Annotated in this window: 54 protein-coding genes (2 of these 54 cut by a window edge); 3 read left to right on the top strand and 51 right to left on the bottom strand. The window is 33.2% G+C overall.

Annotated features, from left to right (window positions below):
• From NTX22_01675 to NTX22_01610, 14 genes are all read right to left on the bottom strand, one after another.
• A protein-coding gene (locus tag NTX22_01675) for a hypothetical protein (protein ID MCX6149214.1) crosses the window boundary here: on the bottom strand, positions 1 to 146 show its beginning. The gene continues 547 nt to the left of window position 1, outside the view; the window shows 146 of its 693 coding nt (coding positions 1–146); its start codon is at positions 144 to 146; its stop codon lies beyond the left edge, outside the window.
• A gap of 44 nt (positions 147 to 190) precedes the next feature.
• Complete coding sequence (gene lpxA, locus NTX22_01670) at positions 191 to 967, bottom strand: acyl-ACP--UDP-N-acetylglucosamine O-acyltransferase (GenBank protein ID MCX6149213.1); 777 nt, start codon at positions 965 to 967, stop codon at positions 191 to 193.
• 18 nt (positions 968 to 985) lie between these two features.
• Complete coding sequence (lpxA, locus tag NTX22_01665) at positions 986 to 1762, bottom strand: acyl-ACP--UDP-N-acetylglucosamine O-acyltransferase (protein ID MCX6149212.1); 777 nt, start codon at positions 1760 to 1762, stop codon at positions 986 to 988.
• Positions 1763 to 1771: 9 nt separating this feature from the next.
• Entirely contained in the window at positions 1772 to 3178 is a 1407-nt protein-coding gene (locus NTX22_01660; protein ID MCX6149211.1) for a bifunctional UDP-3-O-[3-hydroxymyristoyl] N-acetylglucosamine deacetylase/3-hydroxyacyl-ACP dehydratase, read from the bottom strand.
• Between the two features lie 21 nt (positions 3179 to 3199).
• Positions 3200 to 4237, bottom strand: coding sequence for a UDP-3-O-(3-hydroxymyristoyl)glucosamine N-acyltransferase (lpxD, locus tag NTX22_01655; protein MCX6149210.1), 1038 nt, complete (start codon positions 4235 to 4237; stop codon positions 3200 to 3202).
• A 6-nt stretch (positions 4238 to 4243) separates the two neighbouring features.
• Positions 4244 to 4756 (bottom strand): OmpH family outer membrane protein, encoded by a 513-nt coding sequence (locus NTX22_01650; protein ID MCX6149209.1) that lies wholly within the window; start codon positions 4754 to 4756, stop codon positions 4244 to 4246.
• A gap of 205 nt (positions 4757 to 4961) precedes the next feature.
• Positions 4962 to 5492 carry an OmpH family outer membrane protein gene (locus tag NTX22_01645; GenBank protein MCX6149208.1) on the bottom strand — a complete coding sequence of 177 codons (531 nt, stop codon included), beginning with the start codon at positions 5490 to 5492 and terminating at the stop codon, positions 4962 to 4964.
• Between the two features lie 96 nt (positions 5493 to 5588).
• Entirely contained in the window at positions 5589 to 8087 is a 2499-nt protein-coding gene (gene bamA / locus NTX22_01640) for an outer membrane protein assembly factor BamA (GenBank protein MCX6149207.1), read from the bottom strand.
• Positions 8088 to 8098: 11 nt separating this feature from the next.
• The gene (locus NTX22_01635) at positions 8099 to 8875 is read right to left on the bottom strand and encodes an isoprenyl transferase (GenBank protein MCX6149206.1); all 777 of its coding nucleotides are present in this window, start codon (positions 8873 to 8875) and stop codon (positions 8099 to 8101) included.
• A gap of 247 nt (positions 8876 to 9122) precedes the next feature.
• Entirely contained in the window at positions 9123 to 9557 is a 435-nt protein-coding gene (locus tag NTX22_01630) for a hypothetical protein (GenBank protein MCX6149205.1), read from the bottom strand.
• Between the two features lie 11 nt (positions 9558 to 9568).
• Complete coding sequence (locus tag NTX22_01625; protein MCX6149204.1) at positions 9569 to 9817, bottom strand: hypothetical protein; 249 nt, start codon at positions 9815 to 9817, stop codon at positions 9569 to 9571.
• Positions 9818 to 9829: 12 nt separating this feature from the next.
• Entirely contained in the window at positions 9830 to 10474 is a 645-nt protein-coding gene (lexA, locus tag NTX22_01620) for a transcriptional repressor LexA (protein ID MCX6149203.1), read from the bottom strand.
• Between the two features lie 114 nt (positions 10475 to 10588).
• Positions 10589 to 11725 carry an alkaline phosphatase gene (locus NTX22_01615; protein ID MCX6149202.1) on the bottom strand — a complete coding sequence of 379 codons (1137 nt, stop codon included), beginning with the start codon at positions 11723 to 11725 and terminating at the stop codon, positions 10589 to 10591.
• 21 nt (positions 11726 to 11746) lie between these two features.
• The gene (locus NTX22_01610) at positions 11747 to 12811 is read right to left on the bottom strand and encodes a branched-chain amino acid aminotransferase (GenBank protein MCX6149201.1); all 1065 of its coding nucleotides are present in this window, start codon (positions 12809 to 12811) and stop codon (positions 11747 to 11749) included.
• 217 nt (positions 12812 to 13028) lie between these two features.
• Here NTX22_01610 and NTX22_01605 point away from each other — a divergent pair, with 217 nt between their 5' ends.
• Complete coding sequence (locus NTX22_01605) at positions 13029 to 13802, top strand: ABC transporter permease (GenBank protein ID MCX6149200.1); 774 nt, start codon at positions 13029 to 13031, stop codon at positions 13800 to 13802.
• A gap of 77 nt (positions 13803 to 13879) precedes the next feature.
• Here the strand turns inward: NTX22_01605 and NTX22_01600 are convergent, their stop codons facing one another.
• The 33 genes from NTX22_01600 to NTX22_01440 form a co-directional block, all read right to left on the bottom strand.
• Entirely contained in the window at positions 13880 to 14563 is a 684-nt protein-coding gene (locus tag NTX22_01600) for a hypothetical protein (protein ID MCX6149199.1), read from the bottom strand.
• A 432-nt stretch (positions 14564 to 14995) separates the two neighbouring features.
• Complete coding sequence (gene uvrA / locus NTX22_01595) at positions 14996 to 17773, bottom strand: excinuclease ABC subunit UvrA (protein ID MCX6149198.1); 2778 nt, start codon at positions 17771 to 17773, stop codon at positions 14996 to 14998.
• A gap of 103 nt (positions 17774 to 17876) precedes the next feature.
• Positions 17877 to 18917: an MlaD family protein gene (locus NTX22_01590; protein ID MCX6149197.1), complete on the bottom strand. Its 1041-nt coding sequence runs from the start codon at positions 18915 to 18917 to the stop codon at positions 17877 to 17879.
• Positions 18918 to 18929: 12 nt separating this feature from the next.
• Positions 18930 to 19676: an ATP-binding cassette domain-containing protein gene (locus tag NTX22_01585; GenBank protein ID MCX6149196.1), complete on the bottom strand. Its 747-nt coding sequence runs from the start codon at positions 19674 to 19676 to the stop codon at positions 18930 to 18932.
• Positions 19664 to 20464, bottom strand: coding sequence for an ABC transporter permease (locus NTX22_01580; protein ID MCX6149195.1), 801 nt, complete (start codon positions 20462 to 20464; stop codon positions 19664 to 19666). The genes NTX22_01585 and NTX22_01580 overlap by 13 nt, the downstream gene beginning before the upstream one ends.
• Before the next feature lie 80 nt (positions 20465 to 20544).
• Positions 20545 to 20907 carry a YraN family protein gene (locus NTX22_01575; GenBank protein MCX6149194.1) on the bottom strand — a complete coding sequence of 121 codons (363 nt, stop codon included), beginning with the start codon at positions 20905 to 20907 and terminating at the stop codon, positions 20545 to 20547.
• The gene (locus NTX22_01570) at positions 20888 to 21508 is read right to left on the bottom strand and encodes a ribonuclease HII (GenBank protein MCX6149193.1); all 621 of its coding nucleotides are present in this window, start codon (positions 21506 to 21508) and stop codon (positions 20888 to 20890) included. Before NTX22_01570 ends, NTX22_01575 begins: the two co-directional genes overlap by 20 nt.
• A 6-nt stretch (positions 21509 to 21514) precedes the next feature.
• Positions 21515 to 22369, bottom strand: a complete 855-nt coding sequence (locus tag NTX22_01565) for a geranylgeranylglycerol-phosphate geranylgeranyltransferase (GenBank protein MCX6149192.1) — start codon at positions 22367 to 22369, stop codon at positions 21515 to 21517.
• Entirely contained in the window at positions 22359 to 24116 is a 1758-nt protein-coding gene (locus NTX22_01560; protein ID MCX6149191.1) for a BamA/TamA family outer membrane protein, read from the bottom strand. Before NTX22_01560 ends, NTX22_01565 begins: the two co-directional genes overlap by 11 nt.
• A 97-nt stretch (positions 24117 to 24213) precedes the next feature.
• A complete protein-coding gene (locus NTX22_01555) occupies positions 24214 to 25167 on the bottom strand; it encodes a PfkB family carbohydrate kinase (protein ID MCX6149190.1) in 954 nt (317 codons plus the stop codon).
• A gap of 106 nt (positions 25168 to 25273) precedes the next feature.
• The gene (locus tag NTX22_01550) at positions 25274 to 26542 is read right to left on the bottom strand and encodes a GWxTD domain-containing protein (protein MCX6149189.1); all 1269 of its coding nucleotides are present in this window, start codon (positions 26540 to 26542) and stop codon (positions 25274 to 25276) included.
• A gap of 208 nt (positions 26543 to 26750) precedes the next feature.
• Positions 26751 to 28052 carry a 30S ribosomal protein S12 methylthiotransferase RimO gene (gene rimO, locus NTX22_01545; GenBank protein MCX6149188.1) on the bottom strand — a complete coding sequence of 434 codons (1302 nt, stop codon included), beginning with the start codon at positions 28050 to 28052 and terminating at the stop codon, positions 26751 to 26753.
• Between the two features lie 29 nt (positions 28053 to 28081).
• Positions 28082 to 28894: a phosphatidate cytidylyltransferase gene (locus NTX22_01540; protein MCX6149187.1), complete on the bottom strand. Its 813-nt coding sequence runs from the start codon at positions 28892 to 28894 to the stop codon at positions 28082 to 28084.
• A gap of 4 nt (positions 28895 to 28898) precedes the next feature.
• Positions 28899 to 29249 (bottom strand): DUF2007 domain-containing protein, encoded by a 351-nt coding sequence (locus NTX22_01535; GenBank protein MCX6149186.1) that lies wholly within the window; start codon positions 29247 to 29249, stop codon positions 28899 to 28901.
• Positions 29250 to 29286: 37 nt separating this feature from the next.
• Complete coding sequence (locus tag NTX22_01530) at positions 29287 to 30261, bottom strand: CPBP family glutamic-type intramembrane protease (GenBank protein ID MCX6149185.1); 975 nt, start codon at positions 30259 to 30261, stop codon at positions 29287 to 29289.
• A gap of 95 nt (positions 30262 to 30356) precedes the next feature.
• Positions 30357 to 31166, bottom strand: coding sequence for a DUF3108 domain-containing protein (locus NTX22_01525; GenBank protein ID MCX6149184.1), 810 nt, complete (start codon positions 31164 to 31166; stop codon positions 30357 to 30359).
• A gap of 16 nt (positions 31167 to 31182) precedes the next feature.
• Complete coding sequence (locus tag NTX22_01520) at positions 31183 to 32211, bottom strand: glycosyltransferase family 9 protein (GenBank protein MCX6149183.1); 1029 nt, start codon at positions 32209 to 32211, stop codon at positions 31183 to 31185.
• Positions 32208 to 32822 (bottom strand): DNA-3-methyladenine glycosylase, encoded by a 615-nt coding sequence (locus tag NTX22_01515; protein ID MCX6149182.1) that lies wholly within the window; start codon positions 32820 to 32822, stop codon positions 32208 to 32210. The genes NTX22_01520 and NTX22_01515 overlap by 4 nt, the downstream gene beginning before the upstream one ends.
• A gap of 32 nt (positions 32823 to 32854) precedes the next feature.
• Positions 32855 to 33580 (bottom strand): tetratricopeptide repeat protein, encoded by a 726-nt coding sequence (locus NTX22_01510; protein MCX6149181.1) that lies wholly within the window; start codon positions 33578 to 33580, stop codon positions 32855 to 32857.
• Between the two features lie 99 nt (positions 33581 to 33679).
• Positions 33680 to 35131: a glycosyltransferase gene (locus NTX22_01505; GenBank protein MCX6149180.1), complete on the bottom strand. Its 1452-nt coding sequence runs from the start codon at positions 35129 to 35131 to the stop codon at positions 33680 to 33682.
• Between the two features lie 23 nt (positions 35132 to 35154).
• Positions 35155 to 35682 carry an LPS assembly lipoprotein LptE gene (gene lptE, locus NTX22_01500; GenBank protein MCX6149179.1) on the bottom strand — a complete coding sequence of 176 codons (528 nt, stop codon included), beginning with the start codon at positions 35680 to 35682 and terminating at the stop codon, positions 35155 to 35157.
• Positions 35672 to 36769 (bottom strand): sigma-54 dependent transcriptional regulator, encoded by a 1098-nt coding sequence (locus tag NTX22_01495; GenBank protein ID MCX6149178.1) that lies wholly within the window; start codon positions 36767 to 36769, stop codon positions 35672 to 35674. Before NTX22_01495 ends, lptE begins: the two co-directional genes overlap by 11 nt.
• Positions 36770 to 36856: 87 nt before the next feature.
• Complete coding sequence (locus tag NTX22_01490; protein ID MCX6149177.1) at positions 36857 to 37651, bottom strand: MBL fold metallo-hydrolase; 795 nt, start codon at positions 37649 to 37651, stop codon at positions 36857 to 36859.
• Between the two features lie 180 nt (positions 37652 to 37831).
• The gene (locus NTX22_01485; GenBank protein MCX6149176.1) at positions 37832 to 38098 is read right to left on the bottom strand and encodes a type II toxin-antitoxin system RelE/ParE family toxin; all 267 of its coding nucleotides are present in this window, start codon (positions 38096 to 38098) and stop codon (positions 37832 to 37834) included.
• Positions 38095 to 38298, bottom strand: a complete 204-nt coding sequence (locus NTX22_01480; protein MCX6149175.1) for a hypothetical protein — start codon at positions 38296 to 38298, stop codon at positions 38095 to 38097. Before NTX22_01480 ends, NTX22_01485 begins: the two co-directional genes overlap by 4 nt.
• Positions 38299 to 38678: 380 nt before the next feature.
• A complete protein-coding gene (locus NTX22_01475) occupies positions 38679 to 38957 on the bottom strand; it encodes a Txe/YoeB family addiction module toxin (GenBank protein MCX6149174.1) in 279 nt (92 codons plus the stop codon).
• The gene (locus NTX22_01470) at positions 38947 to 39228 is read right to left on the bottom strand and encodes a type II toxin-antitoxin system prevent-host-death family antitoxin (protein MCX6149173.1); all 282 of its coding nucleotides are present in this window, start codon (positions 39226 to 39228) and stop codon (positions 38947 to 38949) included. The genes NTX22_01475 and NTX22_01470 overlap by 11 nt, the downstream gene beginning before the upstream one ends.
• Positions 39229 to 39539: 311 nt before the next feature.
• Positions 39540 to 40262, bottom strand: a complete 723-nt coding sequence (locus NTX22_01465; protein ID MCX6149172.1) for an SPOR domain-containing protein — start codon at positions 40260 to 40262, stop codon at positions 39540 to 39542.
• 10 nt (positions 40263 to 40272) lie between these two features.
• On the bottom strand, positions 40273 to 41622 hold the full coding sequence (gene miaB / locus NTX22_01460; protein MCX6149171.1) for a tRNA (N6-isopentenyl adenosine(37)-C2)-methylthiotransferase MiaB: 1350 nt from the start codon (positions 41620 to 41622) through the stop codon (positions 40273 to 40275).
• 91 nt (positions 41623 to 41713) lie between these two features.
• Positions 41714 to 41866, bottom strand: coding sequence for a hypothetical protein (locus NTX22_01455; protein MCX6149170.1), 153 nt, complete (start codon positions 41864 to 41866; stop codon positions 41714 to 41716).
• A gap of 131 nt (positions 41867 to 41997) precedes the next feature.
• The gene (locus tag NTX22_01450; protein ID MCX6149169.1) at positions 41998 to 45084 is read right to left on the bottom strand and encodes an endonuclease; all 3087 of its coding nucleotides are present in this window, start codon (positions 45082 to 45084) and stop codon (positions 41998 to 42000) included.
• Between the two features lie 306 nt (positions 45085 to 45390).
• The gene (locus NTX22_01445; GenBank protein MCX6149168.1) at positions 45391 to 47880 is read right to left on the bottom strand and encodes an Ig-like domain-containing protein; all 2490 of its coding nucleotides are present in this window, start codon (positions 47878 to 47880) and stop codon (positions 45391 to 45393) included.
• Between the two features lie 20 nt (positions 47881 to 47900).
• Complete coding sequence (locus NTX22_01440; protein ID MCX6149167.1) at positions 47901 to 48848, bottom strand: hypothetical protein; 948 nt, start codon at positions 48846 to 48848, stop codon at positions 47901 to 47903.
• A gap of 336 nt (positions 48849 to 49184) precedes the next feature.
• Here NTX22_01440 and NTX22_01435 point away from each other — a divergent pair, with 336 nt between their 5' ends.
• Positions 49185 to 50576, top strand: coding sequence for an NAD(P)/FAD-dependent oxidoreductase (locus NTX22_01435; GenBank protein ID MCX6149166.1), 1392 nt, complete (start codon positions 49185 to 49187; stop codon positions 50574 to 50576).
• Between the two features lie 36 nt (positions 50577 to 50612).
• Here NTX22_01435 and NTX22_01430 read toward each other — a convergent pair whose 3' ends face one another.
• From NTX22_01430 to recN, 4 genes are all read right to left on the bottom strand, one after another.
• A complete protein-coding gene (locus NTX22_01430; GenBank protein MCX6149165.1) occupies positions 50613 to 51041 on the bottom strand; it encodes an OsmC family peroxiredoxin in 429 nt (142 codons plus the stop codon).
• A gap of 108 nt (positions 51042 to 51149) precedes the next feature.
• Positions 51150 to 52280 (bottom strand): radical SAM family heme chaperone HemW, encoded by a 1131-nt coding sequence (hemW, locus tag NTX22_01425; GenBank protein ID MCX6149164.1) that lies wholly within the window; start codon positions 52278 to 52280, stop codon positions 51150 to 51152.
• A gap of 167 nt (positions 52281 to 52447) precedes the next feature.
• A complete protein-coding gene (locus tag NTX22_01420) occupies positions 52448 to 52930 on the bottom strand; it encodes an NUDIX domain-containing protein (protein ID MCX6149163.1) in 483 nt (160 codons plus the stop codon).
• Positions 52931 to 53168: 238 nt separating this feature from the next.
• Entirely contained in the window at positions 53169 to 54869 is a 1701-nt protein-coding gene (gene recN, locus NTX22_01415) for a DNA repair protein RecN (protein MCX6149162.1), read from the bottom strand.
• 278 nt (positions 54870 to 55147) lie between these two features.
• On the opposite strand from recN, the gene NTX22_01410 reads away from it, so the two are divergent.
• Positions 55148 to 57671 carry the 5' portion of a lamin tail domain-containing protein gene (locus tag NTX22_01410; GenBank protein MCX6149161.1) on the top strand. It continues 1952 nt past the right edge of the window, so 2524 of the gene's 4476 nt are visible here — the first part of the coding sequence; its start codon is at positions 55148 to 55150; its stop codon lies off the right edge, out of view.

Below are 57671 nucleotides of genomic sequence, written 5' to 3'. Positions count from 1 at the left end.
ATTCCATCGGATGAAACTTTCTCTAAATTAATATCTTCAAACTTTTGATTAGCACCAAGAGAAATGCAGAATGGTTTCCACTGATACAAGCGAAAATATGCTTGATCTTGTGAACAAGTTTTGGCAAGGTTTATATCGAATGCCATATTGTAATCTCCGGTATTTTCTCCAGAGTTTATAAATTGCCAATTCAATTTCCTATTATTCCCCTTTCACTTGAATTTAAGAATTCGAGAATATCTTTTGTAAAAGTTTCGTCCCCAAATTCAGCTTGAATTTTTTCCTTTGCTTGTGTAACATTTAAATGAGAATTAAACAAGTAGTTGTAAATCTCTTTTATCTTAAAAACATTTTCAATTGTAAAACCATTTCTGCGCAAACCAATTTTATTTAGTCCACCATAACTTAATTCAGCACCGCCAGCTAAGATAAACGGTGGAACATCTTTAGAAACTTTTCTTAAACCCTGCACCATACAAAATTTCCCGATCCTGCAGAACTGATGAATCTTAACCAACCCGCCTATCACCGCGTTATGGTGAATTTGTACGTGTCCTCCTAAATGTGTGCAATTGGCAATGGTTACATTATCTTCGAGAATGCAATCGTGAGCGATATGCGTATAAGACATTAGATAAACTTTTTTTCCAATAACCGTTTTATTAGTGGCTGCAGTACCACGATGAATTGTATTATATTCATGTAGCGTTGAATCATCACCAATAAAACAATATGTAACTTCACCTTTGAATTTCAAATCCTGTGGTATATGTGCGATAGAGGCAGAATGATAAATTTTTACACGGCTACCAATCCGAGCATAATCATAGATGACACTTCTTGGACCAATGAATGTATCATCACCAATTTCAACATCATCATGGATAATTGCGAAAGGAGAAACAGTTACATTTTCCCCCAGCCTTGCTTTTTTACTTACGATTGCGGTCGGATGTATATTTACCATAAATTTATATTCGCAGTTTTACTTACCTAACAATCCTCTATGACTTCTGTTGATGAAATCCAGAACTTCTTTTGCAAGAGGATCATTGGGAAAATCATTTGTAATTTTTTCTTTTGCCTGAGTAACATTTAACTGCGAATCATAAAGAATATGATAAACTTTTTTAAGAGAATCTAATTGTTCGGTCGTAAATCCACGTCTACGTAATCCAACTACATTCAATCCAGCGTACTTCAAAGGTTCATCAGCAGCAAGAATGAATGGTGGAACATCTTTGCCTACGCCAGTACCGGTACCAATCATAACGTGTTTTCCAATTTTACAAAATTGGTGTACTGGAACTGAACCTCCAATTATTACCCACTCATCAAGTTCAGTAAAACCGCCAAGCTGTGCAGCGTTGGCAATTATACAGTTATCGCCAATTCTGCAATCATGTGCAACATGAGAGTAAGCCATCATTAAAACATTTTTACCAACTACAGTTTTTCCCGTATCCACTGTTCCTCGGTGGATAGTAGCAAACTCGTGAATGTTTGTATTATCACCAACATAACATAGTGTAGGCTCATTATTATACTTCATATGCTGAGGAACATGGGAAATGGAAGCACCCTGGTAAATATTAACTTGTTTGCCAATTCTTGCCCCTTCATAAATTACAACGTGTGGACCAATATGGCAGCCATCATCAATAGTAACGTTATCATTTATCAAAGTATAGGGACCTACAACAATATTATCACCAAGTTTTGCATTTTCATTTATGATCGCGGTAGGATGAATTTCGTTCATAATATTTTTTTACTTAGAATTTTGGTTTATATCTCTATCAACAACTGCTGCCATAAAATCGGCTTCGGCAACTAAAACATCTCCAACATAAACTTTACCGGCAAACGATGCAACTTTACTTTTCTTACCAGTCAATTCTGCTTTAATTATCATTTGATCACCCGGAAGAACCGGTTTTCTAAACTTGGCATTATTTATTTGCATAAAGTAAGCGATCTTATTAGGGAAAGCATTAACTAACAAAATGCCACCTGTTTGTGCCATTGCTTCAATTATTAATACACCAGGAAATACTGGATGCCCGGGGAAATGCCCTTGAAAAAATGGTTCATTAATGGATACTGATTTTACACCAATTATTTTTTTATCAAGTTCAAGGTGAATTATTTTATCAACCATAAGGAAGGGATAGCGATGAGGTAAAATTCTCATAACTGCTTCGGTATCGAAAACCACGCCTTCAGTTTTTATGAACTGATATTTCTTTACAAATTTTTTCTGCTGGTAAAGTTTACGGATTTGTTTTGCGAATTCAACATTAGAACGATGACCGGGGCGTGCAGCTAATATTTGGGCTTTAATTGGTGCTCCAATTAATGCAAGATCGCCGAGCATATCAAGCAATTTGTGGCGAACGGGCTCATTCCTGAATCGTAAAGTTTTATTATTTAAATATCCGGTTGTTCCAATATAAATTTCAAAATCAAGTCCAAGCTTTTGTTTTAACATATTAGCTTCGTCTTCATCAACGGTTTTATCAATGATGACAACAGCGTTATCAAGGTTACCACCTTTTATCAAGCCACGGTCAGCGAGCATTTCAATTTCGCTTAAAAAGCTAAAAGTTCTTGCAGGTGCAAACTCGGTAACAAACTCCTTTTCCAAATCGAATAAACCTGAATGCTGGCTACCTAAAGAAGGATTTTGATAATCGACCATAGCCGTTACTCTAAATCCATCAAGCGGCAATGCAACTATATCAACCTGTCCTTCGTCGCTGTGGTATTGCACTGTTTCATCAATAACCAAATAATCTTTAGGAGCTTCCTGCTGCCGGAATCCGGCTTCAAGCAAAATATTAACATAAGGCAACGCACTTCCATCACCAACCGGTGGTTCTATTCCGTCCAATTCAATTATGATGTTATCAATTTGCAAACCTGCTACGGCAGCAAGCACATGTTCAACTGTGTAAACTTTTGCTTCTCCAATTGCCAGAGTAGTCCCGCGCGAAATATCAACAACATTATCTGCAATAGCTGGAATTTCCGGATTACCACCCAAATCAGTTCTAACAAATCTTATCCCATAATTTTCCGCTGCTGGTTTGAAGGTCATAGTACAAGATGTACCAGTATGTAAACCCACTCCAGAGATTGAAACGGGATTAACAATTGTTCTTTGTAGTTCAAGCATTATTAAAATTTCCTTTCATCATTATTTTGCTTTTTCTTTCAATGCTTGAACTTCTTTTTCAAGCTCTTTTATTCTATCAATAAATGCTGGTAAGTTTCTAACAAGGGCTTCCGATTTTAATGCAGTTCTATAATCCTGAACAGGTGAACCACGATATTGTCCGGATTTACTAATTGATTTGGAAACCCCGGACTGAGCACCGATTATTACTCTGTCTGCCAATTCGATATGGCCCACTATTCCGGTTTGTCCGGCAAGAATACAATTTTTCCCAATCTTCGTGCTGCCGGAAATTCCACTTTGAGCAACAACCACAGTGTTTTCACCTATCACCACGTTGTGCGCTACCTGTACCAGATTATCTATTTTTACACCCTTCTTAATTACCGTTGAACCAAAAGAAGCACGGTCCACCGAAACATTAGATCCAATTTCTACATCATCTTCAATTATAACATTTCCTATCTGGGGAATTTTATGATAGACTCCGTTTGCATCCGGATTGTATCCAAAACCATCAGAACCGATAACGGTACCAGAATGAATAATTACTCGTTTTCCAATTTTACATTTTTCTCTTATGGTTACATTCGGAAATATTAATACGTCATCATCAATTTCAACATCGTTTAGCAAAACTGTATTGTGATAAATTTTAACATTATTACCAATTGAGCATCCCGCTGAAACGACAACATTTTTTCCGAGTGAAACATTTTGTCCAATTGTTGCAGTGCTATCTATAAACGATGTTGAATCCAATCCAATAAGATTAAACTCCGGTTTAAAATATTTTTCAATTATCTTAAAAAAAGCGGTATTGGGATTTTGAACTTCGATGTATGTAATATCAGTTCTGGATTTAATAAAATCCGGTTTGATAAGAATGGCAGTAGCTTTAGTATCCAGAAAATATTTTTCGTAAGCCGGAAGATATAAGAATGTTAAATCACCTTGCTTGGCTTCCTCAATCTTAGAAATATTTTCAATTAAAATATTTTCATCGCCAAAAATTTTGCCGTCAATTAGTTCCGCAATTTCTTTTAGACTTAGCTTCATTTAGCATTATTTTAATTTTTCAAGAACAATATTTGTAATGTCATATTTCTCCTTGGCATACAAAAATAGAACATCCCCGCTTCTATCGAAAACAAAATCCAGGTCCTCATCAATTGCAACTTTTTTAATCGCATCGAAAACCCGGTTCTGAATCGGTTTCATAACCTCATCCTGTTTCTGAAATAATTCACCGTTTGCACCAAATTTTTTTTGACGGTAATCATTCATTTTTTCTTCTAACTTAACCAATTCGCCTTCAACTTCGGCGCGGGTTTGGTCGCTCATTATCAATTTACGTTTTTCATAATCATCATATTTATCTTTCCAGTTCTTTTCAAGTTTATTAAGCTCGGTTTGCCAATCCTTGATAATTACATCAAGTTTCTGCTGAGCGTCTTGAGCATCTGGTAGTTTATCCATTATAGTGTCGGAATCAACATAACCAATTTTTAATTGCGCGTTAAGCGAGCCGGAAATACCGTAAATTATTAGAGCGATGATAAAAAAATATTTTTTCATTCTTGCACCTTAGGATGTTTTATAAAAAAAAGTAGATATTAAATCATCCATTACCAAATTAGTTTATACAATATCAAAAAATAAACAGCCCCAACAATTTTGTTGGGGGAAAAATCTGTTAAGCAGGATTAAATTTCAAATGAAAGTTTAATTTTTATTAGATTCAAAATCAATAAATTAAACAGTTCTCACATTTTAAATAAAACTATTTTCCACGTTTCAATTTATCTAAAACTTTATAAGTAATATCGAACTGAACATCTGCGTAAAGTAAAAGAATATCGCCGCTTTTATCGAAAATAAAATTCATCGCTTCTTCTTTAGCAACTTCCTGAATCCCTTTCATAATTTTTTCTTTAACGGGAGCAAAAAGTTCTTCCTGCTTTTTATATAATTCTCCACCTTGCGCAAACTTTGCTTGTTTGTACTGATTTAATTCCTGCTCTTTATTTACAATAACTTGCTGAGCATCCTTTAATTTTTCAGGACTCATTGTTCCCTGTTGTTTCTGATAGGTTGCATAATCAGTTTGTAAATTAGCTGTCATACTATCTGCTTTGGCGTACCATCCTTTTGCTATTTTATCTAAATCACCCTGAGCTTTTATTGCTTCTGGTAAAGTATTCAACATAACTTGTGAATCCACAAAACCTATTTTTTGTTGTAATTGAGTTTGAGCATTAGTCATTGATATTGCAAGAATAACAAGAGCTGCAATTAAAAGAAATTTTTTCACGTTTACCTCGAAATTATTTTATTAAAAAAACTGCTATTCATATAAGGATAATTTGAATAATGTCAAACAACATTATTCGATAAAACTATTATTTAACTAAAATCCCTTCCCAAATTGAAAATGGAAAAGCCACGCAGGGTCTTTCCCATCAACACTTTTCCTGTCGAATCCGTAACCAAAATCGAATCCTATTAATCCAATTGGGTTAATAAGCAATCTTGCACCAATACCAGCAGAACGTTTAAGATCAAAGAAGTTAGCATCAGTGTTAATTTCCCTAAAAACATTACCAGCTTCAGCAAAAGCCAAAATGTAAATTGGAATTGGCTCCAAAGCAAGCGCCGCCCGAACTTCAACGGTGTAACGTGTCATTACATTACCGCCAAGGTTTTTATTTTCAGTTGTTACAGGACCGATTGTTCTATCCTCATAACCTCTTAGCGGTACAGTAGCAATTACCAAACCATTTCCACCCATCCAAAATCTTTCGAATGGATTTATAAGCGATTGTGATTTAAAATCAAGTTCGTGCAAATAACCTAATTCTGCTACAGAATACAAAGCAATTCTGTTTGTATTAAAAAGTCTTTTATACCACTCAGCTTTGAACTGAAGTTTATAATAATTAACATCACCTGGTAAGAACGGACCGCCGGAAATTTCGGCATCTAAAGATACAGAAGAACCTTGAGAAGGAAAAATCGGATTATCGATATTTCTTCTGCTTAAAGTTGTTCCAAGTGTATATTGTTGCCGTTTACCTTCGGGATAGTAAATGCCACCTTCTTTAACATCGTAGTTTTGATATTTGAAGAATCCTTGAATGTTTGAATACATATCTGGCCAGGTTAATCTTCTTCCAACACGGACTGTACCACCATACTGACTAAGATCATAAATGTATTGCTGACGGGTATCAAATACTTCGAAACCGAGCAATGTTGGGGTATCCATAAACCATGGCTCAGTAAAGCCGACGGTAAAAGTTCTATAATAATTCCCAACACCAAACTGCCAGTTGAAGTTTAAAATTTGTCCTCCACCTAACTGGAACGGTTCACCGATTGAAAAATTATTTAATGTTACACCTACAGCACCACTAAATCCAAAACTACCGCTGTAGCCAACTGATGCATTTAAATAGTCGCTCGATTTTTCTTCTACTTTGTAAGTTACATTAACAGTACTATCATTTACAGGAAAATAATCAACTCCTTCCTGATATAGTTTCTCCACATTAAAATATTGAGTATTAGCCAGCTGCTGCAAACTTGTGAAAATAGCACTTCGGCTAAAATAATCATTTGGCACTGTATAAAGTTCGCGGCGTATAACCTTATCCTTAGTTTTGTCGTTTCCTTGAATTTCGACTCTGCCAACTTTGAATTGATTGTTTTCAACTACCTGGATAATAATATCGAGAGAATCATCTGCAACTTTCTTTTCTGAAGAATTGAATCGCGAACCCAAATAACCATTATCTACATATAGAGCAGCAACATCGTTTTGTTTTTCGTTTGGTCCACGCAGATTCTTTTGAAATTTGTCGTAATCGTAAATGTCGCCTTTCCTAAAATCGAGTCTGGAATTTAAAACGTCTTCTTTATAAACAGTATTTCCTTCCCAGATAATATTTCTGATTTTGTACTGTGCTCCTTCATAAATGTTAAGAACAATTTTAACGTCTTTTTTATCGTTAAAATAAATTAAAGAATCGGAAAGGATTTCAAAATCGCGAAAACCTTTTTTACGAAAGAACGTTGTAAGAAGTTTTTTATCGTCTTCAAATTTTTTCTTATTTAATTTTGCACTGCTCCAAAATTTCCACCATTTTGCTTCTTTGGTCTCTTCAAACTCGCTTTTCAAATCATCATCATCAAATGCCTTGTTTCCATTAAACTCAATTATTCTAACAACAACTTTATCACCTTCATTTATTTTGAATTTTACCAAAATTCTATCTTTAATTTTAGAAATAAAATTATTAGAATTTTCCTTAATGTTATACGTGGTTTTATATTCATCGGAAAGGTCCAATGTATTTTGCCAGGTAACTTCAATTTCTTCATCAATAGTATCTGCCGAAAAAAAAGAATACTTAATTGGTTCAATTACAGCATTAAGTAAACCATCTTCCTCGTACAATCCTTTAATTTTTGTTTTGATATTATAAAGTTCTTGTGTTTTAAGAATTTGTCCACGAACCAGATTGATTTTCGCTTCAATATCCTTTGTGCTTTTATCATCGTTTCCTTCAATAACATATTTTTCTATTCTCTGGTATTCTGTAACTTTTATTAAAAGAAAAACACCGCGATCAATTTTTTTGTCTATTAAAATTTGAACATCAGAAAAAATATTTAATGCCCATAACTGGCGTATTGCGTTCATTGTTTGATCACCAGGAATTTCAATCTCATCCCCTACTTTAAGACCTGTATTTGCTATAATAGTTGTTGCATCAGCAGACTTGCTGCCCTGAACTGATATACCAAGAATTTGATACTGTGTTCTTGCAGTTTGTGAATAGGATGATGAACTTATAATAATTAATAAAATAAGTCCTAGAGATATTGCGCGGAGAGTTTTAAGCATCAGTTTTTACCTTAATTCTTCATGGATATTTGTTCGCTGACTAAACCAAACCTACGTTCTCTTTTCTTAAAATCTTTAATCGCATCAAATAAATGATTACGATTAAATTCAGGCCAAAGAACATCTGTAATATAAACTTCTGAGTAAGCAATCTGCCAAAGTAGAAAATTACTTATTCTAAACTCACCGCCACTCCGTATAACTAAATCCGGGTCAGGCATTTCTGCGGTGGTTAAGTTTTGTGAAATTATTTTTTCATTTATATCATCAATTTTTAATTCATCAACGTAAGTAAGATGTGCAACACGCTTAAATGCTTCAACTAATTCCCACCTGCCACTGTAACTTAAAGCAAGATTCAGAACCATCTTAGTATTTTTTGAAGTCATTTTAATTGCATCGTTTAGTTCTTTCTGCACAATTGTTGGCAAAGATTCAAAATCGCCTATAGTCGTAAGTCTAATATTGTTCGAATGAAGTTCCTTAGTTTCCTTATGCAAACTCTTAACTATTAATCTCATTAGTGTAGAAACTTCATCTTTAGGTCTTTTCCAGTTTTCCGTGGAAAATGTGTATAGAGTTAAATACTTTACACCAACTTCCACGCAAGCTTCCACAATTTGTCTAACAGTTTCTACACCTTTTTGATGACCGGCTACTCGTGGTAATCCTCTTCTTTTAGCCCATCTACCGTTACCATCCATAATAATAGCAATGTGGTTGGGGATATTTCCAGAGCTTTTTAATGAATCTGTTTTAATTTTAGAGTCCTTGTATGGCTTACCCAATTGTCTCTCTTTAGAATCAATTTGAGTTCAAAAAATACTTGAACCACCCTAAAATGTCAAGGTAATAGAATTCATTATAAATTATCTTCAATTTTACCAAGACTATTTAATTTGAACAGCTCAATTTAGATGAATAAACGCAGATTGTTTGACAATTCAAAACCTATTTTGTTTCTGCATTTAAAGATAAGTTGATATTATGAAATAAAGTAAGTAGGAAAAATATTTTTGAAAACTAATTTTGGGTTTATGAAAAATTATTGGGAATATGGTCCTCTTTAGCTGTATTAGTGGTGGAAGGTAATTTTTCATTTAGGATAACAAGTTTAATATTTCTAGAAGCATCAAGGCTTAAACTTTCTACTGCTATCCTTGCTCTGGAAAAATTTTCAGGATGAATTCCAACAAACAAAATAACACGCTTGTTGGAATATTTGGTTTGTCTTGTTGCAAGGAACTCAAGTTTTGCATTTATTTTACTGTCATTTAGCTCTTCATCAGTTAATACCACTCCCAGGGCAAATCTTTTTTTAAATCTGCCCACAGCATCAACATCATATTTGCCAATGGGTGTTGGTTCTGGTAAATATGTACCAAACTTTCTCCTAACAGTCATATATCCATTCATCCAAAAATGTTTAATCAATTCATCAATATTTTCACGAACCGATGTAGTTGTCATTTCATCACTCCTTAGTTAACAAGAGAAATAATAGGAATTATTGGAGAAAATCTTAAATTGCTAAGCACTTTAATATTAGCAATTCTTTTGTATTCAAATTTTTTAACATAACTTGAAAAATCCGGTCGTCCATAAATTACCTTTTGACCTGTTTTATCATGCGAAATGAAGTAAGGTTCCAGCGTAATTTCTTCCATCCCGTAAAGGAATCTTATTTTCCTTCTATTATTTATAGCGCTATAAAATATTTCAGATTTCATATTAACTCCTTTTTAATTATACCACCTGATAACACCAACAACCTTCCCAATTATAGAAAAGTCTTCTCTATCATTTACTTGTATAGCTGTATACTTAACGTTTTCCGGTACCAGAAAAGTTTCATAACCTCTTACTTCAAACCTTTTTACTGTTGCATCATCTCCAAGTAATGCGATGATGATTTCTCCATTAGAAGCATATTTTTGAGGTGACACAACAACAATATCATCTTCAAAAAGTCCGGCGTTGATCATACTATCACCTTTAACTTTTAAGGCAAAACAATTTTTAGAATTTTTAACTATCCTTTGATCAATTGTTAAGTAACCATCAATATTTTCAACTGCTAAAATAGGCAAGCCAGCAGCAACCCTACCAACTATCGGAATTTCATTTGGACTTCTTTGTAATTCCTTTTCTTCTTTTGCCTTTAGTTGATTCAAATTTACAATTGTAATTGATCTACTAATATTAGAGTCGACATTAATTTTACCTTTTTTACCTAAGGCATCTAAATGCCTTTTAACTCCAAATGTTGAAACAATATTAAATCGCTTTCCAATTTCTCTTAAAGTAGGTGGATAACCTTTTTCATTAAGATGCTCTTTAATAAAGTTCAAAACTTCTTCTTGTCTTTCTGTTAATTCATTTTTCATTATAGTGCTCAATTGTTCACTACAATAATAGTAAACAAATGTGCACTTGTCAATACCCTGAGCATTTTTTTTTAATTTTTTTTATTTTAGGGAAAGGAGAGATTTAATAGAAGTTTATTTTGTTGTAGTACGAGAGACAATTGGTTTAGAATTTCTAGTAGGATTAATTAGTTTAAAGAAATTTTTTCCAATCTGATTAATGTTCATAATACCTCGAAAGTTTTCTTCTCCAGGTCCATAAGCAAAAATTCCAACACAATTTGCTGTATGACCAAATGTAAGAAAGCCAAATTTTATATCTGAACCATCATTTTTACCAGAGACAATTGAAGCACCACCAGTTTCATGATCCGAAGTTATTACAACAAGAGTATTGCCATCTTTTTTTGCAAAAGTTAAAACTGATTCAATTGTTCTTTCAAACTCAGTAAGTTCAAGCATAATCTGCTTTTGATTATTAGCATGAGCCGCCCAATCAATTTGAGAACCTTCAATCATCAATACAAATCCATTTTTATTTTGTTCAAGATGTTTAAGTGATGATGTAGTTAATTCGCTTAATGAAATATTTCTTTGACCAACTGGTTTTAATCCATCGTCATCCAATAAAGCAAATAACTTTTTTGTGCCATTGTAGGTTTTCAATTCATCCGAGTCTTTGTAAAATAAATATCCTTTTGTCTTTAGTGAATCAACCAAATCCAATCCATCACTTCTTCCCCCTCCTTTGGACTGAGTAAGAAAAAATTTTAATCCTCCACCGATGGCAATATCAATTCCACTTTCAACATATTGCTTTGCAATCTCAAATTCCCGTGCACGGTTATCAATATGTGCAACAAAGCAGGCAGGTGTTGCGTTAGTAATAGAACTTGTAACCACAACTCCCGTAGATAATTTATGTTTCTTTGCAAATTCAAAAATATTTAGGAGTGGAATTTTTGCAGAATCTACACCGATATATTTATTGTTAGTTTTATATCCCGAAGCTAAGGCTGTAGCACCGGCAGCAGAATCTGTAATTAAATTATCGGCAGAACAGGTTATGGAAAGTCCAATTGAATTAAATTCCTTGAAAGGATTTTTATCATCGTTTAGAATGGAAGCAGTGATATAATTTAGCCCCATTCCATCACCAATCATTATGATTATATTTTTTGGCTTTTTGCCATTCTCAGAAAAAATTCTGTTTGATGGAAATAGGATTAAAAATAAAAAAACTAATCGAAAAAATTTATTTGAACACAACATTAACATCTATTTCGCTTTTCACTAAATATAACTTAACCAGTTATAGGTGTCAGGTTTCATTCCGTATTGAATTGACGATATTTTCTCAAACAATTTTAGTTCAAGTTCGTTCGGTTCTCCATTATTAAATTTCAAAACCCTTTCTTTGAACGTCAGAGATTCTACAGAAGAAATAACTGCTGCAGTTCCGGTTCCAAAAACGCACTTCACATTACCTTTATCATATTCAGAAATCAATTCTTCAAGACTTATCAGTCTTTCTGTAATGTTTTCTCCCCATTCCTTTAATAGTTGGATTACGGTTAACCTTGTAATTCCTGGTAGAATACTTCCGGTTAAAGCAGGAGTTACAATTTCATTTTTTAATGCAATAAAAATATTCATTGCTCCAACTTCATCGATATATTTTAATTCCACTCCATCAAGCCAAAGCACCTGTGCGAATCCTTTTTTTGCTGCTTCCTGTCCAGCTAAAAGACTTGCAGCATAATTTGCAGATGTCTTACAATCACCCAAACCTTTTCTTACAGCACGCACATAATCATCCTGCGCAAGTATTTTTACCGGCTTAAATCCTTCTGAATAATAAGCTCCAACTGGTGATAGAATTATTAATAATTTATAACTTTTAGATGATTTGACACCAAGCTGTGGATCTGATCCAAAAATAAAAGGACGGATATAAAGTGAATTTCCATTGCCATCGGGAACCCAATCTTTATCAATTCGGATTAATTCTTTCAGGGCTTCCAATACAAAAGTTTTATCTACTTCCGGAATACATAAACGTCTTGCAGAATTGTTCAATCGTTCTAAATGTTTATCAGGGCGGAACAATGCAATTTTTCCGGATAAGGTTTTAAATGCTTTCAATCCTTCAAAAATAGCTTGTCCGTAATGAAAAACCATTGTGGCAGGATCAAGAGATAGATTTTCATATTTCTTAATTGTCGGCTCAGTCCAACCTTTTCCATCAACATAATTCATCTCAAAAAGATGGTCCGTAAATATTTTACCAAATTCCAATTTTTCTGGAAGTTGGAGAGTATCAGTATGGTTACTTATCTGATAGTTTATTTTTTGCATACAAACACCACAAGTTGTTAAAAGATCTTATTAAATTGCTCAAAATTTTCAATATCATGTTAAGGAAAAAAAATCAAATTTAAAAATGAAATTGTGGAAGATAACATTACTACCATAATCAAAAACTAAGTTTTAAAAACTTTTTATTTAACTCATATCATTTTTCTTTAAGATTGATTTTAGGTAAATTAACAAACAAAAATTAGTAGAAACTGATTTGTTAAAAAGATTTTTAACTGCAACTGGTAAAAAAACATTAGACTTCCTGGAAGAACTTGGGCAGGTTGCAAATCTGTTAATATCAATTGTTCGATACTTTCCATCAATCATTCGAAGCAGGAATCTTGTTCTTTTCCAGATGGAACACATCGGAGTTAATTCCCTTCCTTTAGTTTTAATTATTGCAACTTTTACTGGGGCAGTTTCTGCATGGCAAGCCGCTTATCAATTAAAAGGTCTTGCTCCATTATCTTTTATGGGTACTGCAACAAGCCGAGCTATTATTACTGAACTTGGTCCTGTCCTAACTGCTATAGTAATTGCGGGTAGGGTCGGAGCCTCAATTGCAGCAGAGCTTGGATCTATGAAAGTTACAGAACAAATTGATGCTCTTGAAACAATGGCAATAAGCCCAGTACGTTACCTGGCTATGCCCCGATTTTTTGCCTCTATTGTAATGATGCCTATACTTGTTATTTTTGCAAATATTATTTCTATCATTGGTGCATTTGTAATTTCAAACCTGTTTTTGGGAATTTCTTTCACAGTATATTTCCTTTCTGTAAAAAGATTCTTTCTATTTGGGGATTTTGTTTTCGGTTTGGTTAAAGCTGTTTTTTTTGGCGGAGTTACTTCACTACTGGGGTGTCATATTGGATTTAAAACTGAAGGTGGGGCAGAAGGAGTAGGAAATTCTACAATCCGATCCTTTGTTCTTTCTTCTGCATTAATTTTAATTCTTGATTATATCTTATGGACACTGATGTTTTAAAAGTTTATAGGATTTAAAAATAAAAAGGTGTAGTCATCCTGCACCTTTTTAAATTTGGAATATTACTAAAATATTTCTTAGTCTTGCCCTTCCAAAATCAGGTCATCTTCTTCAGTTTCTTCAAAAGATTCCATCGCTCTGATTGAAAGATAATCATCATAAAACTCTTCATATTCCAGGTTAAGTGGCTCTACTAATTTATCTAACTGATTATTTAGAATATTTTCTGCCTCTTGAAAAGAAGCGTTTAAAGACAAAGCCGCAGTGCTGGAAACAAATGTGATAATTTTACTATCAAGAGCATCCCTAAAACTTTCAATCTTCAAATTAAGTTCTTGCAATGTACTTTTTAGAACTCCATATTTATTTAACTTGGAAAGATTACTCATTGCATATTGAAGAATTGCAAAAGCTTTATTTGCAAGTTCACTATCTCTAAGTCTTATCAAATGACTGTGAGATATGCGCGTTTTTTCTTTCAATTCAATATTCCCTGATTCTCTGGCAAAGGTAAATAATGCAGTTGTAATAGGAACAAGAGAAAAAAGCAACTCATCCTTTGCATTATATGTTGTGATGGTTTTTTCCAATGCATCAGAAGATAATTCTTTATCTCTTACTTTTATTTCATCCATCGCTTTACGCAGCTTGGAAATTGCATAGTAAAACGAACGATTTGTGGAAATTATATCTCTGTTTTCATTTAGATAGGAGATGACTGTCTGGTACATTGATAGTTTGTTTTTTTCATTGTCGCTCATAGCTGCCCTCTTATATTTATTATTAAAAAATTAAAAACTTGATGAGGAGTAATTTCTGATTCTAAATTACTCCCCTTAGTTACTGTTGAGGCAAGTTAATGTGCCCATTAATTATTCTTGCCTTTCAGATTTTGTTTCTTCCCTCTAATGTTAAATTCTTTTATTGAATGTGATACTTTTAATTTTTTCACTGAAAATTTTTATTATGGGATCAATCAGTATTTATAAGAACTTCAAATAACTGAATGAAACATAGTATTAAGTAAATTTGTGAGGTATAGGCGTTTGACTGAAAGTAATGTAAGGTTTTGTCCTACAAATCGGAGTCGTGGTCTTTTAATAAGATAAAACTTTTTTATATGATCTCAAATTCATTTTTATAGAAATAATTTTCTTTTGAATATGAATAATCAAGAGAAACTAAATTAATTATTAATTCAGCATTTTCTTTAGAAATTGTCCGGTAAATGATTGTTGCACTTTTGCAATTTCTTCCGGTGTTCCTGTTGCAACAATATTTCCGCCCCTTTCACCAGCATCGGGACCAAGATCAATTATAAAATCAGCACATTTAATAATTTCCATATTATGCTCAATGATTACAACTGAATTATTATTTTTTAAAAGCATAAAAAAACAATTCAACAATTTTCTGATATCATCAAAGTGAAGTCCGGTTGTTGGTTCATCAAAAATAAAAAGTGTATTATCTGATTGCCGTTGAGTAACAAGATGAGCCGCCAATTTAACACGCTGTGCCTCACCACCGGAAAGTGTATTGGATGGCTGACCAAGTTTAATGTAGCCCAATCCTACATCAGAAAGAACCTGAAGATAACTTTCAATTTTTTTTGTGCCACTAAAAAACTCAAGAGCAACATCAACTGACATTTCCAGTACATCAACAAGGTTCTTTCCTTTAAATGTAATTTCTCTAATTTCTTTTTTAAATCGTGTTCCTTTGCAATCCTCACATTCCAAATATATATCAGCCAAAAACTGCATTTCAACTTTCACGTAACCTTCACCTTGGCAAGTTTCGCATCTGCCACCGGGGACATTAAAAGAAAAATAGCCGGGTTTATATCCTTTAGCCTTTGCCTGGTGAGTCGAGGCAAACAACTCCCGGATGTGCTCAAACGCCTTAACATAACTGATAGGATTTGACCGCGGAGATTTACCTATCGGAGATTGATCGACAATTTCAATTGCATTTATATATTTAACTCCGCTGATATCATCAAACCTGCCAATCTTTGCCGGGTTGCCTCCTTTGGTTTTTACAACTCCGCCATATAAGCAATCGTGTATTAATGTACTTTTACCAGATCCACTTACACCGGTAATAACAACAAATTTATTCAACGGAATTTCAACATCAATATTTTTTAGATTATTTTCCCGAGCGCCTTTAATAGTAATAACTTTTGTTTCTTCAACTTTTCTATGCTCTGGAATTGGAATAGATAATTTTCCTGAAAGATATTTTGCAGTTAGTGAATTTTCATTTCTTAATACTTCGTCATAACTTCCAATTGCAACTATTTCTCCACCATTGATTCCAGCGCGCGGTCCCATATCAACAAGTACATCAGCTTCTTTCATCATCTCAGGATCGTGCTCTACAACTAAAACTGTGTTGCCAATATCTCTTAATGATTTTAGTATGTTGATCAATCTTGAATTATCTCTCGGATGTAATCCAATGCTCGGTTCATCCAAGACATATAGAGTTCCAATTAGCGAAGAACCTAATGCAGTAGCAAGATTTATTCTTTGCGTTTCTCCGCCGGAAAGAGTGCTGCTCATTCTATCAATTGTAAGGTATCCTAATCCTACATCATTTAAAAAAGTTAATCGCTTGATTATTTCTTTTAATAACCTATCACCAACTGCCAAATCGTATTCTGATAATTTAATGGATTTGAAAAAGTTCAAAACATTTTCAATTGAAAGTGAAATCAAATCCTGTATAGCTTTACCTTCAATCTTTACCTGGTAAGTTTCTCTTCGTAAGCGGGAACCCTTGCAGGCACTACACAAAGTACAACCACGGTACCGGCTAAGTAAAACCCGAATGTGCATTTTATATGTATGTCGTTCTAATTCTTCAAAAAATCCTTCAATCCCATGAAATCCCTTATAACCTTTTTTAATTAAATTAATTTGTTCTTCAGTTAAATTTTTGAAAGGGATGTTGATTGGGATATTATTTTCTTTTGCTGTTCTTACCAAATCTCTTAAGTGCTTACTGAATTTTACAGAGCGCCAGGGTGCAATTGCACCATCCAATATTGTTAAGTTTGGTTCCGGTACAACAAGGTCCATATCAATTCCAACTGTTCTGCCAAAGCCCTGGCAAACCGGACAAGCTCCAAATGGATTGTTAAATGAAAAGAACCTTGGTTCAGGTTCTTCATAGCGAATACCACAACACTCATAAAATTTATTAAAATGTTTTACTTCATTTGTTCCGGCATTTATAACACAATTTCTACCTTCGCCTTCTTTAAAACTGGTTTCAATTGATTCGGAAAGTGTTTCCCTTACTTGTCCTTTTTTTATTTTAAAGCGATCAACTACAACAAAAATATTTTCTTTCTTCTTGGGAAGTTTATAATCTTCATTCAAGTCTATTATCGCGTTTTTAATAAAGACTCTGAAAAATCCCCGTTTTTTTAACAGTTCGAATTCTTCCTTTACAGTTCTTCCGGCGTGTGGGTGAATTGGGAACCCAAGATAAAATCTTTCCTCCTCTGATTGTGTTTCAAGCCAATCGGATACAGTACCAACTGTATCCTTCTTTACAACATTTCCGCAGTTGATACAATATGTTTTTCCTATTCTTGCAAAAAGAAGCCTGAGGTAATCATAAACCTCGGTTGTTGTTCCAACAGTTGAACGGGTATTTCTGGTACCAGTTTTTTGTTCGATGGCAACTGCAGGACAAATGCCATAAATGAAATCAACATCAGGTTTGTTTATTCTTTCCAGAAACTGGCGTGCATAAGATGAAAGGCTTTCAACATATCGGCGTTGTCCTTCAGCATAAATTGTATCAAACACCAAAGATGATTTTCCACTTCCGCTTACACCTGTAAAAACAACTAATTTATTTCTTGGAATTTCTATATCGATGTTTTTAAGATTATGCTGGCGTGCACCTTTAACAATTATTTTATCTCTGGAATAAATTTCTTTTTTTGCCATACAAAACTATCAACTCTTTTAAACGTAGTTTTTGATATTAAAAATTGGAATGCCTGATTAAAGTAAAAGTGAAATGCAATTACTGAGCACTATTGATTTAAATCTACTTACTTCCACCTGTTCGTCTTTCAATCTCCTGCAACTGTTTTATCCTTTCATCTAAAGTTCTTGTTCTATCTTTCAACTCTTGAATTTTACTATCCACACTTTTTTCATATTCGCCAATATCCCAATAACCGCGCTCTTCAAAATAGCTTTTGAACAACCAGTTGTGTTTTAAAGCTTCCATATTTTCTGCAAACTTAGTTGCGCCAGTTTTTATTCCATCAGTCATTGATAATAAATTACGCACAATTACAGTAACAGAATCATTGTAACTACTTTTTTCTGAAACTAAAGAACCTAAAACACCTTTCCCCTCCTTAACTGTGGCAACAATACCATCAATTTTTTTAACAATGCTATCAATTCCAGTAACAATATTTTGAAAATCAGCAGTTACTCCAACAATAGCATCACCAATTTGGTTCATTCGTGAGGTTATAGAACTTAAACTTTTATCGGCAGAAACAGTAAGCTGGTTGGTTGAATTATACAATTGATCATCATTAATAAGTTTTCCGATTGTTCCATCACCACGATTAATCTTATTAACTATTTCAGAAAAATCTTTGCTTATCTCCTTTATATAATTCAAGGTTCCCTGGCTTTCTTCAATAATTTGAGCAATGCTTAATGGTGATTTTGAAGTAATAAAACCGCCTTCGGCTACAACTTTGGCGCTTGTGCTTCCGACAGTTAAAACGACAATTTTATTCCCAACTAAACCTTCTGTTTCAATTGATGCTTTGGAATCGATACGAATAAAATTTCTAACTTCAGATTGAATCCGCATAGAAACTATTACTTTTCCTGTGGTATCCTTTGCAATTTCAATATCGCTTACACTTCCAACATCAATACCGCTCATTCTAACAGCCGCGCCAACACGCAAGCCTTCAATGTTATTGAACATCGCTTTTGCAGTAAAAGTTGGTGTAAAAAGTGATTCCTTATTTCCAACTAAAAAAATGGCAATCACTAAAAGTATGGTGCCCAGAAAAACAAATAATCCTAATCTGGCACCTGTTAAATGTTTAAACATTAAAATCTCCTGTCAAGATATAATTGTTTCTTTACTGAAAAAATTTCTAAGGAAAATATCCTCAGAGCTTGTTAGTTCCTGTATTGTGCCCTGGTATTTTATTTTACCTTCTATTAAAAAGATTGCTCTATCTGCAATAATGTTTGCACAAATCAAATCGTGAGTAACAGCAATTGAAGTCATATTTAATTTTTTTTGAAGTTCTAAAATCAACTCACTAATTTCTTTTGTAGTTAAAGGATCAAGTCCAGTTGTCGGTTCATCGTAAAGCATCAACTTTGGTTCAGTAATAATTGATCTGGCAAGCGCAACTCTTTTTCGCATTCCACCAGATAGCTCTGAAGGCATCTTGCCAATCGCATCTTCAAGCGAAACCATATGCAAAGCATTAATTACTTTTTCCTCAATTTCTTTTGCGGAAAAATTAAAATTACGAATAAGTGGAAACGCTAAGTTTTCCCTGACTGACATCGAATCGTAAAGAGCCCCACTTTGAAAGAGAAATCCAATTTGTTTCCGAACTTCATTAAGCTCATTAATTTTTAATTTAAGAACATTTCTACCATCAATAAAAATTTCTCCATCTTCCGGAATCATCAATCCAATCATACACTTTAATAAAACACTTTTACCTGTTCCGCTTCTACCAAAAACAACTAAGTTTTCTCCTACATCAACATTTAGTGAAATGTCATCAAGAACTTTATTACTATCAAATCCTTTGGATAGATTATTTATTTTTACAATTAAGTCGGCCATAACCACAAAGAAATTTTTACTAAAATAGTATCGAATAAAAGAATTAAAAGAGATGAAACTACAACAGAAGTTGTTGAAGCACGTCCAACACCTTCCGTTCCACTGCTGGCGGTAAAGCCTTTGTAAGCTCCAACAATTCCAACAATGTACCCAAAGACAAAAGTCTTGGCAATTCCGGGAATAACATCTCCGAACTGAATTGCTTTTAAAACCGAATCAATATAATAATTGAAGTTTACACTTTGAGTAATTATGAGTGCAAGATAGCCTCCAATAACTGCAATGAAAATAACATAAACTGTTAATATTGGAAGAATCATTGTGCAAGCAATTACACGCGTAACAACCAAAAACTTAAATGGATTGATAGCAGAAACTTCCATAGCATCAATTTGTTCAGTTACGCGCATAGAACCAAGTTCGGCACCAATACCAGAGCTGACTCTGCCAGCAAAAATAAGTGCGGTAAGAACAGGTCCCAATTCTCTAACAACAGATAGAGCTACCATTCCAGGTAAAAAAGCTTCAGCTCCAAAACGAATCATAACTGGCTGGCTTTGCATTGTAAGAACGAGACCAATTATAAAACCAGTTATACTAACTATCGGAAGTGTTTTAACTCCAAGTTCATCCATATGCTTTTTAATTTCTGCAACATCAAACGGAGGAATAAAAAGATTTTTAAAAAACAGGATAGAGAAAGCCGTTAATCCACCAATTGTATCAAAGAATTCATTTAATTTATTCTTTGTCAAAGTATTTTTATTAGAGATTTTTTCTGCAGGCATTATTACTTAAAAACAATTTGATTTTGATGTAAAGATAGCAAATAAAAAAATAAGTTAAAATTTTGATAATTGAATTAGTACTAAAAAGCATCTGCGTAATAATTGATAACTGGTTTTCCTTTGGTTAATTCCAGAATAGCCACAACATCAAATCGGCAAGTAACTTCATTTATATTTTTATCAAATAGATATGTGTTTGCCAGTTTTCTAAGCTGATTCATTTTATTCTTAGTAATTCCATATTCGGGCTCGCCAAATTCCAGATTCTTTCTGTACTTTACTTCAGCAAAAACCAGCGTTTCGCCATCTTTTGCAATAATATCAATTTCACCTGTCTTTCCATAACGATAATTTCGTTCTATAATTTTGAAGCCTTTCTTCAAAAGAAAATCACAGGCTAAATCTTCTCCTTCATTTCCAACTTTACTTGAACTCAAATTCATTTTGCACACCAATAATATTTTTTAAAAAAGTTTTTCGATGGAGAATGCAAGGTCCAAACTTCTTCAAAGCCCCGATATGAGCTTTTGTACCATAACCTTTATTTTGTTCCCAAAAATATTGCGGATATTTTTTTGAGAGTGCGGTCATAATTTTGTCTCGTGTTACTTTAGCTATAATTGAAGCTGCAGCAATGCAGAATGATTTTTCATCACCATCAACAATTGCCAGCGTTGGTATTTTTGAATAAAAGGATTTGTTACCATCTATTAAAATCAAATCTGGTTTTACTTTTAATTTTTCAAAAGATTTTTTCATCGCTTTAAGAGTTGCCTGCAAAATATTAATCCTATCAATTTGTTGCTGGTTTATAATACAAAATGACCAAGCCAGAGCTTTGCTTTTAATTTCATAAAAAAGTTCTTCTCTTACTTTAGAAGATAATTTTTTCGAATCGTTCACACGTGGGATAAAAATGTCATTCTTAAAAATGACAGATGCAGCAACCACTGGCCCGGCAAGCGGTCCCCTGCCAGCTTCGTCTATACCAGCAATTAAATTTATCTTATCACTAAGAAATGAATTATCAAAATTTTTCATCATTTTAATTTATTTGCCTAGATAAATTGCAATTAACCCTAGTGCCATATCTAATTTTAAGATCGAACTAAGTCTGCCTAAATTTTTCTTACTTGTACTGTTAATTAGCATTTTGATAAAGTAAACCAAAATTGTATTTACTGTTATCATAACCATTATAAAATATTCAATCCTGTATAACTTTAAAATGAACGGAACTAAAGTAAACAGAATTAAGAAAATTGCAAAAACAATAACAAGATTTTTTGAGGTATTGAATCCATACTTGATTGGAAAAGTTTGGACATTATTTATCTTGTCACCTTCAATATCTTCCATATCTTTTATAATTTCGCGGATAAGATTAATGAGGAACGCAAATACAGCAGGAATAAAACTGCCATTGATATTACCAACAGAAACACTTCCAAAAATAAAAGCTAATCCTGTCATAAAACTGACTGTTATATTTCCGACTAAAGGAATTTTTTTTAGACGATAAGAATACAGAAACACTAAAATGATTGAGCAGATCACTATCATAATTGCAAAATAATTTATCAGAATTGTAAACAGTATTGCCAACACATTCAAAATGTAAAACAAAATCCAGGCTTGTTGTTTTGAAATCAATCCCTTAGGCAAAACTCTATCCGGTCTGTTTATTCTATCAATTTCAATATCAAAAAGATCATTCACAACATTACCTGCTGACCCGACTAGAGACCCTGCCAGCGCAGCCAAAATAATGTTGGGGAAAAGCATTACATCTTCTGAGCAAATTACCCCGGCAACCATTATTGAAAGGAAAGTAATTAAAAAGTTTAAAGGACGAACTATTTTAAAAACGCTTACAATTTTTTGAAATATTAAATTAGAATTCATTTATCAAACCAAAATGTATTTTCCCTTGTCCGAATGAATCTCCATTTGCAAGAGCATAACTAACTGAAAGAACTCCTAATCCGGTTTCTATATTTAATCCCAAACCATATCCCAATTTTATAGATGAAATTTTCGGAACAGTTGTTTTAGAATCGGCATTACGAAGATAATACCCAGAATCGAAAAATAAAAAGGCATATGTTCTTTTGGAAAGAAGAAAACGATTCTCAAGATTCGACCAAAGTAAACGATTCCCAAGAAATTGATTTTCTCTATAACCGCGTAATGTATTTGTACCACCAAGTTTAAATAAATCGCTGACTTCAAAAAAAGTCCCTTGCATTTCTCTACCATGGATTCCAATTGCAACAACCTGTCTTTTAATAATCTCCTGGTATAATTGAAAATCAATAGCAAAGCGTTGAAGATTTATGTTGCGTATTAAAGTTGAAGTAAAATATTTCTCCGGTCCGTTTATTTTTTTTTGGCTAAAGGAATAGCTATTAAGAAAGTATATTCCTTTTGTTGGTGAATAATAATCATCGCGGGAGTCGATCTTAACACTCAATCCAGTAGTTAATGAAGATGAATTGTAAACTGTAAAAACAGAGTAGTCGGATTCAGTTGGAATTACAGATTCTGCTGCAATAGTAACGGAAGCAGATAAATCTTCCGATGCAAGAAATTCTACTGCTCCTTCAAATTTTCTCTGGACGTATGAAGTATCCTGCTTTTGTTGAAGGAAGCCAGCATTGAGATTAAAAGGAAAACCTAACACCCAGGGCTCAAGAAATTTCACCTCCAGCTCTTGTGAATATCTATCGATTCTCTGCCACTTAAAAGCTGCTGCCCTACCAGTTCCAAATAAGTTACGCAGACTAACATTTACAAGTCCGGTTATGTATCCTTTTTGTTCTTTCTGATTTCCCGGAACGTAACCGATAAGTCCATCAAAATTATTTGTTTCCTTTTCCTTTAATTGAATAAGGAGCACTCCTTCATTTTTGGAATTAAAAAAGAATGATGGTGTTTCAACTGGATCAAAGAAACGAAGTCGATTCAGTTTATTCGGAATTTCTTCAATTTGTTTTTGCGAGTAAAGTGTGCCTTTGGAAATTCTGGTATCCCGAATAATAACATAGTCCTTTGTTTTTGTATTTCCCTTTATTTCAACTTTGTCAATCCTGCTAACTTTGCCAGTATCAATCTTTAGGTAAACATCAGCATAATGCTTGTTTTCAAGTGAATCGATAAAAAAGTTTGCTGATGTAATTTTAACTTTGGAAAACGGAAAACCATTCTCTTCGTAATAATTTAGAATATTGGAAATGCTGTTCTCTAACTCTGATTTGATAAAAATTTTATCTTTCAAAAAATCAAAATCTTGCAAGAAAATATTTGAATCAGCAGCAATACCAGAAAGAAAAATATTCTTTAGAAATGTTGGCTCACCTTCTTCTATTTTGATAAAGAGATTTGCTTTCTGTGAATCTGGTTGAATAATAAGTTTTGATTCTGCGAGATCTGAATTATAATAACCGTTTAGAATTAAATTCTCAGTAATTCTTTTTTTAATTGAATCAACAACAGAAGGAAACACTTTATTGCCAGAACTAATTTTCGCCCAACTAATGTAATCGCTGCGCGTAAAATTCTTATTGCCAACCACATCAATTTTATCAATTATTTGTGCTGATAAATTCAGTGCAAAAATAATGATGAATATGATTTTAAGATAAGTTGGCATTTAAATAATTCTTTTTGAAAAGTAGGATAAAACATAATGGATTTTGAATTGAAAGGAAACAGAAAAAGCTGGTAAAATTTTTACTATCAATAGTTACTTAATCCTCAATTCTCATTTTCTTCCCAATAGTTTCAATTTTTATTTCATCTTTTAACAAAGCAACATCCTCTAATTTGATGTTACATACATCCCATCTTGCTGCATTTATAGTTCCCAATGAAATTGCGGTTTTCAAAGTTTCTTCAAAAGTAAGCGATTGATGAGTTCCGTAAATAATTCCTGCTACAAATGCATCGCCACTGCCTGTTGAATCAACTTCATTTATGATTGGAGTTTCTGCTTTGAAATTAAAATCGAAATTGCTGGCATAAACCGGGCTGCTTCCATTCGTTAAGTAAACTTGTTTTATATTCTTATTGTAAAGATTCTGGAGATACTCCAGGATTTCTTTTTCTTCAGATAATCTGATATTAAGTGAGCTTTTAATTTCCTGTAAATTGTTGTGAATGATTGTCGGGCTTTTCTCAATACAATTTTGCAAATGCTTTCCGTATGTATCGCATATTGAAATTTTGTCGAACTCGTTTGCTGCTTCAATACCGAAAGGAAAAATACTATCTGTTTTTTCACAAGGTGAGCTTCCGGAAAAGACAACAATCTCACAATTCTCAATCATCTTTTTTAATTTAATTTTGAATTCATCGACTTCTTCATTTGTAATTTGTGCATTCGGACCAAAGAAAGTTGTAATGCGGATTTCATTTTCTTCAATAACCAAAGTTGCTTCACGGGTTTCATTTTTAGTTTGAATTGAGGTAAAGTTGATATGCTCTTGTGCCAAAAGATTTTTCATTATTCTACCATTGTTGCCGCCAAGAAAAGTAAATGCAAGATTTTTTATGCTTAGAAGGTCTAACTCCCTGCTAACATTAATTCCTTTGCCTCCGGCAGTGTAAAATTCTTTTTCAGCTTTCTGTGAAGCCCCCAACTGAATTGCAGGAAAAACGAGTCGGCGCTCCAATAGCGGGTTGAGAGTTATTGTAAGAATCATTTATTTTGTTACAATATTACTAAAAGCATTATTTGATTGTTGATTAAGAATCTCGGATTGCAGACCGAAATTTAATATTCAGAATCCTGAAAATAACGTAGTAAACTTATGGTCTATATTTCCACCAACTGCCATAAACCGGAGTTATTAATCTATAATCTCCAAAACCAGTTTCATCAACAAAAATAAACTGTCGGCTAATATCGTAATAGTCCCATACTTCATAAGGTTTGGAATCATACTCAAACGGATGTCGTTCCACATTATTTGGTGGACCAAGAGTAGTATAAATCATTCCCATATCAGTTTTCCATCCTTCAATGTAATGCTTAAAATGCTCAGTGGAATATTCTATCCTTCTGTAGTACTCTTCAAAAATTTCATTTTCATCGGTCTGCGGTGTTGGATCTTTTGCACGCCAATAATCTAAATATCGTTTCAGTTTTTCATCCTTATTTGGAGCATCTTTAATAAAATCCAGTTCCGATTCTCTGGAAATATACATCATCTGGTCAACAGCTTTATCTAGGTCTCTAACTGAACCTGGAATTCCAATCCATTTTGAAAAGAAAGATTTTACTGCGGTTGTAATTAACTTATCATTGCTATCAAATATATTCACATTAAGTTTATACTCACCCATACTTAACTCTGGATTTTTTAATGTGTAGTCAATATTATTAACGCCGGAATGTAAATTCTGCGTCACTTTTGCAGAAAAAATTTTTTCACCCTGTTTATCAGAAATTAAATATTCAACCTGAAGATTACGTACAGTATCGGAATAAATTTCAAAGTATAAGCTCAATCCTTCTTTTTGAGCGGCAACGTTTCTGGCAATGTTAGGCACTATTTGTTTTTTACCATTAACTTCAACTTTGTTTAAGATTAGAATTAAATCGCTTATGGCAATTGTTCCAGCCAAATCTCTTAAAGTAAATTTATCTGTCCTTACATAATTTTTTTTAGAATCCTGGTCCTCAACTTCGGTGCGGATAGTATAATTGTTTGGTGATAGATCAAATGATTTTGTACTTATGAAATAATTATTCTGGGATTCTGTAGTTGAAAAATTTTTAGAGCTAACCGATTCATTCCAGGTTTTTTCAGTAATTAGTTTTTCATTAGCTTCATCCAGGATGGAAATTGTAACCGAATAACCAGCTTTAAAACCATCTATTGATTTAACAAATTGAATTACTTTGTAGGGTACTTCCACGTAAACATCCATTCTGGTTTTTCCGGTTTGAGCGCTGCGGAAGTTCAATGCATCATAATAAAAAATTGGCAGCAGCCCCACACCTTTTTTAGAATTTTCTACTTGCGCAATTACTGGAAGACTTAGAACCAAAAGCAAAATTAATAATGATTTCATTTTAATTTCCTGGTTATGAACAATTTTTAACTAATCATTTTCATGAATCTGAGCACAAAAAAATTTCGTATTAGAACTTCTTTTACTTTTAAAACGATGTTTTGGAGAAATAGGTTTCCATTTTCATCTTTCTAATTTTACCAAAGTTTCTTTCATCGCTTTTAAACTATTTTTCCGTTCAACTTAATTAAATAAAATAAATTAAAATCTACCTCAGTTTACCAAATAAATCATATTCATTAAAATCATAAATCGCTACATTGTAAAAATTTCCAACTTCCAAATTATAAATAGAAGGAATTAGAATTTCACCATCAACTTCCGGTGCATCGCGGTAAGAGCGAGCAACATAAAATCCACCTTTAGCTTTTCCTTCAAAATCATCAACGATTACTCGTAAAGTTTTTCCAACAAAATTTTTATTTTTCTTAAGTGAAATTTCTTTTTGGATTTCCATCAAAATAGCTTTTCTTTCTTCTTTTTTTGCCTCCGGAATAGGATCTCCAAGAATGTAACTGGGAGTATTTTCTTCGATTGAATATGTGAAAACCCCAAGTTTATCAAACTCAACTTCTTTCACAAACTCGCACAGCTCATTAAAACATTTTTCACTTTCGTTTGGGTACCCAACAATAAATGTTGTTCTTAATGTTAAACCGGGGATTCTTTCTTTCAGATTGAAAAGTAATTCTCTTGTTCTTCTGGATGTAATTCCGCGACGCATTGATTTTAACACTTCATCCGAAATATGTTGAAGCGGAATATCTATGTACTTAATAATTTTCGGATTTTCAGCAATCACATTTATAACATCTTTTGGAAAATGAGATGGATAAGCATAAAGCAATCTTATCCATTCGATTCCATTAATTTCACTTAGCTTTGTTAAAAGTTCAGCAAGATTTCTTTTCTCATATAAATCTACCCCATAATCAGTAGTATCTTGCCCAATAATAATTAATTCTTTCACATTATTTTTAGCAAGGAAAGTTGCTTCTTCTAATAAGCTTTTCATAGGTCTGGAATTATGTTTTCCCCGCATTAAAGGAATAGCGCAGAATGAACAAGGATTACTGCATCCTTCAGAAATTTTCAGGTATGCATAATGGCTTGGAGTTGTAATAAGTCTTTCACCAAGCAGTTCATATTTTAATTCACCGCCAAGATATTTTAGAATTTGCGCATAATTTTCTGTACCGAAATAACCATCGACCTCTGAAATATCGTTAAGTAAATCATCTTTGTATCTTTGGGATAAACAACCAGCAACAATTACCTTTTTAATCTTACCAGCTTTTTTTAATTCTATCGCTTCAAGGATTGTGTTTATTGATTCTTCTTTTGCAGATTCTATAAATCCACAAGTATTTATAATTACAGTATCCGCATTATTCGGATCTTCCACCAGATTGAAATTATTTACCTTTAGTTGATTCATAAGTCTTTCCGAATCAACTGTATTTTTAGAACATCCTAAAGTCACCACACCGATCTTGTGTTTACGAATCATTAAATTATCTTTCCGCCAAAGCCATTAGTTTACTTTAAAAATGAGATATATAAATAAATTACTGGTGAACTTAGTAACAGAGAATCGAACCTATCAAAGACGCCACCATGTCCGGGAATTATATTAGAGGAATCTTTTACACCAGAATCCCTTTTTATAAGTGATTCAACCAAATCACCTATTTGACCAATGGAACCGATTATGGTTCCAACGACTACCGCATCTATTATTGAAAATAAATTAAGGAATAAATACTTAAATCCAACCATTGTAATGATGGCAAAAATAAAGCCCGCAATTGCACCTTCCCAACTTTTCTTTGGGCTAACCCGCAAGAATAGTTTATGTTTTCCAAATGCCGAACCAAAGAAAAATGCGGCTGAATCACAAATCCAGATAGTTATAAAAATTGAAATAATTAAGTATCCACCAAAGTAATATTCTTCCTTAAAGAATTCTCTTAACATTACAACCGAACTGAAAAACAAGCCGATGTAAAATATTCCAAGCAGTGAAACACCAAGATTTAAAATTGCCGATTCTTTATTTCTGAACAATTCAATTAAAACTAAAAGTACAACAATAATTATAATCAGGTGTTGGTAATCCAGTAAATTGGAAAAAGAATTAATAATCAAAACCGCAGATGCAAGAGAACCAATAATATAATTTGAAAAAGCAAATTTCTTAGCGGCAAGTTGATAAAATTCATATAATGAGAGTAGTCCAATCAATAAAATGAAAGATACAAAGAACCAACCTCCAAGGTAGCATACTAAAAGGATAAGAGGCATTGTAACAAGTGCAACGAGAATTCGGGTAACGGTATTTCCTAAAGTCATAAATTTATTCTTCAGTTTCCTCGTTTGATTTTGATGAATCTATGTCCTGAATAATCATTTTTGCGGATTCAATATCATCTTTCTTTACCAGCAGCTTAACAATGGAAAAATCTCCAATTGCCGGAAAATTTCTGTCGTTTTGAGAAACGATTTGAGATTGAATTCCCGCACCTTCAAGATTTGCTTTGATCATTTCAGCTTTATACTCTTCGCTGCAAGTATAAATGATTTCCCAATCTTCTGGATTTATCAGATGTTCTTTAAATTCCTTCTCATTAACAAGTTCATATCCACAATCAGGACAAACTGAAACTCCCTCGATATATTCATATTCACATTTGGGACATATTGGCATAAATCCTCCTTAAAATTATTTCGTTAACGCTCATTAACTAATATAACCTGGAATCCTCTGAAAGTTTAGGTTTATAATAAGTACGATTGATATAATAAATCACTAACAAAAATAAAATAGATAAACCTAAAAATGAAAATACTGAAATTTTAACTTCAGGAAAAGAAACACTCATTGGTGTGGATATTTGGTTCATTCCAAAAACAAAATACAATATCACAGCAATGAAGTTATTTAAGAAATGAAGTGAAATTGGTAAAAAGATCGATTCACTTTTGTAAGCCGCATAACCAAAGTAAAGTCCCAATAAAATTAGCGGCAGAACCTGGTATGGATGAAAATGATAAATTCCAAAAAATATAGCTGTAATTAATGCACTGATAAACGGTTTATATTTATGTTCAAAACTTTTCTGAATAAATCCTCGGAAAAAAGTTTCTTCACAAACAGCCGGCACTACCGCTACTACAAAAACAATAAAGGATGCTTCAGAAATGGAATGAAACCGAAGTAAGCCTGCGTACGATTCTTCAACTATTTTATCAATTTGATCTAAAAACAATTTTGCTTTGTTAACAACAGGAAATGCATCTGCTATTTTGATAATGAAATAATTTTGTATGTAAAGATAATTTTGAAGTAACCCGGCTAAAAGAATTAATCCTAAAGAGAAAAGGAGAATTTCGGCTGCTTTCGGTGCTTTGAATCTAATAATTGTTGATACATTTTCATAAACATATTTAGAAAAAACCAATGCGGGAAGTAATATAAAAAGAATTTGACCGGCAGTAGTTAACAATCTTAACGAAGTAACATCAACATCTTTTAAATTAAGTCCAAAAATTGTTATTGTTAAAAGACTTCCACCAAACTGATACAAAATGAAGACTAAAATCAATCCAAAATAAGCAGCAGCTACGGGAGTTATCTTCGGTTTATTCCCTCGCTTTTCTTCATCCCCATCATTAGCATTTGGAAGACTCACCTGATTATTTAATTGATTATCAGTCATAAACTTAAATTAGGTGGAAAATGGTTAATTACATTCTCCTCTAATTTAATTCTATTGTAATCAAATTCAAAGTTCATAAATAAAATGAGCTTAAATCATTTTACTTTTGATTCAAGCTTACCAGCTAAACCCTGGTAGGAAGTTAATTCAGCATCAATAGAGCCAATGATTATTTTGGTTTTTACTTTGATTGGGATTTTCAATTGATCATCAGTCAACCATACTAAAATACTTCCTTCACTTTTAAATAATCCACCTTCCATTACTAATGGTTCTACCAAAAAACAATTAAAAGTACCGGCGCCAACACTAATTCTTTCTTTGCCATGGTAAACTACATCAAGTGGATAAATTTTATCTTTATAGAAATTTTCTAAGTGAATCTTTTGACCTTTTTTGAAATTGGAAAAATCATAAGTTCTTACATAGTAAAGTGCCGAGACAATATCGTTTGCATATTTAGAAATGTTGTATTCGCCTTCCGTTGTTTTAGCTTTACTCTTGCGTTGATCAAAAAAAGCGGAAAAATCCCTGGAGTATTTTCCTTCGCGAATATGCTGTTCAAATCGCCAGGGAAAAAGCCCTTCTACATCCAGGTAAGTTTCGTATCGATCACGGACTTTAAAGAACCAATCAAAACTCGGTAAGGAATTAACCAGGAAAACAATATGATAAGCATCGCGTCCAGAAATTTTTTTAATTTTTGGAATTTCCCAGGTTGCAATACCCGCGGTAACAAAACCATATTTAACATCAAATGTAAACTTCTCGCCAGCTCTAAATGCGTTGTTTGTTACCTTCCGGAATTCTGATTCAGGGTTTTCTCCAAAAACTTTAGAAGTTGTTGGAATTGTTAAAAATAAAATTCCTGTTATTAAAAAAATCATTATTCTAAATTTGAACATGAAAATCTCCGTTTCATTAAATATGCAGCATAGATTTAATTTTTCCAAAAACCTTATCAATGTCAATTGAATCCATACAGTTCAGGCGCTCACATTGTTCTCGATTACAATTCTTACAATCAATCGTTGGTTGAAATATAAAACTTTTTTCTGAATATGGTCCCCATCTTTCCGGCGAACAAGCTTTAATCTTTGGATAAAAACCTACAACATGTTTTCCCAAAGCTGCCGCTATATGAATTGGACCAGTTGAATTTGCAATCAGCATTTCTGATTTATTTATCAACGCTATCAGTTCTTCCAGATTAAATATTCCAGCCAGATTTTTTATTTTGCTATTAACAGATAAATCTTCGCACAATTTTTTTTCTGCCTCATTACCTGTTAAGATAATATTTACACCCAATTCCTGTGCCGCCCGTGTTATAAGGTTTTTCATTTTAGAAAAAGGCAAATCAACGGCGCTACCGCCACTACCTGGATGAAAAATAATAATTGATAGGTTTAACTTCACTTCGTTTTGCAACAACAACTGTTCAACTTTTAGTTCACTTTTTTTGCTAACTGGAAGATTAAAATTTATATTTTTCTTGTCCGGAGTTTCAACAATATTAAAAAATCGAAGAAGATTTAGGTTGTATTCAAGTTCATGCCGTTCGGCATATTTTCGATGTTCAAATGAACGAATATTAAAAAGAAAGGAGTACCATCTAAACCCAGTTCCAATACGATTCCTTATTCCAGAAAGAAAAATTATTAACGCAATTGTGAAAGATGGATAAACAATGATGCATGAATCAAATTTAAACTTTCTAATTACCTTAACATTAGTCCACAATAATATTTTGTTTTTGTTTTCAATCAGCTGGAAAGAATTATCTATTTGAGGATGATTAATAACAAGGCTTTTTGTGTACTCACGTGTAAGGAAAGTAATTTTACATTTTGGGAAATGCTTTTTTACAATTCCAGCCATTGGCAAAGACAAAACAACATCGCCAATTCTATCAGTCCTTACAATTAAAAGATTCTTTGGTTCAATCATTTCTTAGATACAAATGGATTATCTTTAATATAAAACCTCCATAACAACTCAGTAGATTTTGTTATTCCAATTCTTTTGGTAACAACAATTTTTTCTTCCCGGATCTTTTTAGCGTTTTGAATGTAAATTTCATCACCAAGTAAATCAATGCCATTATCTTTATTTGAAATGTTAAAAGCTTTACAAATTTTACCAGGACCACTTGTTAAATTAAGAAATTCCTTTTCATTTAAAAAATTTTTCCCAAAGCGATTGATTGCCATTTTTTCAATTCCTTCAAGTGGTTCCACTGCCCTGATGAGAACTGCCTTACCTTCCCCTTGCTTTCCAGAAACAACATTACAACAAAAATACATTCCGTATGTAAAATAAACATATAAATAGCCGCCATTGCCAAACATAATTTCATTTCTTTTTGTTTTACCTTTAAATGAATGCGAAGCTTCGTCTATAAAACCATCATAGGCTTCCACTTCCACAATTTTACCAGAATAATTATATACTTTATCTTTCCTTATCAGGATTTTGCCTAACAAATTCCTGGCAACGGTTAAAACATCTTGGTCATAAAATTTTTTGGTGAGTTTTTGCACTGGATTTAAAGAAGACATTTTTTTAGAAAGAGAATTAACAATTCATTTCATCAATTGATATCGGGAACTTGATTTTTTATTTCATCTATTTGTATTTGAAACTCTTGTTTACGATAAGGGAATTTTAGTTTTAACTTTTCAAAGACGTTTATTGCTTCTTTAAATTTTCCCTGAGAAGAATAAATTTTAGCAATTGTTTCTGATATAATTTCCTGTCCACCAGATTTTTTTTCATCATTTCGCTCTGGGAACGGATGCTTATCATCAATAATTATCTTAGCCGAATTGATTTTCCTGGCAAGGTCATCAAGCCTGTCGTCTAACCTTATGTTTTCAATATCCTTTTCCAATTCCTCAAAATCATTCAGGGATTTGTTTACCGGGGTGATTACAGAAGATGCAATTTCTTTTTCGGTAAACAAATTTTTTATATCATCATTTAAAAATGAAACTCGCCTGCTAACCGAAAAGTGGGAATCTACAGAACGCTGGTTTTCCATTTCATTTATATAAAAGTTTAATGTGGATTTGCATTTTAATAAATCGGCACCTTTTACAAAAGCTTTTTCAGCCTGTTCATATTCACCTTGCAACTCTAACACTTTACCAAGGAGCAAGTATGCAGTTGGATAAGCAGGAAATTTTTTAATTCCATCAATCAGAATTTCCAAAGCGGTTTCCAAATTATTTTTTTTAATTTCTAAATCTGCCGCTCTTGTAAATAGTGCTGAGTTTTTATTGTATTCGTAAATCAATGCAACTTTTTCGTCCAACACATTTATTCCACTGTTTAATTTGAATATGAATTTAGTTTAAAAAACGTAGGACGACCATTCAGGTCGTCCTTTATGTAAAAAATCTATTTTAGGTTTCCGTTATCTTTTTGCATGAGCACTTTTTAATGATGTATATGAAACAAATGCAAATCCAATAAAAAACATTAATTGAAACGGAAGTGAAGCGAGTTCCATAAAATAAATGGAAGCTGCCACACCAATAAAGCAGTAAACTGCTAAAATTAATTCCACGTAAACAGAAAGCTGTATTTTTTTATTAACATATTTTAAGGAATTTAAAACATCAGTTTTACTTCCGGCTTTATACTTTGGCGTTCTAACAAATTCACTTTTACGATTCATAAGTCCTTCCATTACAGCGCGGGAGTTGTTTAATGCAAAACCCATACTTCCAGCCATAAACAATGGGAACAATGCTATCTTCTTTCTCCAATCAGCGTGAATATCTTTTTGTGAATAAAGATAAAATAGAAATGAACTGAAGAAAGCTAAAACAAATATTGCCATAAAATTAAAGAATGTATCGTGCGGTCCGCTATTCTTAATAAAAATTAGTGGTACATTCAAAATTCCTGCAAGCAGAATGAATGGAAAGACAAAATTATTTGTAAGATGGAAAGTTGATTGTAATTTAACCCGCAATGGGATATCAGATTTCCAGACTAAAGGAAGAATTTTCTTAGCTGTTTCTATTGCACCTTTTGTCCATCTGAATTGTTGTGCTTTAAGAGCATTAATTTCAAATGGTAATTCTGCCGGCGTTGTAAAGTCCTTAAGAAAAACAAATTTCCATCCTCTTAATTGAGCACGGTAGCTTAAGTCTAAATCTTCAGTAAGAGTATCAGCTTGCCAATTGCCTGCATCCATAATACATTCTTTTTTCCAGATACCACCAGTGCCGTTAAAGTTAATAAAGAAACCGGCTTTGTTACGAACAGATTGTTCAATTACAAAATGACCATCGAGAGCCAATGCTTGAACTTTTGTAAGAATGGAATAATCACCATTCATATGTTCCCAGCGGGATTGAACCATTCCAACATTTGGCTTATTAAAATATTTTAGGGTTCTTGGAAGAAAATCTTTTTTAGGAACAAAGTCAGCATCAAAAATTGCAACAAAATCTCCCTTAGCAATTTTCAACCCTTCTTTTAAGGCACCTGCTTTAAATCCTTCCCGCGATCCTCTTCTAATATGCTGAATATCGAATCCTTCATCCTGTTTTGCTTTAACAAGTTTGGCTACTAATTCAGTCGTTTCGTCAGTAGAATCATCAAGCACCTGTATTTCCAACAATTCTTTTGGATATTCCATCTCACAAACTGAAGCAATGAGTCGATCTACAACAAACAATTCATTATAAAGTGGAAGCTGAATAGTAACTTTTTTATCAGGCAGAAAATCTTTATTTGCAATGGGATTATTTTTTTTGTATTTGTTATGATAGTAGATCATAATAAATCCGTGGCTGCCAAAAACAAGAAGTATAGAAAGTGAAATGAAGTATGATATCAGTACTATGTCATCCATAAAGGATCCTTTTATTATTTAACTTACCAATTAGAAACAGTCCCCAACAAAATATCGTCGGTTAATTTATTAATAGCAGATTCTATTGCCTGCCGCCTTGCTTCAACCACATTATCTTTAGTATCGTAATCGCCATAGTTAGTATATTTTTTATCGGAAATAATTTTCTTCTGAACTAAATCTTTAAACACAACCTTAACCGTAATATTTATCCTTCGCGAAGATACAGTTTCATTTCTTTCTACCGAAGTTACAACGTTTGGAGCATCATTCATTGAAATTATTGCGCATTCAAGTACTGCATCGGCATTAACTTTTTCTGCTACTTGAAGAGTATTATCATCAATAAACTTTTGAATCTGTTTCTGAGTAAAAGTTTCTCTTAAATTCGGTTCACCTGAGCCACTCTTATCTTCAAATACCGGAATAGCAACAGATTTTAAATGCGGTGCAACTGAAGCTCCGGTAAAGGAATAAAAGCACCCGGTAAAATTAACTACCAGCAGTATAACAAACAAGCTATATGTTAGGTTCTTAAGTTTATAAATCATACTCCTGGATCTTCCTGTATAATGTTCTTTCACTTATTTTTAACAAATTAGCTGCTTTTCTTTTATTGCCCTTTGTATATAGCAGAGTATTTTTGATTGCTTCCTTCTGTAAAACATCCAAAGAAACAACTTCATCAATTCTAACCGAATTTGAATCCTGATAGATTTCCTTGTTATGATGTAATATTTGTTTTAATTCAACCAGATCTTTTTTAATTTCGAACAATGCACGGTAAATCATCTCTCGATCTAAATCTTCAGATGATTTGTTAAGCGGGATTGGCAAATTCCGCACTTGCTGATCCGCAATATCCTGCTTGATATGTAGAAATGAATCGACATCTAATGTACTTGTTCGGTTCAACGCAATTGCAGTTTCAACAGAATTTTTTAATTCCCTAATATTTCCAGGCCAGTTATAGCTGGTTAAGAAATCAAGAGCTTCATTTGTAATAGTTGGAAGAGGAATATTATTATTTTTAGAATAACTCTCAATAAAATTAAAAACTAATTCGGGAATGTCTTCCTTCCTTTTTCTTAATGGCGGAATATTGAGTGTAACTGCTTTTAGCCTAAAGTAAAGGTCTTCTCTAAACCTCCTGCTGTCAACTTCCTTCTGAAGGTCTTTATTGGTAGCAGCAATAATTCTAACATCAACTTTTGTAACGGTCTCACTACCAAGCCGCATAAATTCCTTATTCTCAATTGCCCGAAGAAGTTTAACTTGAGTTGTCAGCGGCATCTCTGCAATTTCGTCAAGAAATAATGTTCCGTCATCAGCAATTTCAAAGTATCCTTTTCTTCCTTCAATGGCGCCTGTAAAAGATCCTTTTTTATGTCCAAAAAGTTCACTTTCCAGAATACCTTCCGGTATTGCACCACAATTTACGCTAACCAATTGTTTATCTTTCCGATTGCTGAAGTTATGAATAGCCCGTGCAAAAACCTCTTTGCCAACTCCGCTCTCGCCATAAAGTAATATTGAAATTTCTGAAGGAGCAACCTGCATTAAAATATCAACGAGGTCCTGGATTTCTTTAGACTTGCCGATTAAACCGAATTCTTTTTGAAACTCTTTGCGGGTCATTGTTCTTTTGTTTACAAAAAATTTACTGTTCTAAATTACACAATTTTTTATTTATAATGAATGCACATATTCCGTTTGTTGATTTTGTCATTTGGGAGAAAATGAATTCACAATCATTTTAAATCCATCATAAGCTAATACGATTTTATTTTTTTCTATTTCATTCAAATTTTGATGCCACCAAATTAGTTTGGATTCATCTTCATCAGAAATATGAGTTAAAATTATTTTTTGTGGAAGAAATTTTTGATAAGCATCCAGAATTCCCTGTTCGGAAATATGTGTTACTTCAGTAATTAACAAATCAACCTGTTCCTGGTTGAAAAGAAATAAGTCATCAACACTTCCAACATCTCCGGAATAAAAAAGGTTTATTTTTCCAATTGAAAAAAGAAAAGAAAAAGAACTGAGCAATGAATTATCAATTACTAATTCCTTGGATAGTTTTGCCAAATGCGAATTTAGTCTTGGTTTGAAATTAAAATCTTTTATTACTTCAACAAAATGATTTTCAATAATCGGAAGCAGGTTAACTTCAAATCCGAGCCGGGAAAGAAATATATAACTGGTTTCTAAAAATTTTATGAAATGCTCAACTAAATTTTTGCTAAGAAATATATTTAAGCCACTTGTCCTACCTTCCATTTTCATCTGGTTAAGGAGAGAAGAAATACCGGAAAGATGATCTGGGTGGAAATGAGAAAACAGGATTGAATCAATAGCACAATAATCCACACCATTAATTAACAATGCTTTGGAAATTCCATCACCGGCATCAATTAATAATTTGTGGTTGTTGAATGAAATCAAAATGGAAGAATGATTTCTAACAAGTGAGGTTTTGCCTGATCCTGTTCCAACGAATAAAATTTCTAAAGACATTTTTAATTTGCTATTCTTGAATTTCAGTTGTTGATTATTGCAAACGCAGCACTTCTGCTTACACATTAATACTAATGAAGCTAATTTCAGTTGTAGTAACGAAAAAGGAACTACTGTAATGTCAAACCCTGCCTACCGGCAGGCAGGCTTGAGACAGTAAATATTGAATAATTAATTTAATCAAGGAAAATATTTATAAATCTCCTTGCGATGTAATATTCTCTCAAGAATAATATTTTCCCCTTCCTTTCTTAGACCGATCCTATAATTACCAATCAGTACTTTGAAGAAATTATGGTAACCTTTCAACTGTTCTATCTTTTTACTTTTATAAATATTATTTAATCCAGGAAGCACATCAAAGATAAATTCCTCAATTGGAATTCTTAATTCGGAAGGGATAATCGCAAGTTCCTTTAGTGCCCTCTTTTTGTAAATAATTTTCACTTTTCTTTCGGCAGGTTTTTATAGAGTTCTTTAGCCTCCCGAATTTCAAACTTTTCATTATCAACTTCTTCTTTCATCAACTGCACTAAAGCATAATTCTCTAAAATTTCTTCAAGTTTTCTAAAAGAATCAATATCGATCTGAACTGCAATTTTATTGTTGCTTTCATCAACTATATATTTCTTTTTTATTGCTTCCATCTTTCCAATCTTTTTATTACAAATTAATCAATTTTTTTTTAATACAATCACCTAACAAATCTTAAATAATGTTAATTGCTGAATAGTATTGCTTTTTATCGTTGTTAATTCATAAATACCAAACAAAGCTAGAAGACCTGCCTGGACTGAAATCCTGTGAATAACAATTTTATAACTATTCTTATCTTCACTTAATTATCACAAGCATCACTATCTCTTAATATATTCAGGAAGTTAACTACAGTTGTAGTTGCGAAAAAGAAACTACAATCAGTTATATTTTTTCTTCCCTCATTGGCGTGTTTATATTACCCTTTTTATTATCATTGTGTTAACACATCACGGAATGATCCGTGACGAGCAGGAACGTTATATTGCCTTTAATAATGATATTTGCATTGGATAAAGTTAATTTTTTCATCGCTTACAACATAAACAATGCGATGTTCTTGCGTAATTCTTCGAGACCATACACCACTACTCAAATAGCGAAGAGACTCTGGCTTGCCAATTCCTTCAAAAGGATTTCGTAATATTGCTTCTACCATCGTTAATATTCTCAATGCAACTTTACGATCAACTTTTATCCAATATGCCAGGTCTTCTCTGAATTCGGTGTGAAATATACTTAGGCGTTCTTTCGGGGTTTTATTTTTCAAGACCAAATTCCTGTTTAAGTTCTTCAAGTGACTGCGGAGTTTCGCTATCCTCTTGAACTTTCAATAATGCATTTAATAATCTGCGGGCATTTTTTGGTGAACGAAGCAGATGCGCTGTTTCTAAAATACCAGATAATTCACTTTCCGAAACCAATGCTACATTCTCAGCATTTTTCCGATTAATAATTACAACTTCTTTATTAAGTGAAACCTCATCTAATAATTTTGCAAGATTAGCGCGTGCTTGTGTATATGTTAAACTAATTGACATTTTTAAGACTTTCCTATTGTACAGATACAATGTACATTTAAAAACCAACTTTTCCAATAGATTTTATCTAAAGCATTTGGTAATATAACACCGTTACCAACTAAGGGCGCCCAAATATGAAATGATTCGTGACGAGCAGGAAGCAAGTGAGGTTTTGCCTGATCCTGTTCCAACGAATAAAATTTCTGAAGGCATTTATAATTGATTGTTTTTGAATTTCAGTTGTTGATTATTGCAAACTTATCGCTTACGCTAAGGTGAGTTCATGTTTGCACTGTTAGTGTTGCAATGAACTGTATTGGGATATAATTTTATTCTAAGCTAACAATTCTGCCATCAATTTTAGCATTCTTTCTTAAATCTAAAAGAAAAGTTTTTGCTTCCTCGTTGGTTGTAAATTTTCCAACATTAACAATAAAGAAGTTGCTTCCACCAATTTTTTTTTCTTTTACTTCCGAAGTAAATCCATTATCCAAAAATGTCTTCTTCAGTTTTTCAGCATTATCCTGTACTAAAAATGCTCCTGCCTGTACTGTGAATTTATAAACTTCCTTTTTGGTTATTAATAATTTAGGCGTGTTAGTATTTTCATCTTTTTCATTTTTATTACTGATGGTTAATTTTTCATCAACATTTCTATTATCGATTGCTTTCAGATAGGAAGAAGAAGGAAAATTTGTTTGTAATTTTTCTAAATAATTATTTGCAGTTGTATAATTTCCAAAAGCAAAATAATAGGAATAAATCTGGAAAAGGACTGCATCGGCATATTTGCTCGTAGGATATTTTCCCCAAATAGATTTGTACTTTTCTGTGGCTGTCTTTCCATCCTTTGTTAACAAAGCATCCAGATACATTACAGAGGGATTGTCTGGATATTGTTGCTTAAGAGTTTCTAAATCAGCGGCAGCGGTATTGAAATCACCGGATTCAACTTCTTTCAGTTGTTTTTCAATATTTATTTCCTGCGCAAAAGATGAAACAGCAATGAGGAAAAAAAACAATAAGAATAAATCTGTTTTTACTGCATTCATTATCCTATTCCTAAGCAGTTATTGGAATTATTTCTTCCCTGGCAAGAACTATATCAATCAAATTTCCAAAAAGAGTTCCGGAAGTTGCTCGATTTATTTTCACCTGAACGTAATCACCTTCTTTAATTTTATCGTCATACGGAAAAATAACAACCTTGTTGGAATCAGTTCTGCCCGCTAAGAATAAATCGGATTTCTTACTAAATCCTTCAACCAATATCAATTCTTCTTTTCCAATTAACGATTGATTAATCTCGAAAGAAATTTTTTGCTGCAGATCGATAATCTCACTCAAACGTCTTCCTTTTATTTCTTCGGGAACATCATCTTCAAGTTTGAATGCTTTAGTTCCTTCGCGGGGAGAATATTTGAACATATAAGCTCCATCATAGCGGACCTGTTGAATAACTTCCAAAGTCATCTGATGATCTTCCTCTGTTTCAGTAGGAAAGCCGGAAATAATATCTGTAGAAAAGCTTACACCCGGAATAATCTGCTTTGCCTTTTCAATTAGATTAAGATAATGCTCAATCGTGTAAGTTCTATTCATCAAATCAAGAATTCTGTTTGATCCAGATTGAACCGGTAGATGGATGTAATTGCAAATATTTTTATTCACAGCAATTGAGTGAAGTAATTTATCAGAAAGATCCTGTGGATGTGAAGTAGTAAACCGGATTCTTAACGATGGATCAACTAAAGAGCAAGCGGAAAGCAGATCAGCAAAATCATTTTCATTATCCAGGTATGAATTTACATTCTGACCAAGAAGCGTAACTTCTCTAAACCGGCGGGTTGAAAGCTCTTTTATCTCTTCAATAATTGAATGCATTGAACGGCTTCTTTCCCGACCGCGAGTAAATGGTACTACACAAAATGAACAAAACTTGTCGCAGCCACGCATAACAGAAATCCATGCTTGCAATCCATCTTCTCTGTACGGAATAATATCATCATAAGTTTCCGTTCTGGAAAGACGAACGCCAATTCCTTTTTCTCCATTAAAAGCAACGTCAATATATTCCGGCAGACGACGATATTCATCGGGACCGACTACCAAATCAACTATTTTTTTATCTTCAATCAAATCTTTACGAAGACGTTCTGCCATACAACCTAATATTCCAACCACTAATCCTGGTTTACTATCTTTAAGTTGTTTAAAACTTCCCAATCTGCCATAAATTCTTTGTTCAGCATTATCGCGTACACTGCAAGTATTTAATAAAACAACATTTGCTTCATTTGCATCTTTTGTAATTTGATAGCCGAAATTTTTAAGGATGCCCATTACAATTTCCGTGTCAGCAACATTCATCTGGCAGCCGTAGGTTTCTATATAAACATTATTCTTATCCAACACTTCCTTTCTTTTGATGATAAAAATATAAAGATTAGAAAATTGCTTTACAATTCAGATTTTTATTAGAAGTTAACAGATTGGTAAAAAATCAAACATTGGTTAAATAGTAAAGAATGATATTCAAAACAATAAAGGAGAGAATTCCAAGAATTATTAAGAAAATTCTTTTCGATCTTTTTCTTTCCTGAAATATTTCGCCACCTAAGCTAATATTATTACCCGATTTTATAAATCCGAACATTTAATTCTCATTTTCTCTTATGCAAACATGAATAAAACAAATTAACCTAAGTGTGTCTTTCATCAAATTCTGATTGTAATAAAATTCTCCAAAACAAAATAAAATTTATTTTTGATTTGACACAACTAAATTTACCTTAATAGTACCATTTTTTTAATACTCAAATAATTACCCGCTTCCAACTTATAAAAATAAACTCCGCTGCTTAAATCGCTCCCATCAACTGAAATATGATGTTTCCCAGCTTCCTGAATCTCATTTACAATTGATTTAACAGTTTCCCCAAGCGTATTAACAATAGATAGTTTAACATAAGTTTGCTGGGGAATTGTATAAGCAATTGCTGTTGTTGGATTAAATGGATTAGGGAAATTCTGCTGCAACGAATATTGCATTTCTGTTTTTACTTCAACCTCTACATACGATGAATAATTATATGATCCATTAAAATCGATTTGTTTAAGTCGGTAAGAATACTTTCCATCACTTAAATTTTTATCTAAAAATTGATAATGCGAAATATTAGTTGAACTTCCTTTCCCATTTACAAAACCAATTTTCTGCCAATTGCTATTTGTGGAAGTAGTTTGTTGATCAATTGTAGTTGATCGTTCAATATCAAATCCAAGATTATTTGTTTCAGTTGTTGTAATCCAGTTTAGCGCAACCTTGTTGTCTGTAAAATTAGCTTTGAAAGATGCCAGCTCAACAGGTACAGTTGTTTTTACTGTAACTTGGGGTACGGTTCCATCGATTTTATAATTGATGGTTCCACCAACATCGTTATAAGAAAATATTTTGAAATAATAGTCTGTTGTTATAGAAAGTCCGGAAAAAGAATAAGTATCCGGATCATTATAATTTATATTAACAATGGCAGATCCATCAGAAAGATTAAGGTCATTTGTATATAATGTTCCATCTACCGGATCTGAAAATACATTTGTAATATTTGCAACAATCATGTAGCCGGAAGGTACCTGGCTGCCAAATGCCGCATCAGTCCAACCAAGATTAATCGCATGATCTGTAAATGATAATGCACTAAATGCTGTAACATAATTTGTTGGTTCGGTAGCAATTGCCTGTTGAAATATTCCAGTTACAACAATGTCATCTATACCAATCCATTCATCGCTACCGGCAGCATTTGTTGTTATAATTCTAAATTGAACTAAAGACTTATTCTCAGCATCTGCGGGTAAGGTAACATTTATTGGCGTTACTAAGGTTGCCAGACTCGGTCCTGTGGAAGCATCAGGAATGTAACCAGCCGGTAAATTTATGAAATTACCTGTATTTCCAATCCTATAATGTAATGCAACCTGTTGAATCGCATTATCAGCAGAACCATCTAAATCTCTTGCATTATATGTAATAGTAATTCCTGAATAACCAGTTGTCGTTACATTTAATAGAAGGAACGGGGCATTAGCACTTCCAGAACCATTTAAAGCTATTGTAGGATTTGAATTTTCAAATTCTGCAATACCACCAGAAGTATAAGTATTTGGATTGGTTTGATTTGCCCAAAGATTTATATCAGTTGTGGTACCATCAACCAGGATAGTCTGTGGATCAACTCCAGTAGTTGCTGTTAAACCATTCCCTTTATAACCAACTATTCCAGAAACACCTGACCAATCATTATTGGTAGATATCATTCCTGTATTTGTCCAGTCTTGGCTAAGTAGAACAGTAATTGCACCACCACCACCAGAAGTTAATCCGTTTGTTGAAGGAGTTGTTCCATCAGACTTATAATTGATTTGAGTACCTGATCCATTATAAGAATATAGTCGGAAATAATATGGTGTATTTTGTGGAAGATTTAGAAAAGTATAATTGTCCGCTGCTGCATAGCTAATATTTATTATGGCATTACCATCCGCAAGATTTACATCGTCAGAATAAGTTGTACCATCAACTGGCGCACTAAATGAACTTTGACATTTACCTATTAAAAGATATCCGGAAGGAACTTGTCCGCCTGCTAAAGCATCACTCCAAGAAACTGAAATGGAATTAGTTGTAACAGCATTAGTTGAAAAACCAGTTGCATAATTGGATGGTTCGGCAGCTAAGATAATTCCACCGGTTGTTGTTGCGGTTGCAGATGGAATTGGAACATCAGTTTTATAATTGATTTGTGAACCAGTTCCATTATAAGAATATATCCTAAAATAATATGGAACTCCGGGAGTAAGTAAACTAAAAGTATAATTATCCGCACCAGAATAAGAAACATTTATTGTTGCAGATCCATCAGATAAATTTGTGTCATCTGAATAAGGAAAACCATCAACTGGAGAAGTAAAAGTATTAGTGTTACTTGCAAAAATAAGATAACCTGAAGGAACTTGATCTCCGGTTAGAGCATCCGTCCAGGATAAAGAAATTGAATTATCAGTTATTGATCCTGTAGAAAAATTTGTTATATAATTAGTCGGTTCTATAGCAAGAGTTTGCCCACCACTTATATAAGTAAGATTACTAAAGTTTATATAAGCTGCATATTCGGGATGATCTACAAAAGGATTACGATTATTTTGAATTGAATAAACATAATTGTTTCTTGCAAGTTCCCAGGCATCCGGAGGATCCTGTTGATTCCATTGTTTCAAAACTGTTTGATCCTGAAAAGAAGGTAATTGCCAGTTATAACAAACTGCCATATACATTAATGCACGTGCAGCATCTCCCTTATGCGAATTTCTTGGTTCATAAACAGTGTTTCCCAATGCATCTTTGCCAAATTTAGCTTCCAAATAAAAGGATGTTACTGTCACTACAATTCCCAATGGATAGTTATTTCTAACGCCATTCGCTTTATTCTGATTTGTTGGGAACAGATGATGCTGATCAGAATATTGTGGTGTACCAGCCCCTCCAGTTGGCATCCAGCTCTGGCACCAGGTATGTTCTCGACTATAAGTAGACCACGTAAATGGTGGAGTATAAACATAGTTTTCACCACTGTAAACACAGGTTACAACTTTCTTTCCACCAGTTGTATCTCTCGAAGCAAAATTCGCGATGTTGGTTTCATCAAATTGGTCATATGATATAACGGTGTGAGGATTTATTAAATTATGTAATTGCGAAATAAAAGCAGGATCGGAGGTGTTGATGCTATTATAATAACTGCTTTGTGCTATTACAAATATATTTACAAGTAAAAGGACAAAGAATGTTTGAACTGATAAGATTTTTTTCATAAAATAATTCTACTTTAAAAATGACACTGGTTTATAACTTTGATTTAAGCGGAGACAAATTTAATAAAAATCTTGGATAGTTATTAAAGAAGATTGTTATTTATATACTTAAAATTCATATTTGCAGCATTTAAAGAAGTATTTAAATTGAATTTATTAATTTTATTAAAATCTCCGTTGTTGATGTATAAAAATATTTTCTGTTTGCCAATCTACCTGAATCAATTACAATTTTATTATCGCAAAATAATTGTAATTTATAAACGATAAATAATTATTTCGATTAGCAAGGTATTTGTATACTTATTACCGGATCAACAACATTTTTTTACTATCAGAAAATTTTTCCGCCTTCAATTGATAAATGTAAATTCCACTCGGTAACGAATTAGCTTCAAAGCTAATACTATAACTTCCTGCTTGCTTATTTCCTTCAACCAAAGTTGATACTTCCCTCCCCAATACGTCGAAAATCTTTAATGTTATAAATGAATTTTCCGGCAGCTGATACCTGATAATCGTAGTTGGATTAAATGGATTTGGATAATTCTGCTTTAATAAAAATTTTGATGGTAAAGCTAATTCATTATCATCAACACCTGTCCATGCCTTTTTTACTATTCTCAAATCATCAAAATAATATGTGCCGGTATTTGTGCTGCCTGGAGTATAAGTCATTTGGAAACTATCAAACCTCAACTTTCCATCCAAACTACCGTTGCCAATCCAGGTTCCCAGAGAATCCTGAGTTAAATTCCATTGGATTAATTTCCAGCCGATCCAATCAACTTTGTACCATTTGCTAACTTCATATGTACTGGTTGCGCCACCAACATTATCATTCACGCAAAATCTAACTTTATTTCCATTTCCATCACCAAAAACATAAACCTGTAAGAAATTGCCGAACGAATCGAATTGAACACTTTTAGGTGTCCCACCAGATAGATATTCACGGATTATCCATTCATTTGCAGAAGTGTCCCATCCATAATTAAAGCACATGCTTTGGGTACTTTTGGTTACATAGTTAAATATTTTTTTATCGGCATTGAAGTTAGTTTCCGATGTTAGAATTCCACTTGTGGTGCCGCTTTGCTGAGGCTGCCACCAATTTGTAAGAAAAGCACCGTCAAAGTTTTCAATTATTGTTGAACCCATAAAATACCAGGCAGGTTTAAAAATAAATTTACTTTCACTCTGAATTTCATTTCCATATACATCACTAACATTTGGAGAAACGATTATTTCATAAGCTTCACCCCGTAGTAATTCGGAAGTCGGGAAAAATTGAAGCACACTTTTTTCGCCAACCACGAAATATTTTAACACTCCGGCTACTGTTGATTGATCGGAACTTTTAACAATTTTTATCTTGCCGGATAATCCTGCTGTACTAAGTGGTTCATTAAAAGAAACGGAAATGATCGGTTGTGCTTCAATTTCCATATCGGTGGATGCTGGTCGAACATCAATAATTACTGGTGGAAAACTATCCTGAACTTTTGTTGTAACCGAAAATGAAAAATCATCTCCACCTATTCCATCAATGTTTCCATCAAAAGGATGATCATATTTATCAGTAGAATTTCCAGAAACAGTAAACGAATAGTTTAAATTGTATTTCAGACTGTCAGTTTTAATTGTTAATTTTTTATCTCCATCGCTCCATACAAATGAAATGAAACCAGAAGGCTGCATCGTTAAACTGCTTTCAACAGATGATGTGTTCATTGGGCGACTAAATTGAATTATTATGTTATCCTTACCGGGGTAGATTGAGTCAGCCGCAGGTATAACCGATAAAACCACAGGTGGAGTGAATGATACCAGCTTGATATCTTTGAAGGTAAAAAAATCGTTTTTGATATAAACTTTTGTAGAAGAATTAATGTAACCATCTGCCTGAACTTCTACCAGAACTGAATCGTTTGGCAAACTTTCAACAAAGTAAAAACCATTTCTTAATTGAGTTGGATCATTACTATAATTTTTAAAAACCGATTCGTAGGTATCAGTTGTGTAAATTTTATCGCCAATCTTTATAACGGCACCGTTTATTGCCAATCCTGATTCAAGGTCAGAAATTATTCCAGCACAGATGCCCACTTGTGGACGGGCTATTTTATGGTAATCAAGGATTGACCAGTACAAAGAATAAGCTTGAAGTTTCTTGTATTCAGCATTCATATTAAGTTGGTTCTGCCCTGGATTTGTATGATAACCGGCTTCACTTAATTCCGAAGGCATGATTGTTTCTCTGTTTACGTGGAGATATGGACCAATCCAATCTTGTGTACACGCACCATAAAAATGACAATCACCAATCGAACCGGATGTTTTACATCGCATGGCATCTGTAAGTAGTTTTACCATAATATCACTCATTGCCATTCCACCATTAGGAACTTTTTCCGTTCCGTTGTAATACATGCCCCATAATAAAAGTGTATTTGTAGAATTAGGATCTCCTGCATCGCTATGGATTGAATGGTACCATTGTGTATTTAGCTGATTTGCTAAGCTTGATCTTTGACTTAAACCAACACTCTCCTGATCGTTTGTGCGCGATAAATAAACTGTGTCAATATCAGTTGTATTTAATAATAAATCGCGGAGATAAATCGCCACTCTAAGATTCTTTTTTGCTTCCGAAAGATTATAAACACCCATATTTTCATTCTGGCTGTGTCCAGGATCCAAAAAGATATTCCAGCCGCTCAAACCTGTTACCTGTGCAAATAAGGAACTAATCAGAACAAATTTGATAAACAATAATTTATATAAAAACTTCATTTCAATATTCCTTAAGTAAGTTATCTGGTAATTTCAATTAGATAAATCGAGCCGCTTTTCATATCATTAAAAGCAATCCTTCTTCCATCCGGAGCCCAGCAAGGATTCATCTCGATCATATCATCAGAAAAAGTGATTTGAGTTTTTTCCGTTCCATCGCTCTTTATTGTAAATATATCTGAAGCTAAAAACTGGTGACCATCATCTTGTGTATTCATATAAACTAAATAATTGCTTTCCGGCGACCATTGTGGTCTTTCTCCTTTTCCTAAATCAATTAAACCGATTCCAGAAATATTCATTGAAAACATATTCCCGCCATAAACCTCAAATGCAGCTTTTGTTTTATCGGGTGATAAAACGAGATTAATGTATTGAGCACCAGGAATTGGATCAAGTTTTACAAATTCATTTGTTAAAGGATTACCGTAATATATTTCTGTGCCTTCCTGCCATAATTCTTTATCTGGGAAAATTGATTTTCCCAGGTTGGAATTTTTGATTCCAGTGTTAATAATTTCCATTTTATTTTTGCCAGGGAACATAATTTGTCTATCAGAGGAAATGAATCTTGGTAAACCTGAAGTAGAAGAACGATAATCTATTAGTATTTTTTCAACCATTTCATCAATTTGGAAGAGTTTAACAGCACTAATTTCTTTCTTATCCTCAAATCTGCTAACTCTCGCTAATATTGATTTGGAATCTGCTGACCAGGAATATCCGTAACCGGCGGCTGGTTCATCAGTTATTTGTTTAGTTGATTTATTTTGAAAATTATAAACATAAATTCCGAGGAAATTTTCTTTAGTAAATGCTAAATTCTTTCCATCAACAGAAAATTTTGGTGAAATAAAAGTTTCCCCGTTATTGGAAAAAAGCAATTGGGGCTGTCCAATCGGGGTTATTGTTTGAGCGAAAACTTCCAGTGTATGGAAAAGTAAAAAAAGTGCGATTATTTGTTTCATAAAACTTCCTTAATGAACTTCATTAAAACATTACAGTATTAAAAGGCAATGCTAAAATACAAATATTATGATTCAGTTCTTAATCTTAAAAGCCACCACTACAACCGGGTTGGAAAAACGAAACAATTATTTTGAGTAAATAACTTCATCGTTTCAGACAAAAGTGGTAAAAATCACAAAACTGTAAAATCAAGAATCAAACTATTAAAATATTTTGCTTTTCTACCTGATACTATTATATTTTAAGTAAAGGGCAATGAAACACGCATCGTGAAATTTTATTTAACTTTTAAAAGATCAAACAGTTTAAACGGATATATAAAGCGAGGGATGAAAATGGTTACTGACGAATTCCATAATAATGGTAAAGAAAAGATTTGCATAGTTGGCTCCGGCTTGGTTGGTTCTTTACTATCAATTCTTTTAACTCAACTTGGATTTGACATTGATATTTTTGATAAAAGAAAAGATCCAAGACAAGATACTCTAACACGCGGTAGAACTATAGCAATGTCTATTTCTGCAAGAGGTTGGAAAGCATTAAAACAGGCTGGGATTTATGATGAGGTAAGGAAAAATGCAAATCCAAAACATAGTCGAATGGTTCATTTATGTGATGGGACAATACAAACATACAAGTATGGAGATGGCACGCAAGCCATCAATACCATAAATAGAAAATATCTTAACATTACTCTTATTAATGCTGCAATGGCAACCGGAAAGGTGAACATTTATTTTGAGCATGAATGTGTTAATTTAAATCCAGATACCGGTGATATTTTTTTAAAGGATATTAAAACTGATCAATCAATCCAAAAAAATTATACAAGAATTTTTGGTACTGATGGTATTTTCTCAAATGTATGCGAATTGCTTACTAATAAGGGTCTGTTAAACTTTACACGAACAACTCTTTCTTATGGTTATAAGGAATTACAAATACCTGCTAATCAATTAGGTGATTTTGCACTTCATGGTAATTCGCTTCATTCCTGGCCCAGAAAAGATGGAGTTCTTGTTGCATTCCCAACTATAGAAAAAGAATTTGTCTGTACATTATTCCTGCCGTTAGATGGTGAAAACTCACTTGCAGCAATAAACAGTGAGGCAACTTTAATGCAGTATTTTAATTCAAATTTTCCGGATGTCATTCCTCTTATGCCAAATTTGAAGGAGGATTATTTCAAGAATCCTGCTTCTACATTAACAACAGTAAATGGCTCACCCTGGAATTATAAAGACAAAGTTCTACTAATAGGGGATGCAAGTCATGCAATTCTTCCTTTTTATGGAATGGGAATGAACATTGGTTTTGAAGATTGTACTTTTTTTATAAATTTGTTAAAAAAGAATAACCTTGATTTCACCAGAACTTTTGAAATGTACAGTCCGCTTAGAAAGCCAGATACAGATGCGATGGCAGAATTATCATTTAACAACTTTAACAGCATCGGAGCCAGTCCGGATCATACTTATCAGTTGAAGTGGGAATTAGAAAGAAAAATTTGGGAACTGTTCACTGGAAAGTGGACACCATCCTATGTGCTAATTGCTTTTACACATACACCGCTGGCAAAAGTTATTAAGATAAAAGAAAGACAGGATAAAATTTTGGATGACATTGTCCGGTCCCATGATAATATTGCTAACTTATCCGGCAATTGCCTAAAGGAAACGATTGAAAATTACTTATCAGAATTATCTCCGGTTGAAGTAGTAACTTAAAGTATGGGCGAATAATTGATTCGCCCTAACAATAGTTTATACTTTTAATTTTGCATGAAGTATTATTTCTGTACCAGTCAACACCCTGGAAACCGGACAGCTTTTTTTTGTTGCATCCGCAATTTCCTGGAATTTAGCTTCATCAATTCCTTGTGCTTCTACTTCAGTAAAAACTTCTATCTTTGTAATGGAAAATCCATCACTTCCCTTTTCAATGTACACTTTATCTTCAGTAGTAATTTTTATTTCAGTAAACCCTGCTTTTGCTAATCCACCGGATAGTGCCATAGAAAAACATCCCGCGTGTGCTGCTGCAATCAGTTCTTCCGGATTAGTACCAACTCCTTCTTCAAATCTTGAAGTGAATGAATATTTACTATTAACGGTGCCTGTTTCAGTTTTTAAAGTGCCATCACCTTTTAACAAGTCACCATTCCAAATTGCTGTTGCTTTACGAATAGGCATTAAGATCCTCCAAATTATTTTGTTTGTAAATACAAAATCAAAACAAATAAATGCATCAAATTAGTTTCAAAAATATAGTAAATGGTAATAATTTTAAACTCTTAGTTCTTATAAAATCTTTTCCAGAATCTTATCACATAAAGCGTAACCTTTTTGTGTAAGTGTTATCATATCCTTTTTAATATGAAGCAAACCTTTTCTTTCAAGTGATTTTATGTTTGTCATACTTTCATTCAACCATTTATCGCCAAATTTCTCTTTCAACCCATTAAGATTCAGTCCATCGCTGCGCAGCGCAAGCATTACATATTCGCTTAACATTTGCTCTTCGGTTAATATTTCTGAGTTTGCCATTGCCTTACCTTTTTCATCGATGCTTAAAAGATAATGCTTCAAGCTGGAGAAATTCCACCATCTTTTACCGTTTATAAATGAATGCGCAGAAGTACCAAAGGAAAGATAATCTTTGTAATGCCAATAAGAATTATTGTGTCTGCATTCATAACCTGTTTTTGCATAATTAGAAACTTCGTACTGGATAAATCCTTTTTTATTCAGGTAATCCATAGTTAAATGATAAATCTCTCCTTCATAATCAGAATCCTGCAATTCTACTTTACCATCAAGAACCATTTTATTTAAGATCGTTCCTTTTTCCAGGATTAAGCTGTAAGCGGAGATGTGTTTGATGGGCAGAGAAACTGCTGTTTCCAGATTTCTAAGCCACATATCCTTAGTTTGCCCCGGGATATTAAAAATCAAATCGATACTAATATTTTCGAAGCCGACTTCCGAAGCATCGTTGATTGTTGTTAAAGCTAATTGTCTGTCGTGTATTCTTGTTAGAAATTTTAATTCATCATCATTAAAGGATTGCACACCAATACTAATTCTATTAAATCCAACTTCCTTAATTTTTTTAAGTTTTGATTTATCAACTGTACCGGGATTAGTTTCAAGAGTAATTTCGGCATCATCTGAAACAGGATAATAATTTTTAAGACAGGAAATTAAATCACCTAAATAATCAGGTTCCATCAGCGATGGTGTTCCACCGCCGAAAAATATTGAAGTAAAATTTCTTCCTTTCTGAAATTCATTAGAATAATTTATTATCTCTTTTGTAATTGCACCAAGATAATTTGCAACATTATCTTTTGTAACAATAGAATAAAAATCGCAGTAAATACATTTATGGTCGCAGAATGGAATATGTACATATAAGGCGGATTCTTTCAAAAAATTTCCTCTCTATAATCAGAAATTAGTACAAATAAACAGTAAACAAACGAACTTATGCTAACTAAGAAATAACTCTGCTCTTGATCTTGATCTTTTTATTTCCGATTCAATTTTTATTGAATGAATGAAGTATAATTTAGTTTTTCAAGAAACTAATCTTTCCATCACTCCAACAATCCGAGATTCTGTAAATGAAGTTCCAACCTCTCAATCAATTTTATTTGTGCAGCTTTTATTTTTTTCCTTGCATCCTGTACTGAGAAAAACTGTGCCTGATCAATCTCCGGGAATCGAATCTTTTTACCAAAAAGCGGGGGCCATTGAAGTTCCACCATACTTCCGGAATTATCAACTTTAAAATCAGAATTTTCTTCACAAGCCCAGGCATGAACCACTTTGCCATTTTTTTGAATGATTGATCCAAGTGGTAGAAATTCTCTGCCATTAAAATCAATTCCAATTTCTTCCTTTACTTCGCGCAAAGCACAGATCAAATAATCTTCACCATCATGCACTTCACCTTTAGGAATTCCCCAATGTCCATCATCCTTGTTTTTAAAGAATGGACCGCCTGGGTGAACTAGAAACAATTTCAATTTTTTCAATTCAATGCGATATATTAAAATTCCACAACTTATTTTCTTCAATATTAGTTCCCTTAGAATTTTTGTCAGGAAGCAGATTGCAATATACTATATCGTAAAGTGGAAATAGTTTAGTTAGAATCACTTAAACAAAAAACGTTATATGTAATCCAGATCCCTTTTTTTACACTAAGCTTAAATCTTCCCTTTTTGTGTGTACAAAAATCATTATTAAGAATATCATCTTCGTAGATGGTTTTAACATTGGTGTTTCATATTAAATGATTCAAGATAAATTTTCTCATATTCCCATCAATTCTTTAGCGCTTTTAAGACTTGCAGTTGTGATCTCTTCGCCGCTTAAAAGTTTTGCAACTTCGCGAACTCTTTCTTCTTTTGATAATTTCCTTATCGAACTCGTTACTCGTTCTTCGTTTTGAATTTTTTCAACACCGTAATGATGGTCCGCTAATCCGGCGATTTGCGGCAAATGTGTGATTGCAATTATCTGATGAAAAGAAGCTAACGATTTAAGATTCAGCCCAACTTTTTGTGCAACTCGTCCGCTTACTCCGGTATCAATTTCATCAAAGATAAGGAGCGGAAGTTGTTCGTTCTTGGCAAGGATGGACTTTAAGGCAAGCATAATTCGGGAAACCTCACCACCAGAGGCTACCTTTACAAGCGGTTTTGGATCTTCACCTTTGTTAGTAGAAATATAAAATTCAACTTCATCAATTCCACGATTATTGAATTTGTATTTTTTATTATTAAACAAAATAAAATTGTCAGACGGTTCTGCTGATTGTTGTTCAATCTTTACTTCAAACTGCGCATCAGAAATTCCAAGAAAGCTTAATGCTTTTATAGCTTCCGATTTGATGATCTGAGAAGTTTCCAAACGCTTTTTTGATAAACGACCAGCAACCTTTCCACATTCATTCTGCACTTCTATTATTTCATTATCCAATTCCGAAATTCTCTGAGCAAAATTTTCTGCAAGATTGAACTCTTCACCAATTTTATATCTATGCTCAATTACACTTTTTAAAGATCCGCCATACTTTTTCTTTAACAAGCTTATTGCACCTAATCTGTCCCTCACTTCTTCCAATCGTTCCGGTTCCAAATCAATTTTTTCTTTATAGGTTCTTACAAACTCAGCTATATCTTTTATTTGAGTTAGGACTGATTCACATTCATCTCTGGAATCAGAAAATGATTTATCAATTTTAGCTAATTCAATCAATTCATTTTTTATTTTTACCAAAGAATTATATACGGCGTTATCTTTGTCGTATATATTTTGGTAAATCTCATTTGTTGATTGCAGAAGCCGTTCTGCATTTTCAAGAATTTTTAATTCTTCAACCAATTTTTCTTCTTCGCCTTCAACTGGCGAAACGGAATCAATCTCCTTTATTTGATAGGCATAAAACTCTTTCTTTTCGCTAAGTATTGCTTCCTTAGCTTTTAAGATTTTTAAATCGTTCAACAAGGAAAGTAAATTTTGCCTTCTTGAATTATACTCAATCAAATCATCTTTATAATTTCCAAAGTCATCCAAGGTTTCAATATGCGTTTCACTTCGCAGCAGTGATTGATGTTCATGCTGCCCGTGAAGATCGACTAAAAAATTTCCTACATCCTTAATCAATGAAAGAGAAACCGGAGTGTCATTTATAAAACATCGGTTAGAACCTTTAAGAGAGATTTCTCTCCGCATTATTAATTCAGGCTGCACTTCCAAATCATTCTCTTCAATCAGCTTTTTTACGTTATCGTTTCCAGTTACATCAAAAATTCCTTCCACAACTGTTTTAGAAGCATACTTTCTAATTACTTCAGTGGTCGCTCGTTCTCCAAGCAGCAAACTCATGGCATCTATCAGGATGGACTTACCAGCACCGGTTTCACCGGTTATAATATTCAATCCTGCGCCAAAATCAACATTGATTTTTTCAATCAGAGCATAGTCTTGTATTTGAAGAGATTTAAGCATCAGCCCTTTTAATTATTCCTTTCGGAAATTTAATTTAATTAAGATGAAATTGAAAGAAGAAAAAATGGATGAAAAGAAGAATAAAGTTTTCCAGAGAATATTTTTCAAATTCAATGCGATTAAATAGTGTGGTATTTCTATCTCCTTAAAGTTATCTTTCTAACGATTATTGTTAGACAAAATATTTGCGAGAAGTATTTGGGAATTTAATCAAGCTTACTTCTTAAGACAATTATCAGTTATAAATTAACTCATTCACAAAATTGGAAATGAAAATAATGTCCAAAACAAAATTGCTCTTTATAATTATTTCATTCTCAATATTAGCCAGCAGCGTATTTCCACAAGAGATTCATTCTTTAACAAATAAATCCCCGCTAATTAGAGAAAACCAGAGTTCACAATTATTTATAAATGAATTTATGGCTAACAATATATTATCATATAAAAATCCTCTTGGTGAATACGAAGACTGGATAGAAATTTATAATTCCAGCGATGCGCCAATCGATCTTACTGGCTATTATCTGTCGGATGATCTTCAATCAATTAATTTCTGGAAGATACCATCCGGACAGCCAAGTTTAACAACCATCCCGGCAAAAGGATTTTTAATTCTTTATGCCGATGGAAAACCTGGGAAAGGTGCAGTTCATCTTAACTTTAAGCTGGATAATGAAAAGGAAAAGATTTTTTTAATTGACAAAGATGGTACAACAATTCTTGATAGCATTACTTATCAAAATCAATTTAGAGATATTTCATTCGGACGTTTTCCAGACGGCTATGCAAACTGGAATTATTTTATTATTAATTCTCATGGTTCTAAAAATCAACAAGGTTTTACTGGTTTTGCAAATCCTCCCAGCATAGAACAAGCCTCTGGATTTTATACGAACAATGTAACAGTTTCAGTTACTCCAAATATAAATACTGATAATATCTTCTACACGCTCGACGGATCGGATCCATCTGGGACATCATCTAAATACACAGTTCCTGTACAAATTAGTCAGACATCAATTTTCAAAGCAAGAACAATTAATCCTGGATTACTGCCAAGCCAAATTATTAGCAAAACGTTTTTTGTTAATGCAAATCATTCCTTGCCGGTTCTTACATTAATGACTGATCCTAAAAATTTGTTTGATCCTGCCACAGGAATTTATGTTAACAATAAAGATGGGCGAGAATGGGAAAGGTTTGCTGAGTTAGAATATTTCAGAAACAAATCTCTTGAATTCCACTCTCCGGCTGGATTGCGAATACAAGGAAACACTGGACCAAACGATTATAAGAAAAAATCTTTCCGTGCTTATTTTCGGAAAGGATATGGTGAAGACATGCTGAACTATCAACTTTATCCAAATGATTTGGTTGAGTCATTTAATCAACTTGTGTTTAGAGCCGGTTACGATGATAGCATGGAACCAACTTCCGATGGAAAAAATGCTACTGCGAATTTGCTCCGCGATCCGATTGTAACTGAGTTATGGAGGCAAACTGGTGGATTAACTCCGCAAAGCAGTTTTTGTGTTTTGTACTTGAATGAAAAATTTAATGGAATCTACGATATAAAAGAAAGTATTGATTTCGACTTTATCACTGATCATTTAAAATATTTGGATATGGATATTTTTAGAACAAGATGGGATTCTACGGAACTTGTTTATGGCAACCGGAATAAATGGCAGGAATTGGTAAGCTTTTTTCAGAATAATACTTTTGTAAGTGATGAGAAAATTGTTGAAGCTGGAAAGATTTTAGACTTAGATAACTTTACAACTCTTCAGGCTTTGGTTAATGGTTCAGAATATAATACGTGGGGATATGGTGTTTTTATGTTCAGAGAAAAAACTGATGCAGCTAAATGGCAATGGACTATCTGGGATGCTGACCGCTCTTATAATGATGTTAACTGGAATGGTTTTACTAATCAGTATAATCCGGTAGGATTATTTTTAGATAACCTGATAACAAAAAAACTTTTACAGAATCAATCTTATAAAATTAAATTTATTAATCGAATAGCGGATTTATTAAATACAACTTTTTCAGCTTCGAATGTAAACTCAATCATTGACTCGCTTGCGCAAAGCATTTCTCCAGAAATTCCGGCTGAAGTTAGCAAGTGGAATAATAGTGTTACCAAATGGAATGAGAATGTCGACTATCTTAGAAACTTTGCAAGTCAAAGACCAGCTATTGTTCGTCAACAAATGAACAATTATTTTCATCTTAATGGACTGGCAGAATTATCAGTTGATATTTCCAGTGGTAAAGGAACAATACAAATCAATTCCGTTAACATTAGTCAATTTCCGTGGACAGGAAATTACTTTAAGAATATTCCGGTTACTGTAACAGCTATTCCATCCACCGGTTACCGTTTTGTAGGATGGTCAGATCCTTCATTACCATCAAACCAATCCATCACTTTGAATTTAACGGGAGATAAAACTCTGGCAGCTATTTTTACAAAGTTGGGGAATTCTAATGCAGAACTTATAACTCCAAAACGAATTAGACCCGGACAACATTTTCCTTTTATTGTGCGGTTGCGGGACGATAACTGGGAAATAAATCCTATTGACCAGACACCGATGCAAATATTATTTAATGGAGCGCACACTGATACTACTATAAAAATAAAACGTGGTGCAGGTACCGGTGTTGTTCAAATCAATTCTACATCGGATTTTGTTTTAAGTGTTCAAAATGGGAACACACAACCAAATCAAAAGACAATTGAGATCTCTTCCATTCCAACAACCTCCTACTCAGGTACTCTTCCAATTGGTG

This window comes from Ignavibacteriales bacterium (genome assembly GCA_026390815.1).
Taxonomy (GTDB): domain Bacteria; phylum Bacteroidota; class Ignavibacteria; order Ignavibacteriales; family SURF-24; genus JAPLFH01.
The sequence above is the reverse complement of the archived record's forward strand: the minus strand, read 5'-3'. Positions and strand labels throughout refer to the sequence as shown.

Coding starts and splice junctions, on each gene's coding strand:
- NTX22_01570 (MCX6149193.1), bottom strand. CDS start 21,508: ATGATGAAAAATTTTGATAATTCATTTCTTAGTGATAAGATAAATTTA.
- bamA (MCX6149207.1), bottom strand. CDS start 8,087: ATGCTTAAAACTCTCCGCGCAATATCTCTAGGACTTATTTTATTAATT.
- NTX22_01445 (MCX6149168.1), bottom strand. CDS start 47,880: ATGAAGTTTTTATATAAATTATTGTTTATCAAATTTGTTCTGATTAGT.
- NTX22_01435 (MCX6149166.1), top strand. CDS start 49,185: ATGGTTACTGACGAATTCCATAATAATGGTAAAGAAAAGATTTGCATA.
- lexA (MCX6149203.1), bottom strand. CDS start 10,474: ATGAAAAATGAATTAACAGAAAGACAAGAAGAAGTTTTGAACTTTATT.
- NTX22_01480 (MCX6149175.1), bottom strand. CDS start 38,298: ATGGAAGCAATAAAAAAGAAATATATAGTTGATGAAAGCAACAATAAA.
- rimO (MCX6149188.1), bottom strand. CDS start 28,052: ATGATTCGTAAACACAAGATCGGTGTGGTGACTTTAGGATGTTCTAAA.
- NTX22_01560 (MCX6149191.1), bottom strand. CDS start 24,116: ATGCCAACTTATCTTAAAATCATATTCATCATTATTTTTGCACTGAAT.
- NTX22_01555 (MCX6149190.1), bottom strand. CDS start 25,167: ATGATTCTTACAATAACTCTCAACCCGCTATTGGAGCGCCGACTCGTT.
- NTX22_01625 (MCX6149204.1), bottom strand. CDS start 9,817: ATGAAATCTGAAATATTTTATAGCGCTATAAATAATAGAAGGAAAATA.
- NTX22_01630 (MCX6149205.1), bottom strand. CDS start 9,557: ATGACAACTACATCGGTTCGTGAAAATATTGATGAATTGATTAAACAT.
- NTX22_01450 (MCX6149169.1), bottom strand. CDS start 45,084: ATGAAAAAAATCTTATCAGTTCAAACATTCTTTGTCCTTTTACTTGTA.
- NTX22_01535 (MCX6149186.1), bottom strand. CDS start 29,249: ATGCCAATATGTCCCAAATGTGAATATGAATATATCGAGGGAGTTTCA.
- NTX22_01550 (MCX6149189.1), bottom strand. CDS start 26,542: ATGAAATCATTATTAATTTTGCTTTTGGTTCTAAGTCTTCCAGTAATT.
- NTX22_01575 (MCX6149194.1), bottom strand. CDS start 20,907: ATGAATTTGAGTTCAAGTAAAGTTGGAAATGAAGGAGAAGATTTAGCC.
- NTX22_01490 (MCX6149177.1), bottom strand. CDS start 37,651: ATGTCTTTAGAAATTTTATTCGTTGGAACAGGATCAGGCAAAACCTCA.
- NTX22_01455 (MCX6149170.1), bottom strand. CDS start 41,866: ATGTTCGGATTTATAAAATCGGGTAATAATATTAGCTTAGGTGGCGAA.
- NTX22_01520 (MCX6149183.1), bottom strand. CDS start 32,211: ATGATTGAACCAAAGAATCTTTTAATTGTAAGGACTGATAGAATTGGC.
- lptE (MCX6149179.1), bottom strand. CDS start 35,682: ATGATTTATAAACTTAAGAACCTAACATATAGCTTGTTTGTTATACTG.
- NTX22_01495 (MCX6149178.1), bottom strand. CDS start 36,769: ATGACCCGCAAAGAGTTTCAAAAAGAATTCGGTTTAATCGGCAAGTCT.
- NTX22_01530 (MCX6149185.1), bottom strand. CDS start 30,261: ATGACTGATAATCAATTAAATAATCAGGTGAGTCTTCCAAATGCTAAT.
- NTX22_01525 (MCX6149184.1), bottom strand. CDS start 31,166: ATGTTCAAATTTAGAATAATGATTTTTTTAATAACAGGAATTTTATTT.
- NTX22_01470 (MCX6149173.1), bottom strand. CDS start 39,228: ATGTCAATTAGTTTAACATATACACAAGCACGCGCTAATCTTGCAAAA.
- NTX22_01515 (MCX6149182.1), bottom strand. CDS start 32,822: ATGTCTTCTTTAAATCCAGTGCAAAAACTCACCAAAAAATTTTATGAC.
- lpxA (MCX6149213.1), bottom strand. CDS start 967: ATGGTAAATATACATCCGACCGCAATCGTAAGTAAAAAAGCAAGGCTG.
- NTX22_01565 (MCX6149192.1), bottom strand. CDS start 22,369: ATGAATTCTAATTTAATATTTCAAAAAATTGTAAGCGTTTTTAAAATA.
- lpxD (MCX6149210.1), bottom strand. CDS start 4,237: ATGAAGCTAAGTCTAAAAGAAATTGCGGAACTAATTGACGGCAAAATT.
- NTX22_01660 (MCX6149211.1), bottom strand. CDS start 3,178: ATGCTTGAACTACAAAGAACAATTGTTAATCCCGTTTCAATCTCTGGA.
- NTX22_01440 (MCX6149167.1), bottom strand. CDS start 48,848: ATGAAACAAATAATCGCACTTTTTTTACTTTTCCATACACTGGAAGTT.
- uvrA (MCX6149198.1), bottom strand. CDS start 17,773: ATGGCAAAAAAAGAAATTTATTCCAGAGATAAAATAATTGTTAAAGGT.
- NTX22_01615 (MCX6149202.1), bottom strand. CDS start 11,725: ATGTTGTGTTCAAATAAATTTTTTCGATTAGTTTTTTTATTTTTAATC.
- NTX22_01430 (MCX6149165.1), bottom strand. CDS start 51,041: ATGCCTATTCGTAAAGCAACAGCAATTTGGAATGGTGACTTGTTAAAA.
- NTX22_01540 (MCX6149187.1), bottom strand. CDS start 28,894: ATGACTTTAGGAAATACCGTTACCCGAATTCTCGTTGCACTTGTTACA.
- recN (MCX6149162.1), bottom strand. CDS start 54,869: ATGCTTAAATCTCTTCAAATACAAGACTATGCTCTGATTGAAAAAATC.
- NTX22_01600 (MCX6149199.1), bottom strand. CDS start 14,563: ATGAGCGACAATGAAAAAAACAAACTATCAATGTACCAGACAGTCATC.
- NTX22_01610 (MCX6149201.1), bottom strand. CDS start 12,811: ATGCAAAAAATAAACTATCAGATAAGTAACCATACTGATACTCTCCAA.
- NTX22_01580 (MCX6149195.1), bottom strand. CDS start 20,464: ATGCCTGCAGAAAAAATCTCTAATAAAAATACTTTGACAAAGAATAAA.
- NTX22_01590 (MCX6149197.1), bottom strand. CDS start 18,917: ATGTTTAAACATTTAACAGGTGCCAGATTAGGATTATTTGTTTTTCTG.
- NTX22_01650 (MCX6149209.1), bottom strand. CDS start 4,756: ATGAAAAAATATTTTTTTATCATCGCTCTAATAATTTACGGTATTTCC.
- NTX22_01465 (MCX6149172.1), bottom strand. CDS start 40,262: ATGAATGCAGTAAAAACAGATTTATTCTTATTGTTTTTTTTCCTCATT.
- NTX22_01505 (MCX6149180.1), bottom strand. CDS start 35,131: ATGGATGACATAGTACTGATATCATACTTCATTTCACTTTCTATACTT.
- lpxA (MCX6149212.1), bottom strand. CDS start 1,762: ATGAACGAAATTCATCCTACCGCGATCATAAATGAAAATGCAAAACTT.
- NTX22_01585 (MCX6149196.1), bottom strand. CDS start 19,676: ATGGCCGACTTAATTGTAAAAATAAATAATCTATCCAAAGGATTTGAT.